Origin of the sequence: Nocardioides yefusunii (assembly GCF_004014875.1) — a bacterium.
GTDB classification, from domain to species: Bacteria; Actinomycetota; Actinomycetes; order Propionibacteriales; family Nocardioidaceae; genus Nocardioides; species Nocardioides yefusunii.
This window is the reverse complement of record NZ_CP034929.1, coordinates 2,524,087-2,581,757: the sequence shown is the minus strand read 5'-3', so window position 1 is coordinate 2,581,757 and position 57,671 is coordinate 2,524,087. Positions and strand designations below refer to the sequence as shown.

48 protein-coding genes and 3 rRNA genes (2 of these 51 only partly in view) are annotated in these 57,671 nt (G+C 67.7%); 26 read left to right on the top strand and 25 right to left on the bottom strand.

Features of this window, described 5'->3' with window-relative positions; all coding sequences use genetic code 11:
* The 3 genes from trpS to EOV43_RS11745 all read left to right on the top strand — a co-directional run.
* Positions 1–713, top strand: partial view of a tryptophan--tRNA ligase gene (trpS, locus tag EOV43_RS11755; protein ID WP_128221448.1) — the 3' portion only. It extends 337 nt beyond the left edge of the window; only the last 713 of its 1,050 coding nucleotides appear in the window; its start codon lies off the left edge, out of view; it ends in the stop codon at positions 711–713.
* A gap of 4 nt (positions 714–717) precedes the next feature.
* Positions 718–1,227 carry a 2'-5' RNA ligase family protein gene (locus tag EOV43_RS11750; protein ID WP_128221447.1) on the top strand — a complete coding sequence of 170 codons (510 nt, stop codon included), beginning with the start codon at positions 718–720 and terminating at the stop codon, positions 1,225–1,227.
* Positions 1,228–1,326: 99 nt separating this feature from the next.
* Entirely contained in the window at positions 1,327–2,106 is a 780-nt protein-coding gene (locus EOV43_RS11745) for a hypothetical protein (protein WP_128221446.1), read from the top strand.
* Between the two features lie 86 nt (positions 2,107–2,192).
* Here the strand turns inward: EOV43_RS11745 and EOV43_RS11740 are convergent, their stop codons facing one another.
* From EOV43_RS11740 to EOV43_RS11720, 5 genes are all read right to left on the bottom strand, one after another.
* Positions 2,193–2,507, bottom strand: coding sequence for a DUF2218 domain-containing protein (locus EOV43_RS11740; protein ID WP_128221445.1), 315 nt, complete (start codon positions 2,505–2,507; stop codon positions 2,193–2,195).
* Positions 2,504–3,196, bottom strand: a complete 693-nt coding sequence (locus EOV43_RS11735) for a PadR family transcriptional regulator (RefSeq protein ID WP_164878676.1) — start codon at positions 3,194–3,196, stop codon at positions 2,504–2,506. Before EOV43_RS11735 ends, EOV43_RS11740 begins: the two co-directional genes overlap by 4 nt.
* 193 nt (positions 3,197–3,389) lie before the next feature.
* On the bottom strand, positions 3,390–4,133 hold the full coding sequence (locus EOV43_RS11730; RefSeq protein WP_128221443.1) for a succinate dehydrogenase/fumarate reductase iron-sulfur subunit: 744 nt from the start codon (positions 4,131–4,133) through the stop codon (positions 3,390–3,392).
* A gap of 2 nt (positions 4,134–4,135) precedes the next feature.
* On the bottom strand, positions 4,136–6,178 hold the full coding sequence (locus EOV43_RS11725) for a fumarate reductase/succinate dehydrogenase flavoprotein subunit (protein WP_128221442.1): 2,043 nt from the start codon (positions 6,176–6,178) through the stop codon (positions 4,136–4,138).
* A gap of 14 nt (positions 6,179–6,192) precedes the next feature.
* On the bottom strand, positions 6,193–6,903 hold the full coding sequence (locus tag EOV43_RS11720) for a succinate dehydrogenase cytochrome b subunit (protein ID WP_239022109.1): 711 nt from the start codon (positions 6,901–6,903) through the stop codon (positions 6,193–6,195).
* A 292-nt stretch (positions 6,904–7,195) separates the two neighbouring features.
* On the opposite strand from EOV43_RS11720, the gene EOV43_RS11715 reads away from it, so the two are divergent.
* From EOV43_RS11715 to EOV43_RS11700, 4 genes are all read left to right on the top strand, one after another.
* Positions 7,196–8,932, top strand: a complete 1,737-nt coding sequence (locus EOV43_RS11715) for a methylmalonyl-CoA mutase family protein (RefSeq protein ID WP_128221441.1) — start codon at positions 7,196–7,198, stop codon at positions 8,930–8,932.
* Positions 8,929–11,085 carry a methylmalonyl-CoA mutase gene (gene scpA / locus EOV43_RS11710; protein ID WP_128221440.1) on the top strand — a complete coding sequence of 719 codons (2,157 nt, stop codon included), beginning with the start codon at positions 8,929–8,931 and terminating at the stop codon, positions 11,083–11,085. Before EOV43_RS11715 ends, scpA begins: the two co-directional genes overlap by 4 nt.
* Positions 11,086–11,152: 67 nt before the next feature.
* On the top strand, positions 11,153–12,154 hold the full coding sequence (gene meaB, locus EOV43_RS11705) for a methylmalonyl Co-A mutase-associated GTPase MeaB (protein ID WP_128221439.1): 1,002 nt from the start codon (positions 11,153–11,155) through the stop codon (positions 12,152–12,154).
* 75 nt (positions 12,155–12,229) lie between these two features.
* A complete protein-coding gene (locus tag EOV43_RS11700; protein ID WP_128221438.1) occupies positions 12,230–13,435 on the top strand; it encodes an amidohydrolase in 1,206 nt (401 codons plus the stop codon).
* Between the two features lie 94 nt (positions 13,436–13,529).
* Here EOV43_RS11700 and EOV43_RS11695 read toward each other — a convergent pair whose 3' ends face one another.
* The 4 genes from EOV43_RS11695 to EOV43_RS11680 form a co-directional block, all read right to left on the bottom strand.
* Positions 13,530–14,831, bottom strand: coding sequence for an ABC transporter permease (locus EOV43_RS11695; protein ID WP_239022108.1), 1,302 nt, complete (start codon positions 14,829–14,831; stop codon positions 13,530–13,532).
* Positions 14,828–16,162 (bottom strand): ABC transporter permease, encoded by a 1,335-nt coding sequence (locus EOV43_RS11690; protein ID WP_128221437.1) that lies wholly within the window; start codon positions 16,160–16,162, stop codon positions 14,828–14,830. The genes EOV43_RS11695 and EOV43_RS11690 overlap by 4 nt, the downstream gene beginning before the upstream one ends.
* Positions 16,159–17,670, bottom strand: a complete 1,512-nt coding sequence (locus EOV43_RS11685) for an ABC transporter ATP-binding protein (RefSeq protein ID WP_128221436.1) — start codon at positions 17,668–17,670, stop codon at positions 16,159–16,161. Before EOV43_RS11685 ends, EOV43_RS11690 begins: the two co-directional genes overlap by 4 nt.
* Before the next feature lie 189 nt (positions 17,671–17,859).
* The gene (locus tag EOV43_RS11680; RefSeq protein ID WP_128222301.1) at positions 17,860–18,921 is read right to left on the bottom strand and encodes a BMP family lipoprotein; all 1,062 of its coding nucleotides are present in this window, start codon (positions 18,919–18,921) and stop codon (positions 17,860–17,862) included.
* A gap of 193 nt (positions 18,922–19,114) precedes the next feature.
* On the opposite strand from EOV43_RS11680, the gene EOV43_RS11675 reads away from it, so the two are divergent.
* The 3 genes from EOV43_RS11675 to EOV43_RS11665 all read left to right on the top strand — a co-directional run bounded on the left by EOV43_RS11675 (position 19,115) and on the right by EOV43_RS11665 (position 22,175).
* Positions 19,115–19,585, top strand: a complete 471-nt coding sequence (locus EOV43_RS11675) for a cytidine deaminase (RefSeq protein ID WP_128221435.1) — start codon at positions 19,115–19,117, stop codon at positions 19,583–19,585.
* A gap of 100 nt (positions 19,586–19,685) precedes the next feature.
* On the top strand, positions 19,686–20,969 hold the full coding sequence (locus EOV43_RS11670; protein WP_128221434.1) for a thymidine phosphorylase: 1,284 nt from the start codon (positions 19,686–19,688) through the stop codon (positions 20,967–20,969).
* An 87-nt stretch (positions 20,970–21,056) separates the two neighbouring features.
* Positions 21,057–22,175 (top strand): adenosine deaminase, encoded by a 1,119-nt coding sequence (locus EOV43_RS11665; protein WP_128221433.1) that lies wholly within the window; start codon positions 21,057–21,059, stop codon positions 22,173–22,175.
* On the opposite strand, the gene EOV43_RS11660 is transcribed toward EOV43_RS11665, so the two are convergent.
* Positions 22,118–22,783, bottom strand: a complete 666-nt coding sequence (locus EOV43_RS11660) for a hypothetical protein (RefSeq protein ID WP_128221432.1) — start codon at positions 22,781–22,783, stop codon at positions 22,118–22,120. The two genes, EOV43_RS11665 and EOV43_RS11660, sit on opposite strands and share 58 nt — an antisense overlap.
* Before the next feature lie 3 nt (positions 22,784–22,786).
* A complete protein-coding gene (locus EOV43_RS11655; protein WP_128221431.1) occupies positions 22,787–23,404 on the bottom strand; it encodes an ATP-binding protein in 618 nt (205 codons plus the stop codon).
* Between the two features lie 125 nt (positions 23,405–23,529).
* Between EOV43_RS11655 and EOV43_RS11650 the strand changes: the two genes are divergently transcribed.
* The 4 genes from EOV43_RS11650 (at position 23,530) to rrf (ending at position 31,020) form a co-directional block, all read left to right on the top strand.
* The gene (locus EOV43_RS11650) at positions 23,530–25,134 is read left to right on the top strand and encodes a VWA domain-containing protein (protein WP_164878677.1); all 1,605 of its coding nucleotides are present in this window, start codon (positions 23,530–23,532) and stop codon (positions 25,132–25,134) included.
* Between the two features lie 592 nt (positions 25,135–25,726).
* Positions 25,727–27,243 (top strand): 16S ribosomal RNA (locus EOV43_RS11645).
* 395 nt (positions 27,244–27,638) lie between these two features.
* Positions 27,639–30,741 (top strand): 23S ribosomal RNA (locus EOV43_RS11640).
* Positions 30,742–30,903: 162 nt separating this feature from the next.
* Positions 30,904–31,020 (top strand): 5S ribosomal RNA (gene rrf, locus EOV43_RS11635).
* Together the 16S, 23S and 5S rRNA genes form the textbook arrangement of a ribosomal RNA operon.
* Before the next feature lie 127 nt (positions 31,021–31,147).
* Here the strand turns inward: rrf and EOV43_RS11630 are convergent.
* On the bottom strand, positions 31,148–31,771 hold the full coding sequence (locus tag EOV43_RS11630; RefSeq protein ID WP_128221429.1) for an NAD(P)-dependent oxidoreductase: 624 nt from the start codon (positions 31,769–31,771) through the stop codon (positions 31,148–31,150).
* 100 nt (positions 31,772–31,871) lie between these two features.
* Positions 31,872–32,519 carry an LppM family (lipo)protein gene (locus tag EOV43_RS11625; protein ID WP_128221428.1) on the bottom strand — a complete coding sequence of 216 codons (648 nt, stop codon included), beginning with the start codon at positions 32,517–32,519 and terminating at the stop codon, positions 31,872–31,874.
* Positions 32,520–32,705: 186 nt separating this feature from the next.
* Here EOV43_RS11625 and EOV43_RS11620 point away from each other — a divergent pair, with 186 nt between their 5' ends.
* A complete protein-coding gene (locus EOV43_RS11620) occupies positions 32,706–33,104 on the top strand; it encodes a hypothetical protein (protein WP_128221427.1) in 399 nt (132 codons plus the stop codon).
* Between the two features lie 84 nt (positions 33,105–33,188).
* On the opposite strand, the gene EOV43_RS11615 is transcribed toward EOV43_RS11620, so the two are convergent.
* Positions 33,189–33,893 (bottom strand): GntR family transcriptional regulator, encoded by a 705-nt coding sequence (locus EOV43_RS11615; RefSeq protein WP_128221426.1) that lies wholly within the window; start codon positions 33,891–33,893, stop codon positions 33,189–33,191.
* 134 nt (positions 33,894–34,027) lie between these two features.
* Positions 34,028–37,060: an efflux RND transporter permease subunit gene (locus EOV43_RS11610; protein WP_128221425.1), complete on the bottom strand. Its 3,033-nt coding sequence runs from the start codon at positions 37,058–37,060 to the stop codon at positions 34,028–34,030.
* Positions 37,061–37,241: 181 nt separating this feature from the next.
* Between EOV43_RS11610 and EOV43_RS11605 the strand changes: the two genes are divergently transcribed.
* The 3 genes from EOV43_RS11605 (at position 37,242) to EOV43_RS11595 (ending at position 40,731) form a co-directional block, all read left to right on the top strand.
* Positions 37,242–38,714 carry a M15 family metallopeptidase gene (locus tag EOV43_RS11605; protein WP_128221424.1) on the top strand — a complete coding sequence of 491 codons (1,473 nt, stop codon included), beginning with the start codon at positions 37,242–37,244 and terminating at the stop codon, positions 38,712–38,714.
* Between the two features lie 111 nt (positions 38,715–38,825).
* The gene (locus EOV43_RS11600; RefSeq protein ID WP_128221423.1) at positions 38,826–39,608 is read left to right on the top strand and encodes an SDR family NAD(P)-dependent oxidoreductase; all 783 of its coding nucleotides are present in this window, start codon (positions 38,826–38,828) and stop codon (positions 39,606–39,608) included.
* Positions 39,609–39,738: 130 nt separating this feature from the next.
* Positions 39,739–40,731, top strand: a complete 993-nt coding sequence (locus EOV43_RS11595) for a DUF3048 domain-containing protein (RefSeq protein ID WP_164878707.1) — start codon at positions 39,739–39,741, stop codon at positions 40,729–40,731.
* A gap of 117 nt (positions 40,732–40,848) precedes the next feature.
* Here the strand turns inward: EOV43_RS11595 and EOV43_RS15870 are convergent, their stop codons facing one another.
* Entirely contained in the window at positions 40,849–41,523 is a 675-nt protein-coding gene (locus EOV43_RS15870) for a TetR/AcrR family transcriptional regulator (RefSeq protein WP_128221421.1), read from the bottom strand.
* A gap of 82 nt (positions 41,524–41,605) precedes the next feature.
* Here EOV43_RS15870 and EOV43_RS11585 point away from each other — a divergent pair, with 82 nt between their 5' ends.
* Genes EOV43_RS11585 through EOV43_RS11570 form a run of 4 tightly spaced genes read left to right on the top strand, consistent with a single transcriptional unit; the run spans position 41,606 to position 44,997 of the window.
* Complete coding sequence (locus EOV43_RS11585) at positions 41,606–42,202, top strand: YqgE/AlgH family protein (RefSeq protein ID WP_128221420.1); 597 nt, start codon at positions 41,606–41,608, stop codon at positions 42,200–42,202.
* Positions 42,203–42,219: 17 nt separating this feature from the next.
* Entirely contained in the window at positions 42,220–42,498 is a 279-nt protein-coding gene (locus tag EOV43_RS11580; protein ID WP_128221419.1) for a DUF3039 domain-containing protein, read from the top strand.
* A complete protein-coding gene (locus EOV43_RS11575) occupies positions 42,495–44,306 on the top strand; it encodes a DEAD/DEAH box helicase (protein WP_128221418.1) in 1,812 nt (603 codons plus the stop codon). Before EOV43_RS11580 ends, EOV43_RS11575 begins: the two co-directional genes overlap by 4 nt.
* A 52-nt stretch (positions 44,307–44,358) precedes the next feature.
* Positions 44,359–44,997 (top strand): IclR family transcriptional regulator, encoded by a 639-nt coding sequence (locus tag EOV43_RS11570; RefSeq protein ID WP_128221417.1) that lies wholly within the window; start codon positions 44,359–44,361, stop codon positions 44,995–44,997.
* Positions 44,998–45,048: 51 nt separating this feature from the next.
* Here the strand turns inward: EOV43_RS11570 and EOV43_RS11565 are convergent, their stop codons facing one another.
* Positions 45,049–47,439, bottom strand: a complete 2,391-nt coding sequence (locus EOV43_RS11565) for a penicillin-binding protein (protein WP_164878706.1) — start codon at positions 47,437–47,439, stop codon at positions 45,049–45,051.
* Between the two features lie 133 nt (positions 47,440–47,572).
* Here EOV43_RS11565 and EOV43_RS11560 point away from each other — a divergent pair, with 133 nt between their 5' ends.
* Positions 47,573–49,243 (top strand): hypothetical protein, encoded by a 1,671-nt coding sequence (locus EOV43_RS11560; RefSeq protein ID WP_164878705.1) that lies wholly within the window; start codon positions 47,573–47,575, stop codon positions 49,241–49,243.
* Between the two features lie 11 nt (positions 49,244–49,254).
* Here the strand turns inward: EOV43_RS11560 and EOV43_RS11555 are convergent, their stop codons facing one another.
* The gene (locus tag EOV43_RS11555; protein ID WP_128221414.1) at positions 49,255–49,854 is read right to left on the bottom strand and encodes a LysE/ArgO family amino acid transporter; all 600 of its coding nucleotides are present in this window, start codon (positions 49,852–49,854) and stop codon (positions 49,255–49,257) included.
* A 71-nt stretch (positions 49,855–49,925) separates the two neighbouring features.
* Between EOV43_RS11555 and EOV43_RS11550 the strand changes: the two genes are divergently transcribed.
* A complete protein-coding gene (locus tag EOV43_RS11550) occupies positions 49,926–50,837 on the top strand; it encodes a LysR family transcriptional regulator ArgP (protein WP_239022107.1) in 912 nt (303 codons plus the stop codon).
* Between the two features lie 77 nt (positions 50,838–50,914).
* Here the strand turns inward: EOV43_RS11550 and EOV43_RS11545 are convergent, their stop codons facing one another.
* From EOV43_RS11545 to EOV43_RS11520, 6 genes are all read right to left on the bottom strand, one after another.
* Entirely contained in the window at positions 50,915–51,676 is a 762-nt protein-coding gene (locus EOV43_RS11545) for an amino acid ABC transporter ATP-binding protein (RefSeq protein WP_128221413.1), read from the bottom strand.
* Positions 51,673–52,488 (bottom strand): amino acid ABC transporter permease, encoded by an 816-nt coding sequence (locus tag EOV43_RS11540; RefSeq protein WP_128221412.1) that lies wholly within the window; start codon positions 52,486–52,488, stop codon positions 51,673–51,675. The genes EOV43_RS11545 and EOV43_RS11540 overlap by 4 nt, the downstream gene beginning before the upstream one ends.
* Positions 52,489–52,534: 46 nt before the next feature.
* Positions 52,535–53,314, bottom strand: coding sequence for an ABC transporter substrate-binding protein (locus tag EOV43_RS11535; protein ID WP_128221411.1), 780 nt, complete (start codon positions 53,312–53,314; stop codon positions 52,535–52,537).
* Positions 53,315–53,399: 85 nt separating this feature from the next.
* Positions 53,400–53,996, bottom strand: coding sequence for an isochorismatase family protein (locus tag EOV43_RS11530; protein ID WP_128221410.1), 597 nt, complete (start codon positions 53,994–53,996; stop codon positions 53,400–53,402).
* 82 nt (positions 53,997–54,078) lie between these two features.
* Positions 54,079–55,047, bottom strand: a complete 969-nt coding sequence (locus tag EOV43_RS11525; protein ID WP_128221409.1) for a hypothetical protein — start codon at positions 55,045–55,047, stop codon at positions 54,079–54,081.
* Positions 55,048–55,211: 164 nt separating this feature from the next.
* Positions 55,212–56,525: a nicotinate phosphoribosyltransferase gene (locus tag EOV43_RS11520; protein WP_206611321.1), complete on the bottom strand. Its 1,314-nt coding sequence runs from the start codon at positions 56,523–56,525 to the stop codon at positions 55,212–55,214.
* 175 nt (positions 56,526–56,700) lie between these two features.
* On the opposite strand from EOV43_RS11520, the gene clpS reads away from it, so the two are divergent.
* Both clpS and EOV43_RS11510 read left to right on the top strand, forming a co-directional pair.
* A complete protein-coding gene (clpS, locus tag EOV43_RS11515) occupies positions 56,701–56,997 on the top strand; it encodes an ATP-dependent Clp protease adapter ClpS (RefSeq protein WP_128221408.1) in 297 nt (98 codons plus the stop codon).
* Positions 56,994–57,575 (top strand): DUF2017 domain-containing protein, encoded by a 582-nt coding sequence (locus EOV43_RS11510; RefSeq protein ID WP_128221407.1) that lies wholly within the window; start codon positions 56,994–56,996, stop codon positions 57,573–57,575. Before clpS ends, EOV43_RS11510 begins: the two co-directional genes overlap by 4 nt.
* Positions 57,576–57,595: 20 nt before the next feature.
* On the opposite strand, the gene EOV43_RS11505 is transcribed toward EOV43_RS11510, so the two are convergent.
* Positions 57,596–57,671, bottom strand: the 3' portion of a protein-coding gene (locus EOV43_RS11505) for a glycosyltransferase family 2 protein (RefSeq protein ID WP_128221406.1). 797 nt of this gene lie beyond the right edge of the window; only the last 76 of its 873 coding nucleotides appear in the window; its start codon lies off the right edge, out of view — the gene reads right to left on this strand; its stop codon occupies positions 57,596–57,598.

The window sequence follows — 57,671 nt, the reverse complement described above, 5'->3', positions numbered from 1 at the left end:
CGGGCTTCGGCGAGGCCCGCCGCATGACCCAGTTCAAGGACAAGTCGGCCAAGCAGGGTGAGGGCGCCGCCTCGGTGGGCCTCTTCACCTACCCGATCCTGATGGCTGCCGACATCCTGCTCTACCGCCCCCAGTACGTCCCGGTGGGCGAGGACCAGCGTCAGCACCTCGAGCTGACCCGTGACCTCGCGGGACGCTTCAACTCGCGCTACAAGAAGACCTTCCGTCTTCCCGAGCCGTACATCATGAAGGAGACGGCGAAGATCGTCGACCTCCAGGACCCGACCCGCAAGATGTCGAAGTCCGCCTCGTCGCCGGCCGGCATCGTCGAGATGCTCGACGACCCCAAGGTCTCGGCCAAGAAGATCCGCTCCGCGGTCACCGACTCCGAGATGGAGATCCGGTTCGACGCCGCCGAGAAGCCGGGCGTCTCCAACCTCCTCACCATCCACTCCGCGATCTCCGGCACGCCGGTGGAGCAACTGGTGGAGTCCTTCGCAGGTCGCGGCTACGGTGATCTGAAGAAGGAGGTGGCCGACGTGGTGGTCGACTTCGTGACCCCGTTCCGCAACCGCACGCTCGAGCTCATGGAGGACCGCACCCACCTCGACCAGATTCTGGCCGACGGTGCTGCGCGGGCCAACGAGGTCGCCGAGCGCACCCTGCGCGACGTCTACGAGCGCGTGGGCCTGGCCCTGCCCGGCGGTCGGTGAACCCATGACCACGATCGGTGTCGCCGTCGCCATCCCCGAGCCGTGGGGTACCCGTCTGCAGGAGTACCGCACCTCGCTCGGGGACACGACGGCGCACACGATCCCCACGCACATCACGCTGATCCCGCCCACGGAGATCGACGCTGCCGACCTCCCGGCGGTCGAGCAGCACCTGGCCGAGGTGTCGGCGCGGCACGCTGCGTACCGCGTCCACCTGCGCGGCACCGGGACGTTCCGGCCGGTCTCGCCGGTGGTGTTCGTCCAGGTCTCCGAGGGCATCCCTGGCTGCGAGATGCTCGCCGCGGACCTGCGCTCCGGTCCGCTGGCGGTCGACCTCGACTTCCCGTACCACCCGCACGTGACGATCGCCCACCACCTCGACGACGCCGGCCTCGACCGTGCGTTCACCGAGCTGGCGGACTTCGACTGCGCCTTCTCCGCCGATGAGTTCCACCTCTACGTGCACGACGACGTGACGGGCTGGGTACCCAGCCGCGCCTTCGCGTTGCAGTGACGCGGGTGTGAGGGCGCGCCAGTTACCTTGCGGTGCAGAGTGTCCCTAGAATCCCGCTCATGCCGTCGTCGTGACGGCGAACGCGAGACAGGACAGTCGATGACCTCCAGCCCCCGTGCCACCTTCCGTGCGGCCCCCCGCGGCGTCGCGCTCCGCCGCCTCGGTGCCGCTGCGGCGGTGCTCCTCCTGGGCGCCGTGACCACTGCTTGCTCCGAGGGTGAGTTCGAGGTCGGCACGGCCTCCGTCGAGAGCACCGCGAGCACGGACGGGTCCGGCGCGACGCCCGGTGCCGGTGGTACGGCCACCTCCGGCACCACTCCCGCGACTGATCCTGCCGCTGCGGCCGATACGTCCGCGAACGGTGCCGTCGCCACCCCCGGCACCACCGCCGACGGCACGCCGCCGACGCTGACGCCGGTCAATGACCCCGACCTGGACCCCACCCACACCACGCTGGGGTCTTTCCACCTGCAGTTCCCGCTGGGGTGGACGGCGATCCCCGGCATCCAGGCGATGAGCGACGGCGAGACCTCCCGGATCACCGGCGGCGCGATCTACACCGCAGTGCCGGCCGCTGGCAAGGACCAAGCAGCGTGGGTCACCGAACTGATGTCCGGGGCCAGTGCGGTCACCGGCCTCGACGGCCAGCTGACCCAGTCGGAGACGATCATCCAGTCCGACGGCCGTGAGGTCTTCCACCTCGGCCAGGACTACGCCGAGGGCCGCGCCCAGCTCTACGGCTACGTCGAGGGCGACACCCTGCACCTGCTCCGCTTCGGTCTCGACGGCACCCCGGCTGCGGTCGACGTGACCGAGCGTGCCGTGGCGAGCGGCGTCCACGTCGTTCCGGTCCCGGATGCGGTGGCCACCACACCCTGACCACAGTTCCCCGGGCGTACGCCCCGGACATGCCACAGGGCCTCTCTCGCGATCGAGAGAGGCCCTGTGCTGCGTTCAGAGGTGGGTCAGGATGCCCAGGCGACCTTGAGTTCGTCGCGGGCCCCGAAGCGTTCCAGATGCCGTGTCACGACGTCCTGGACGGTCGCCAGGGATTCGTCGTCGGAGGACACGGCGGTCAGGACGATCCGGTCGGCTGCGGCGGACATCAGACAGGTGCCTGCTGCGAAGGTGACCAGCCGGCCGGCGTCGGAGTCGACGACCTCGACCTTGCGACCGAAGTGGTCGCCGAGTTGCTTGACGTAGCGATCGCCACGATCGGTGGCGACGGTGCCGACGACGGTGAGCGTCTCGGTGTGCTCAGCGGCGGGGGGAGTGCTCACTGGTTCTCCTGGGGAGTGGGAGAGGGCTCGGCGGCGAGGATGCCGTAGAGCTGGCGTCGGGTGGCGGCGAGCAAGGACCGGGCGGCCTCGCGCTGCTCGGGGGTGCCGGTTCGGTCGACCTCCTTCGCCGCACTCACGAGGGCGTGGACGTCGTCGCGGAGACTGGCCTCCGGCGAGCCCGAGCCGTCGGGGGAGAGGGCGAACGGGTCGCGGCCCCCGGCAGTCACGGCTGCTGCTGCGGCCCGACCGGCCTCGGTGAGGGTGGCCACCTTGCGTCCGGAGTCGGCGGAGACGGTGAGCAGGCCCTCGTCCTCCAGTGCTGCGAGCACCGGGTAGACGGCTCCCGGGCTGGGGCGCCAGGTCTCGCCGCTGCGCTCCGCGATCGCCTGCATGGCCTGATAGCCGTGCATCGGAGCTTCGGCGAGGACGAGGAGGACGGCACCGCGGACGTCACGACGACGTCCGCCGCGACCTCCGGGACCTCGGCCCCGTCCACCACGGCCGGGGCCGGGGCGTTCGGAGCGACGCAGGTCGCGATCGGAGTCGAAGTCGGTACCTGCGGGGGAGTGGTGCTCGGGGCGCTGGCCGCGGCGCATCTCGCGCTCGGGGCCGAAGGAGGTGGGGGAGGTGGGGCGGCGACGATCGCCGCGTCGGCCACGTCCCGGGGTGGGGTTCCGGTAGGTGTTCACGGGACCCTCCTTTCCTGAGTCGATGCCTCGACGATACATCCGCGATATATCGCGAAACAAGTCGTGAAGTCGTGACTCCCGTCACCGTACTGGTGTCGTGGAAGCGCTGCACCCAGGAGAAGAGCCCCGAAATGGGCCGAAGGCCCGGCCCCCGCGAGGGGACCGGGCCAACAGGTGGCAAACAGGTACTACGTCACAGGCCCATCTGCATGGCCGTGCGGAGGTCCTTGTTCAGCTGCGAGATCACGTCGAGCGGGATCTCCTTGGGGCACGCAGCAGCGCACTCACCGATGTTGGTGCAACCGCCGAAGCCCTCGTGGTCGTGCTGGCCGACCATGTCGACGACGCGGGTGTAACGCTCCGGCTGACCCTGCGGAAGCTCGCCCAGGTGGGTGATCTTCGCGCCGAGGAACAGCGAGGCGGAACCGTTCGGGCACGCAGCCACGCAGCCACCGCAACCGATGCAGGTCGCCACGTTGAAGGCGCGCATGGCCTTGTCACGCGGGGCCGGCACGGAGTTGGCCTCGGGGGCCGAACCGGTGTTGGCGGAGATGAATCCACCCGACTGGATGATGCGGTCGAACGCGGAGCGGTCGACGACAAGGTCCTTGATGATCGGGAAGGAGTCGGCGCGCCACGGCTCGATGGTGATCGTGTCGCCGGACTTGAAGCTGCGCATGTGCAGCTGGCAAGTGGTGGTGACCTCGGGGCCGTGCGGCTGACCGTTGATCATCAGCGAGCACATGCCGCAGATGCCTTCACGGCAGTCGTTGTCGAACGCGACGGGCTCCTCGCCCTTCTCGTTCAGCTGCTCGTTGAGCTCGTCGAGCATCTCGAGGAAGCTCATGTCGGGCGAGATGCCGTCGACCGTGTAGGTCTTCAGTGCACCGGCCGACGTGGCGTCCTTCTGACGCCAGATCTTCAGGGTCAGGTTCATGCTCACTTGTAGCTCCGCTGCTTCATCTCGATGGCCGTGTAGATCAGGTCCTCCTTGTGGAGAACCGGGAGACCGTCCTCGCCGCCGAACTCCCAGGCTGCGACGTAGGCGAACTCGTCGTCGTGACGCATGGCCTCGCCGTCCTCGGTCTGCGACTCGGCACGGAAGTGGCCACCGCAGGACTCGCGACGGTTGAGGGCGTCGATGCACATGAGCTCACCGAGCTCGATGAAGTCGATGACGCGTCCGGCCTTCTCCAGGGACTGGTTGAGGGTGTCGGCGGTGCCGAGAACCTTCAGGTCGCTCCAGAACGCCTTCTTGAGGTCGCGGATGAGACCGATGGCCTTCTTCAGGCCGGTCTCGGTGCGCTCCATGCCGCAGTACTCCCACATGATCCGTCCGAGCTCCTTGTGGAAGGAGTCGGCGGAGCGGGTGCCACCGATGGTCATGAAGCGGTTGATGCGCTCCTCGACCTCGGTGCGGGCGGCGACGACGGACGGGTGCGACTCGTCGATCTTGTCGAACGGGCCGTCGGCGAGGTACTCGCGGATGGTGTTCGGGAGGACGAAGTAACCGTCGGCCAGACCCTGCATGAGGGCCGAGGCGCCGAGGCGGTTGGCACCGTGGTCGGAGAAGTTGGCCTCGCCGGCCACGAACAGACCCTCGATGGAGGACTGCAGGTGGTAGTCGACCCAGAGGCCGCCCATGACGTAGTGAACGGCCGGGTAGATGCGCATCGGCGTCTCGTAGGGGTTCTCACCCGTGATGCGCGCGTACATGTCGAAGAGGTTGTCGTACTTCTCGCGGACGCCGTCCTCGCCCAGGCGGGAGATGGCCTCGGTGAAGTCGAGGTAGACACCACGACGCACCATGCGCTCCACGCCGTGCTCGTCGACCTCCTTGACCAGCGGACCGACACCCTTGCCGTCGTCGCACTGGTACTTGGCGGCACGCGAGGCGATGTCGCGGGGGACCAGGTTTCCGAACGCCGGGTAGATGCGCTCGAGGAAGTAGTCGCGCGCCTCCTCCGGGATGTCGCGCGGGTCCTTGTCGGCGTCCTTCGGGTCCTTGGGGACCCAGATGCGACCGTCGTTGCGGAGCGACTCCGACATCAGGGTCAGCTTCGACTGGTGGTCGCCGGTGACCGGGATGCAGGTCGGGTGGATCTGCGTGTAGCAGGGGTTGGCCATGTAGGCACCCTTGCGGTGCGCACGCCAGGCAGCGGTGACGTTCGAGCCCATCGCGTTGGTCGACAGGTAGAAGACGTTGCCGTAACCACCGGTGGCCAGGACGACGACGTCGGCCAGGTGGGTGTCGATCGCACCGGTGACCATGTCACGGGTGACGATGCCGCGGGCCTTGCCGTCGACCAGGATGACCTCGAGCATCTCGTGACGCGTGTACTGCTTCACGGTGCCGGCGGCGACCTGGCGCTCCATGGCCTGGTAGGCGCCGATCAGCAGCTGCTGACCGGTCTGGCCACGGGCGTAGAACGTACGGGAGACCTGCACACCACCGAAGGAACGGTTGTCGAGGAGACCGCCGTACTCGCGGGCGAAGGGGACGCCCTGCGCGACGCACTGGTCGATGATGTTCGCCGACTCCTCGGCGAGGCGGTACACGTTGTTCTCGCGGGCGCGGTAGTCGCCACCCTTGACCGTGTCGTAGAAGAGGCGGTGAGTGGAGTCACCGTCCTCCTTGTAGTTCTTCGCGGCGTTGATGCCGCCCTGCGCGGCGATGGAGTGCGCGCGACGCGGGGAGTCCTGGTAGCAGAACGTCGAAACGTTGTAGCCGGCCTCACCGAGCGTGGCAGCGGCAGCGCCACCGGCCAGACCGGTGCCGACGATGATGATGTCGAGCTTGCGACGGTTGGCCGGGTTGACCAGGCGGTTCTCGAACTTGCGGTTCTTCCAACGGTCGGCGATGGGGCCGGTCGGAGCAACGGGGTCGACGAGCGGAGCGCCGAGGGTGTAGTAGCCGGCGGCGTCGTCAGACTTCTGAACCGGCGGCTGGTTGGTCTGGGTGGTTCCGTCCAGGAAAGCCATGGAGTTCTCGGTCCTTACTTGACGATCTCGAAGAGCACGGACAGCGGGATCAGTGCGAAGCCACCGGCGATCACGATCGCGACGACCCAGCCGAAGCGCTTGGCGCGCTTGCGGGACGCAACGGTGTTCGTGAAGCCGAGGGTCTGGCACGCGCTCCACACGCCGTGGTGAAGGTGCATGCCGACTGCGAACAGCGCCACCAGGTAGATGACCGTCATCCACCAGGTGTTGAACGAGTCGACGACCAGCACGTATGGGTTCTCGGTCTCGCCACCGGTGGGGTTGATCTTCGCGATGGTGAAGTGCAGCAGGTGCCACACGATGAAGACGAAGATCGCCAGGCCGCCCCAGCGCATGGTGCGCGAAGAGAGCGAGGAGGCGACGTTCTTCTTCACCGAGTACTTCGTCGTCCGGGCCTTGTGGGCGCGGCCGGTCAGCGCGATGGCCGATCCGACGTGGGCCACGAGGGAGACGAGGAGCACGACACGCAGGATCCACAGGAGACCGTTCTCCGGGAGCATGGGCTCGCCGAAGACGCGGAGGTGGTGCGCGTACTCGTTGTACGAGTTCTCACCACCGAACGCCATGAGGTTGCCGTACATGTGGACGAGCAGGAAGGCGATGAACACCAGTCCGCTCGTCGCCATCGTGATCTTGAGGGCGATCGTCGAACGCGTCGACCGCGAGCCCTTCACAAGGGTCTGGTTGGAATTTTGGGTTGCCACAGGCACCACGGTAACGCTGTCGACGATCGTGTGTCGCAGCGGTCTCCCCAGACGGGTGTGTGAGATACACCTTGTTACTGACGAGTCGGTATTTGTTTAGGGCACCCTAATTCTCGGTTAGGTCACCCTAACGCACGGGTGGTGACGGCGTCAGCCGGACCACGAGAGCAGCGTGGGACGGGTCTCCGGTGCCCCTGTGCGGGGGTAGCGAGGAGGTGGCGGGTACCCCCGAGGGGTGCTGGCGTGAGACCGACCACCAGGTGCGTGACGCCCCCCACTTATCCTGCTAGGCATGACCACACCGATCGACCGGATCGCGCTCACCTCTCCGGAGGACACCGCGACCGCAGCTGACTGGGAGCGTGCGACCGCAGCGGTGCTGCGCAAGTCCCGCCGCCTGGCAGATGACGCCCCCGACGCATCCGTCTGGGAGAAGCTCGCCCGCACCACGCTGGACGGCATCTCCGTCGCCCCGATCGGCCAGAGCGCCGACCTCGCCGACCTGACCACCGCGGGCCGCCCGACCCGCGACGGTGACTGGGACGTCCGCGTCCACGTCGTCGGTCCGGACGCGAAGGCGGCCAACGAGGCACTCCTCGTCGACCTCGAGAACGGCGCCACCTCCGTGTGGGTCGAGCTCGGTGCCGGTCTCGCCACCGCAGACCTGGAGGACGTCCTGAAGGGCGTCTACACCGACCTCGCCGCCGTCGTCCTCGACGCCCCGGCCGAGCCGCTCGCGGCTGCCGAGAAGCTCGTCGACCTGCTCGACGGCGTCACCCCTGCCGCCGGCACCAACCTCGGTGCCTCCCCGGCCCTGGGCGGCACCTCGAACGACGACCTCGTCGCCATCGCTCGTCTGGCCCTCGCCAAGGGCACCTTCGGTGTCGTCGTCGACGCCTCCAAGCTGCACGACCTCGGGGCCTCCGACGCCCAGGAGCTCGGCTACTCGATCGCTGTCGGCGTCGAGGTGCTGCGCACCCTCGCCGCGGCCGGCATCTCGCTGGACGACGCACTCGGCCTGGTCGAGTTCCGCTACGCCGCCACCGACGAGCAGTTCCCCACGATCGCCAAGTTCCGTGCCGCACGTCGCCTCTGGGCCCGCGTCGCCGAGCTGTCGGGTGCGACCGAGCCGGTCGCCCAGCGCCAGCACGCGGTCACCTCGCGCCCGATGATGAGCAAGTACGACCCCTACGTGAACATGCTGCGCACCACGGTCGCCGCGTTCGCCGGTGGTGTCGGTGGCGCCGAGTCCGTCACCGTCCTGCCCTTCGACTCCACCCTGGGCCTGCCCGACGCCCTGGGCCGTCGCATCGCCCGCAACACCTCCTCGCTGCTGCTCGCCGAGTCGCACCTGGGCAAGGTCACCGACCCCGCCGGTGGTTCGTACGCGGTGGAGAAGCTCACCGACGACCTCGCCGTCGCCGGCTGGGCCGAGCTCGGTCTGATCGAGGCCGTCGGTGGCGCTGCCGCCGCCCTGGCCGACGGTTCGGTCGTCGACCGCGTCGAGGAGGTCGTGGCTGCCCGTGAGGTCGCCATCGCCCACCGTCGCCAGCCGATCACCGGCGTCAGCGAGTTCCCCAACCTGGGTGAGACGCTGCCCGAGCGCATCGCGCACCCCAGCGCCGACGCCGTCCGCCGCTACGGCGCCTCGTTCGAGGCCCTGCGTGACGAGCCGGTCGAGGCCAAGGTCCTGATGGCCACCATGGGCACCATCGCCCAGCACACCGCCCGCGCGACCTTCGCGACCAACCTGCTGGCTGCCGGTGGCATCGCCGTCGACGTCGCTGGCCCGACCGCCGACGCGACCGAGTTGGCCGCCAAGGTCTCCGGTCACACCGTCGCCTGCCTGGCCGGCACCGACGCCGCCTACGCCGAGTGGGGTGCCGCTGCCGTCGAGGCGCTGCGTGCTGCTGGCGTCGAGCACGTCATCATCGCCGGCAAGCCCGGTGACCTCGAGGTCGACGACTCCTGCGCGATGGGCCTCGACGCCCTCGCGTTCCTCCACACCACCCGTGAGGCCCTGGCATGAGCATTCCCTCCAACTTCTCCGGTCTCCCGCTGGGTGGCGCGTCCGGTCCGGCCCCGAAGGCCGCCGGCGAGCCGTGGACCAGCCCCGAGGGCATCGACGTCGAAGGCGTCTACGGCCCCGAGCACCTCGACGGCCTCGACGGCCTCGACACCTGGCCGGGCCTGAGCCCGTTCCTGCGTGGCCCGTACCCGACGATGTACACCACCCAGCCGTGGACCGTGCGTCAGTACGCGGGCTTCTCCACCGCCGAGGAGTCCAACGCGTTCTACCGCCGCAACCTGGCCGCCGGTCAGAAGGGCCTCTCGGTCGCCTTCGACCTCGCGACCCACCGCGGTTACGACTCCGACCACCCGCGCGTGCGCGGTGACGTCGGCATGGCTGGTGTCGCGATCGACTCGATCTACGACACCCGCACCCTCTTCGAGGGCATCCCGCTGGACCAGATGTCGGTCTCGATGACCATGAACGGTGCGGTGCTGCCGATCCTGGCGCTCTACATCGCTGCCGCCGAGGAGCAGGGCGTCAAGCCCGAGCAGCTCGCGGGGACCATCCAGAACGACATCCTCAAGGAGTTCATGGTCCGCAACACCTACATCTACCCGCCGGCGGCGTCGATGCGGATCATCTCCGACATCTTCGCGTACACGTCGCAGAAGATGCCGCGCTTCAACTCGATCTCGATCTCCGGCTACCACATGCAGGAGGCCGGAGCGACTGCGGACCTCGAGCTGGCCTACACCCTGGCCGACGGTGTGGAGTACATCCGCGCCGGTCTCGCCGCGGGCCTCGACATCGACCAGTTCGCGCCGCGGCTGTCGTTCTTCTGGGCGATCGGCATGAACTTCTACATGGAGGTCGCCAAGATGCGCGCCGCGCGCGCCCTCTGGGCCCGCCTCGTGCGTGAGTTCGGCCCCAAGAACGCCAAGTCGCTCTCCCTGCGCACCCACTCGCAGACCTCGGGCTGGTCACTGACCGCCCAGGACGTCTTCAACAACGTGGGCCGCACCGCGATCGAGGCGATGGCCGCGACCCAGGGTCACACCCAGTCGCTGCACACCAACGCCCTCGACGAGGCGATCGCGCTGCCGACCGACTTCTCCGCGCGCATCGCCCGCAACACCCAGCTGCTGCTGCAGCAGGAGTCGAAGACGACCGAGATCATCGACCCGTGGGCCGGTTCCTACTACGTCGAGAAGCTCACCCACGACCTCGCGGAGAAGGCCTGGGCCCACATCCAGGAGGCCGAGGCCGCCGGCGGCATGGCGAAGGCCATCGAGCAGGGCATCCCGAAGATGCGCATCGAGGAGGCGGCTGCCCGCACCCAGGCACGCATCGACTCCGGCGCCCAGCAGGTCATCGGCGTCAACACCTTCCGTCTGGCCGACGAGGACCCGCTCGACGTCCTCAAGGTCGACAACGACGAGGTCTACCGCGCCCAGGTCGCCAAGCTGGAGCGTCTGCGCGCCGAGCGCAACCAGGACGAGGTCGACACCGCTCTGGCCGCACTGACCGCGTCCGCCGAGCGTGGCGCCGTCGGCGGCGGCTCGCTGGAGGGCAACCTCCTGGCCATGGCCGTCGACGCGGCCCGCGCCAAGGCGACCGTCGGCGAGATCTCCGACGCCCTGGAGAAGGTCTACGGACGTCACCAGGCGACGATCCGTACGATCTCCGGTGTGTACCGAGACACTGCTGCCGAGGCCGGCGACGAGAAGCTGGAGGCCGTGCTGAAGGCCACCGCCGAGTTCGAGGAGGCCGAGGGTCGCCGTCCGCGCATCCTGGTCGCCAAGATGGGCCAGGACGGCCACGACCGCGGCCAGAAGGTCGTCGTCTCCGCGTTCGCCGACATGGGCTTCACCGTCGACGTCGGTCCGCTCTTCTCCACCCCCGAGGAGGTCGCCCAGCAGGCGATCGACGCCGACGTGCACATCGTCGGTGTCTCCTCGCTGGCCGCAGGTCACCTGACCCTGCTGCCCGCCCTCAAGGCCGCCCTGGCCGAGCAGGGACGCGAGGACATCATGGTGGTCATCGGCGGCGTCATCCCGCCGGACGACGTCCCGACCCTGAAGGAGATGGGCGCTGCTGCCGTCTTCGTCCCGGGCACCGTGATCGCGGACTCCGCGCTCGACATCCTCGCCAAGCTGCGCGAGGCCTGAGAACACCCCTCCCGGCCCGGCACCGTCTCCACGGTGCCGGGCCGGGGCACATCCGGAGGAACGAGGCATGGCACTTCCCGATCTCGACACCCTGCTCGACGGCGTCCGCGGTGGCGTCCGTGGGCAGGTCGCCCGGGCCATCACGCTGGTGGAGTCGAAGCGGCTCGACCACAAGGCGCTCGCCCGTGACCTGCTGGCCGCACTCGCCGAGGACCCGACGTCGTCCCCGGCCGTGCGTGTCGGCATCTCCGGTGTGCCGGGCGTCGGGAAGTCCACGTTCATCGAGGCCCTCGGCACCCACCTGACCGGTCTGGGACACCAGGTCGGTGTGCTCGCCGTCGACCCGTCCTCGGTCCGCACCGGTGGGTCTGTCCTGGGCGACAAGACCCGGATGCCGAACCTCTCGGTCGACCCGAAGGCGTTCATCCGTCCCTCGCCGTCAGCCGGAACCCTCGGCGGTGTCGCCGCCGCCACGTCGCAGGCCATGAACGTCCTCGAAGGTGCCGGCTACGACGTGATCCTGGTGGAGACCGTCGGCGTCGGGCAGTCCGAGATCACCGTCGCCGGGATGGTCGACACCTTCCTGTTCCTCACCCTGGCCCGCACCGGTGACCAGCTGCAGGGCATCAAGAAGGGCATTCTGGAGATCGCTGACGTGATCGCGGTCAACAAGGCAGACGCCGAGGGCGGCGGGGGAGTGGACCGGGCGGCCGAGGCCCGGGGGACAGCCCGTGAGTTGGCCGGCGCGATGCGCATGGTGCGTGGTCCCAAGGAGTGGGCGCCGCCCGTGGTGACCTGCTCGGGTCTGACCCACACCGGCGTCGACGACGTCTGGAAGCGCGTCCTGTCACACCGTGAGCACCTGGGCGAGCAGGGACTGCTGGACAAGCGTGCCCAGCAGCAGCTCGACTTCACCTGGTCGCTGGTGCGGGACCAGCTCATCGACCGGCTGGAGCGTTCCGAGGCGGTCGCCGGAATCCGCGGCGACGTCGCCGAGCAGATCCTGTCGGGACGTCTCGGTGCTCCCGCCGCTGCCGACATGATCCTGGCTGCCTACGACGCGTCCTGAGCGGCACGAGACCACGGGTCCGGGAAGGGACCGAGCGGCACCGCCGTCCCTGGGGGCGGCCTAGACTCCGCGGTGATGACGACTTCCGCCCCCAGCCAAGCCCAGCTCCGTGCCTCTGCCGTGGTCGACGAGGTGATCGATGCCCACGAGGCCGATCTGCTCGCGCTGCGCCGGGACCTGCACGCCCACCCCGAGCTGTCGTGGAAGGAGGCCCGCACCACCGAACTGGTGGCTGCGCGCCTGGAGGCGGCGGGACTGCGAGTGCGGCGGCTGCCGCGCAGCGGACTGATCGCCGACCTGGGCGACGCCGGACCGGTGGTGGCCCTGCGCGGCGACATCGACGCCCTCCCGGTCCAGGACCTCACCGAGGACCCCTGGCGTTCCACCGTCGACGGGGTGGCGCACGCCTGCGGTCACGACGTCCACACCACGGCACTGCTGGGCGCCGGTCTCGCGCTCGCCGCGGTGCACGACGCCGGGCTGCTGACCGGCCGGGTGCGACTGCTGTTCCAGCCGGCCGAGGAGGTCATGCCCGGTGGCGCGCTGGAGCTGGTGGAGCGGGGGGCGCTCGACGACGTCGTCCACGTCTTCGGTCTGCACTGCGACCCGTCGATCGACGTCGGTCAGGTCGGTCTGCGCGAAGGCCCGCTGACGGCGGCCGCCGACATCCTGCGGATCACCGTGACCGGCCGCGGCGGACACACCTCGCGCCCGCACCTCACCGAGGACCTGACGTTCGCGGTCGCGAAGATCCTCACCGAGCTCCCTGCGGCGTTGTCGCGTCGGATGGACCCCCGGGCCGGTCTCAGTCTGGTCTGGGGAAGCATCCAGGCAGGATCGGCCCCGAACGTCGTGCCGCGCACCGGCACGCTCGCCGGCACCGTCCGGATGCTCGACGCCGCAGCCTGGGAACTCGCCGAACCGTTGGTGACCGAACTGGTCGCCCAGATCGCTGCTCCCTACGGCGTCGACTGCGACGTCGACTACCAGCGTGGCGTCCCGCCGGTCGTGAACGAGCACTCCTCGACGTTCGCGCTGGGCCGGGCGATCGAGCGGATCGTCGGCGAGGGCGGTCACGTTCCCACGCTGCAGAGTCTGGGCGGCGAGGACTTCGGGTGGTACCTGACCCGTGTCCCCGGTGCGATGGGCCGCCTCGGCACCCGCACCCCGGGCGGTCCCACCTTCGACCTGCACCAGGGTGACCTGCGGGTCGACGAGGGCTCCGTCCGGGTCGGTGCCGGGGTGCTGGCCAACGCGGCACTGATCGCCCTGGCTTTCTGAATAGGCTGGCCTTCTTAACCGGCTGGCCGTCTGCCTCACACGACGAAGGGGCCCCTCGCAGCAGCGAGGGGCCCCTTGGGACGTGCGGGATGCGTCAGGACTTCTTGTACGGCACACCTGCGGCGGCGGGGCCGCGGGAGTGCCCGACGAAGCCGGCGACCGCGAGGATGGTGACGACGTAGGGAGCCATCAGCATGAACTCGCTGGGCACCGGAGCGCCGATCGCGGAGAGCGTGCCCTGCAGGTTCGACGCGAAGCCGAACAGCAGCGCGGCCAGGGTGGCCTTGATCGGGTGCCACTTGCCGAAGATGACGGCGGCGAGCGCGATGTAGCCGGCACCACCGGTCATCTCACGGTTGAAGCCCTGCACGGCCACCATCGAGTAGAACGCGCCACCGGCGCCAGCGATCGCGCCGGCCAGGATGACGGTCTTGTAGCGGGTCGCGACGACCTTGATGCCGACGGTGTCGGCGGCCTTGGGGTGCTCGCCGACGGCGCGCACGCGCAGGCCCCACTTGGTGCGGTACAGGGCGAAGGTCACCACGGCGACCGCGACGTAGAGCAGGTAGACCAGCGGCGACTGCTTGAACAGGACCGGACCGATGACCGGGATCTGGCTCAGCACCGGGATCGCGACGGGGGAGAGACGCGGCGGGGTGTTGAGCAGTTCGGGGTTGTCGGAGAGGACCTGGCCGAACATGAAGCTGGTGAAACCGATGATGAGGACGTTGAGCACGACACCGACGATGACCTGCTCGACGTAGTAGCTGATCGCGAAGATGCCGAGCAGCAGACCGACGAGGGCACCGGCGAGTGCGGCACCGACGACGCCGGCCCAGGCCGAACCGACCAGCGAGCCGAGGACGGCACCGGCGAACGCACCGGCGAGGAGCTGACCGTCGATCGCGATGTTGACGACGCCGACGCGCTCACCCAGGACGCCACCGAGGGCACCGAAGACGAGCGGCACGGCCAGCAGCACGGTGCCGGAGAACAGACCGACCATCGGCAAGGTCTGACCCGCAGCGGCCCAGCACAGGAACAGCACCAGGGCGACGACGACGAACAGGCTGATCAGCCAGCCGGGAGCGTCCTGGCGTGCTGCGTAGCGCCGCCAGGCCTCGGCGGTGAGGACGATGCCGATGACCAGCAGGACCCACGCGGTGGTCATGGCAGGCACGACCAGGTCGGGGATCGAGAAGAAGTCGTCGTTGGAGGCGAAGCGGAAGGTGGTGTCACCCTCCTGCGAGGAGAAGGTCAGGACGGTGGCGAGGACCAGCATCACGATGCTGAACGTCACTGCGGCCTTGCGGCTGACGACGTCGAGGACCTTGGGGGTCTCGTCGACGGTGGAGGCAGCCGGCGCCGGAGAACCGGTCGGGGTCGCGGTGCTCACTTGGCCTCCTTCGAGGGCAGACGGAAGATGGCGCGCACCAGCGGCGGGGCGGCCAGGAACAGCACGATCAGGGACTGCAGGACCAGGACGAGGTCGACCGGGATTCCCTCGAGCGCCTGCATGGTGAAGCCGCCGGACTTGAAGGCACCGAAGAGGAGACCGGCGAAGAGGATGCCGACCGGGTTGGAGCGACCCAGGAGCGCGACCGTGATGGCGTCGAAGCCGATGCCGGAGTCGAGGCCGCTGTTGACGCCCGAGGTGACGGTGCCGAGCGACTGGTTGGCGCCGGCCAGACCGACCAGGGCGCCGGCCAGGAACATCACCAGGATGTAGGTCTTGCCGACGTCGATACCGGCGGCACGGGCGGCTGCAGGGTTCTCACCCACAGCACGGAACCGGTAGCCGAGGGCGGAGCGGTTCAGCAGCCACCAGACGACGGCGACGGCGACCAGCGCGAGCAGGATGCCGGCGTGCAGCGTGAAGCGGTCACCGAGGATCTGCGGCAGCTGCGCGGTCTCCGGGGTCGGGGCCGACTTGGGCTGGTTGGAGCCGTCGGCCTGGAGCAGACCCTGACGGTGCAGCGCGAAACTGATCAGCTGCAGCGCGACGTAGTTGAGCATGATCGTCACGATCACCTCGTGGGCGCCGGTGCGGGCCTTCAGCAGGCCGGCGAGGGCGCCCCAGAGTCCACCGACGAGGACGGCGACGAGGAGAGCGACGAGCAGGTGCATGGAGTGGGCGACGAAGGAGCCCATCGGCGCGAAGAGCGCGGCGACGTCCCACTCGATCGCGACCCACGCGGCGGCGGCGCCACCGAGCAGCATCTGGCCACGGCCACCGATGTTGAACATGCCGGCGCGGAACGCGAGGCCGACACCGAGACCGGCCAGCACCAGCGGTGCGGCGAACTGCAGGGTCTGGGTGAGCGGCTTGATCCGGCCTGCGAAGTCGGAGGCGTTGCTGTTCCAGACAGCGCCCTGCCACAGCGCCGAGTAGGCACCGGAGATGGCGTCCCAGGCGGCGGTGAAGAAGTCACCGGGGCGGGCGGTGACGTAGCCGAGCGTGTCGTGGACGTCGGAGTCGGTCGCGATGATCAGCAGCGATCCGATGACGGCGGCCAGGAACACCGAGAAGAAGGCGGTGGCGGCGTTGCCGGACACGGCGTCCCGCAGCGCACCGGCCCAGCGCGACTCGGCCCGCTCGGCGTCGTCGGCGGGGGGATCCTCGGTGAGGGTCGTCCCGGCGGTGGGGTTCTCCACCTCGGGAGTGGGGGGAACCTCGGGGGTGCCGTCGCCGGCGCCTCCGGGGTTCTGGGGGTCTGCGCCGGTCATGCGCCAACTCCTGCAGGTCGTTCGCCGGCCATCATCAGGCCGAGCACTTCACGGGGGGTGTCCGCGGGGACGATGCCGACGACCTTGCCTCGGTAGAGGACCATGATCCGATCGGCGAGCGCCGCGATCTCGTCGAGCTCCGCGGAGACGACGACGACGGGGATGCCGGTGTCGCGGGCTGCGACGACCTGCTGGTGGATGAACTCGATGGAGCCGACGTCGACACCGCGGGTGGGCTGGGCCGCGAGCAGCAGGCGCAGGTCGCGGGAGAGCTCACGGGCGACGACGACCTTCTGCTGGTTACCACCCGAGAGGGTGCCGGCGGGGGTGTCGATGCCCTGGGCGCGGACGTCGTACTCCTCCAGCTTCTTCTGCGCGAAGGTGCGCAGGAAGGCTCGCTGGATGGACCCACGGCGGATGAACGGCTTGCCGTGGGTGCGGTTGAGCATGAGGTTGTCGGCGATCGAGAACGTCCCGACGAGGCCGTCGCTCTGACGGTCCTCGGGGATGTGGCCGATGCCGGCGTCGAGCGCCTGGCGCACGGTGCGTCCGACGAGCTCCTTGCCGTCGAGCGTGATCGATCCGGTGACGTGGGACTGCATGCCCACGATCGCCTCGACGAGCTCGGTCTGGCCGTTGCCCTGGACACCGGCGACGCCGAGGATCTCGCCGCCGTTGACGGTGAAGCTGATGTCGTCGACGTGGACGAGTCCGTCGTCGTCGGCGACGGTCAGGTCGGTGACGACCAGTGCGTTGTCGGTCAGCTTCGGCGCGTCCTTGGCCACGGTCAGCTCGACCGGGCGACCCACCATGAGGGCGGCCAGTTCGGCGCTCTCGGCGGTGGGGGAGGCCTCGCCGACGACCTTGCCGCGACGGATCACCGTGATCCGGTCGGCGACGGCGCGGACCTCACGGAGCTTGTGGGTGATGAAGACGATGCCGGTGCCGTTGCTGCGGAGGTCCCGCATGATGGCCATCAGTTCATCGGTCTCCTGCGGGGTGAGCACCGCGGTCGGTTCGTCGAAGACGAGGACCTGGGCGTCACGGGCGAGGACCTTGATGATCTCGACGCGCTGCTGGACACCGACGGAGAGGTCCTCGACGATCGCGTCGGGATCGACGTGGAAGCCGAACCTCGCCGAGATCTCGCGGACCTTCGCGCGCGCGACGTCGAGGTCGAGTCGGCCAGCGGTGGTGTGCTCGTTGCCGAGCGCCACGTTCTCCGCGACGGTGAAGGTCGGAACCAGCATGAAGTGCTGGTGGACCATCCCGATGCCGGCGGCGATCGCGTCGCCGGGGCCGGAGAAGTTCTGGACGACGCCGTCAACGAGGATCTCGCCCTCGTCAGCGGTGTACAGGCCGTAGAGGACGTTCATGAGGGTGGACTTGCCGGCGCCGTTCTCACCGAGGAGGCAGTGAATCTCGCCTTCCTCCACGGTGAGGGAGATCCGGTCGTTGGCGACCAACGTCCCGAAGCGCTTGGTCACGTCGCGTAGTGCCAGGTGCATGCGATTGATCCTAGGTGGAGATGCTCACGGCGTGAAACGCATAACTTGTTCGTTACCAAGCACGCCAGAGCATCGGCATGGAACGAGGGGAGCGGCTGTTGCCGCTCCCCTCGTTGATGTGCTGGGACGCGCGATGCGTCACTGGTTCCGGCGGCCGGTCACCCGGCCGACGGGATCAGCTCTGCTGGCTCACTTGGAGTCAGCGAGGTACGACGTGACCTTGAGGGAACCGTCGATGATCTGGGCCTTGATCTCGTCCAGCTCGCCGGTCAGGGTGTCGCTGACCTTGGAGGCGAAGTCGTGGAACTCGGCCAGGCCGACGCCCTCGTTCTCCAGGGTGCCGATGTACGGGGTGTTGTCGAACTCGCCCTTGGAAGCAGCCACGATGGCCTGCTCGGTGGAGAGGTCGAGGGACTTCAGGATGGAGGTGAGGACGTACGGGGCGGCCTCGGAGTCCTTCTTGAAGAGGTCGGAGTCGACACCGATGATGGTGCCGCCCTTGTACTGGCCCTCGGAGAGGACGGTCACGGCGCCACGGTAGATCGGGCCGCCGACGGGGAGGACGACGTCAGCGCCCTGCTCGAAGACCTGACGAGCGGTGTTGGTGGCCTTCTCGTCGGGGGAGAAGGAACCGGTGAAGAGACCGTCCTGCTTCTTGCGGTCCCAGCCGATGACCTTGACGTCCTTGTTCTTGACCTTGTTGTAGTGCTCGACGCCCTGGGCGAAACCGTCCATGAAGACGGAGACGGACGGGTAGTTGGCGCCACCGTAGGTGCCGACCTTGCCGGTCTTGGAGTAGTCGGCAGCGGCGTAGCCGGCCAGGAAGGCGGCCTGCGCGGTGTCGTAACGGAGCGACTTGGTGTTCTCGCCCTCGATGGCCTCGTCGATGAGGATGTAGTGGATGTCGGGGTTCGCGGCGGCGGCCTCGGTGGTCGCGGCGGCAAGGTCGAAACCGACAGCGGCGACGACGTCGCAGCCCTTGGCCGCGAGGCTCGCGAGGTTCGGGGCGTAGTCGTTGGAGGAGTTCGACTCGACGGAGGTTTCCTTGGCGCCGATCGCCTTGGCTGCGTTCAGCAGACCCTCGTGGCTGATCTCGTTGAACGACTTGTCGTCGAAGCCGCCTTCGTCGGACACCATGCAGGGCTTGAAGTCGGAGGCCTTGGACTCGCCGTCCTTCTCCGGGGCCTCACCGCACGCGGCCAGGACCGAGGCGCTGAGGGCGAGGACGCCAGCCATGGCGACCTTCTGCATGATCTTCACAATTTCCTCCAATGGGGGATCGAGAGCGCCGCGGACCGTGCGGCAACTCAGATTAAGTGAGCGACGCGCGATCGTGACACAGGGCAGCCCGATTGACACCGAATAGTTATGAATTGAACCAAACAAAGTGGCCGCAGAGGGCGCATGCTGGTTCACCACGCAACCAACAGGACGGATTCCCCTCGTGGCGCACTCGGCCGACGGCCTCGCCCAGCACCCCGCCAGCCCCTCGCCCGACACCGGCCCCCAAGATCTCCGCAGCACGCTCGGGACCCCCTGGCAGGAACTCCTCGCCGAGGCCGACCGCGTCGCAGCGAGGGCCTACGCCCCGTACTCGCAGTACCGGGTGGGAGCTGCCGGACGCGCTGACGACGGCCGCACCGTCTCGGGCTGCAACGTCGAGAACGCCGGGCTGGGCGTGACGCTGTGCGCGGAGTGCGGACTCGTCTCCCAGTTGCTCGCCACCGGCGGAGGTCGCCTGACCCACTTCGTCTGCGTCAACGGTGAAGGCGCACTCATCACCCCGTGCGGTCGCTGCCGACAGCTCTTGTGGGAGTTCGGCGGCGCTGCGCTCCAGGTGCTCACCCCCCTCGGCGTGGTCGCTCTCGAGGTGCTGCTGCCGCAGGCGTTCGGCCCCGAAGAACTGGGCCACTGACCTCGCTCGCCGACCGTTCGCGGTGTCCGGCACGTCCCGTTGTGTGACGCCCGGAATCGCAACTGTCAGATTTCTGCTACAGGCCCCTAGGGTGGAGAACATGACGCAGCACGACGCCATCGAAGTGATCATCGCCAAGCGCGACGGCGGAACCCTGAGTGACTCCCAGATCGACTGGGTCATCGACGCCTACACCCGCGGCGAGGTCGCCCACGAGCAGATGTCCGCCCTGGCGATGGCCATCCTCCTCAACGGCATGGACCGCCGCGAGATCGCCCGCTGGACCCAGGCGATGATCGCCTCGGGCGAGCGGATGGACTTCTCCGCTCTCTCCCGCCCCACCACGGACAAGCACTCCACCGGTGGCGTCGGCGACAAGATCACCCTGCCCCTGACCCCGCTCGTCGCGGCGTGCGGTCTCGCGGTCCCGCAGCTCTCGGGCCGCGGCCTGGGGCACACCGGCGGCACTCTCGACAAGCTCGAGTCGATCCCGGGCTGGGAGGCGTTCCTGAGCAACCAGGAGATGTTCGACCAGCTCGACGACTTCGGCGCCGTCGTCTGCGCCGCCGGCTCGGGCCTCGCGCCTGCCGACAAGAAGCTCTACGCCCTGCGCGACGTCACCGGCACCGTCGAGGCGATCCCGCTGATCGCCTCCTCGATCATGAGCAAGAAGATCGCCGAAGGCACCGGCTCGCTGGTGCTCGACGTCAAGGTCGGCTCCGGCGCCTTCATGAAGGACATCGACAAGGCACGCGAGTTGGCCGAGACGATGGTCGCGCTCGGCAAGGACGCCGGCGTCACCACCGTCGCGCTCCTCACTGGCATGGACACCCCGCTCGGATTCACCGCCGGCAACGCGATCGAGGTGACCGAGTCCCTCGAGGTGCTGGCCGGTGGGGGTCCCGCCGACGTCGTCGAACTCACCCTCGAGTTGGCCCGCGAGATGCTCGCCGCGGCCGGCGTCACCGACGTCGACCCGGCCGAGAAGCTGCGTGACGGCTCCGCGATGGACGTGTGGCGCAAGATGATCACGCGTCAGAAGGGTGACCCGGACGCGCCGATGGCCGTGGCCAAGGAGTCGCACGTCGTCACCGCCGAGACCTCCGGCACCCTGACCCGCCTCGACGCGATGTCGGTCGGTCTGGCTGCCTGGCGCCTCGGCGCCGGCCGCTCCAAGCAGGGTGAGGCCGTCCAGGCCGGTGCCGGCGTCGTGTGGCACGCCCGTCCCGGTGACCTTGTCGCCGCCGGACAGCCACTCTTCACCCTCCTCACCGACGACGAGTGGCGCTTCGAGCGTGCACTCGCCGCTCTCGAGGGCGGTTGGGCCGTCGGTGACGGCGCCGGATTCACCCCGACCCCGCTGGTCCGCGGCCGTATCAGCTGACCACTTCCCCGATCCATCCGACGTCCCGGCGGTGCCCCGAGCACACCCTCGCCGGGACGTCGGCGCATCCGAGCAAGGAGCCCCCGCATGACCCAGAACGTCACGCTCACCCGCGAGCAGATCCGCCGCGCCCCCAAGGTCGTCCTGCACGACCACCTCGACGGTGGCCTGCGTCCGGCCACCGTGGTCGAACTGGCTGCCGCTGTCGGCCACGAGCTCCCCACCACCGACGCCGCCGCGCTGGGGGAGTGGTTCCGTGAGCAGGCCGACTCCGGTTCACTGGTTCGCTACCTGGAGACCTTCGAGCACACCGTCGGAGTCATGCAGACCGCTGACGCGCTGCGTCGCGTCGCCCGGGAGTACGTCGAGGACCTCGTCGCCGACGGCGTCGTCTACGCCGAGGTGCGCTGGGCCCCCGAGCAGCACCTGCGTGCGGGCCTGACCCTCGACGAGACGGTCGCCGCCGTCCAGGAAGGTCTCGAGGAGGGCATGGAGGCAGCCGAGGGCACCGTCCTGGTGGGCCAGCTCCTCACCGCGATGCGTCACGCCGACCGCGCCCTGGAGATCGCGGAGCTCACCATCGCGTGGCGCGACCGCGGCGTCGTCGGCTTCGACATCGCCGGCGCCGAGGACGGTTTCCCGCCGGCACTGCACCGCGAGGCCTTCGACCTGCTGCGCGAGAACAACGTCCGGTTCACGATCCACGCCGGTGAGGCGCACGGCCTGCCGTCGATCGCCCAGGCTCTGCACACCTGTGGTGCAGACCGTCTCGGTCACGGTGTCCGGATCGTCGACGACATCACCGTCCACGACGACGGGACCGCGACCCTGGGCCGTCTGGCCTCCTACGTCCGCGACAAGCGGATCCCGCTCGAGGTTGCTCCGGCCTCCAACGTGCAGACTGCTGCGGCGCCGTCGCTGGCTGAGCACCAGATCGACCTGTTGACGCGTCTCGGTTTCCGGGTCACCCTCAACACCGACAACCGCCTCATGAGCAACACCTCCATGACCGACGAGATGACGGCGCTGGTGGAGACCTTCGGCTACGACCTCGAGGTCCTGGCGTGGTTCACCGTGAACGCGATGCGTTCGGCGTTCGTCGACTACGACACCCGCGTCGAACTGATCGAGGAGGTCATCGTCCCGGGCTACGAGTCTCTGGACGTCGAGGTGGACGCCGACGCTGACGTCGACGTCGACGCCTGATCGAGCGACGCTCCGGTGACGGCCGGTGCTGTGGGGGTCTGCTGAGGCAGGACGACGAACCACGGCACCGGCCATCGTCCGTTCTGCAGGCGCCGGGTGCACCATGACGCGGCGTCGAAGGAGCTGAGCCGTCCGGTGGCTGGGTCGTGGACGTCCACGGTGTGCGGGCTGCCGGAGCCGTCCGGTCGGGGCACAGCGAGCACGACGTGGCGCGGCATCGTGGTGCTGCCCACGAAGAGAGGCACGGGCATGCCTGCCCGGAGCGCGGCACGGATCTGTTCGTAGCGGGTGGCGACGTTCCACCATCCGACGAGGCGGACGGAGTGCAGCGTTCCCGAGGACGCGGTCAGTGCCCGGGCGACGGCCCACGGTGGTGTGCCGAGCCGACGGGGCCAGGGGGCTCCGGTCCCGGTGCCGGCGGCCACGAGTTCACGGTGGGTGGCGAGGACGAGCTGCCCCAGATGGGACGGCTCCTCACGGTGACGGGTCAGGAGCGCGCGGGCCATGTCGTCGTCGTGCACCGCTCGGGCCATCACCACGCTCTGCGCGCCGCAGGTGAAGGAGTCGGGTTGGACGTGTCCTGCGTCGAGGAGCCCCCCGGCTTCCACGACTCAGGCCGTCGGCTTCGAGGCGTTGGCCAGCCGCGGTGAGAGTTCCTGCCAGGCCTGCTCGGGCGTGGCGGCCACGCAGCCCTTCGCGACGGCTGCCGCGACGAATCCGCGCTGCGCCTTCTTGAGGGCCCATCCGCGTCGGAGCAGGACCATCGGTGCCTTGCGTCGTTCGCGCAGGTCGCGCTGGAGACGTCGCCAGAAGGTCACCAGCGGGTGCTGGGTGATGCAGTAGGCGGCTTCCAGGATCCCGAGGCGCTCGCAGTCGGCGACGATCTCGGGGGCGAAGATGCCCTCGGCGACGAAGTGGGTCGCGCCACCGGTGGTGAGGGTGCGGGTGCCGATCCTGCTGGAGACCGGGATCGAGTAGTTCGGGACCTCGGTGACGCCCTCGGTGCACAGTTCGATCAGCGAGCGCAGGGCGTACTCGTGGTCCCAGCTGCGAGGGTCGTCCCAGTCGACCATGCCGGCGTTGGCGCCGGTGGTGATCATCGGCAGGTCAGGGGCGCCGACACCGCGGTAGAAGTCGTCGAGGCGGAGGACGGGGATCCCCAGTCGCTCCGAGAGACGGGATTTTCCGGAACCTGAGGGTCCGGAGAGGACGATGACACGCGCAGACACGCCCACTAGTCTGCCTGAAAGATTTCAGCAATCACTCCCGGATGGAAGAACCTCGGCCGTATCCTCGCTCAACGTATCTGCAGTGTTACAAGCGCTGCATTGTTCTGTTACGAGGGGGACGTGGCATGGCAAACACCGGACGCCACACAGAGGCCAGCCGCAAGGGCTTGGCTTCGATAGCGCTGGTGCTCGCACTGGTCGCGGGGGTGGGAGGCCTGGGCTGGATGCTGTTCAAGCCAGACTCCGCAGGCAGTGCAGGCAACTGTGACGGCGCGCGCAAGGTCGTCGTGAGCGTCAGCGCCGCGTTGGAGGCTCCGATGGAGCGAGCCATCCAGGAGCTGGGACGCGACGAGTGCTTCCCCGCGCAGATGCGTGTGGAGTCGCCGAACGAGGTCGAGGAGTCCTTCTTCAACGGTGGGCGTCCTGACCTCTGGGTCGCGGACACTCCGGCGCGCGTCGACCGCCTGACGTCCCTCAACATCAACACCACCACGCTCAACCCCTCGTTGGCGTTCACGCCGGTGGGTCTCGTCGGTGGCGAACGTTCCGTGCAGCACTCCTCCTGGTTCGAGGCGCTGGGTGAGCAGGAGGTCGTCTACGGCGACCCCAACACCGACGGCGCGACCGCTCTGACCCTGATGGCGCCCACCATGGAGCGCGACCTGACGAAGACCAAGGCCGACGACGCGACCTACGTCGTGACGGACGCCGCGCGTGCCTACGGCGAGGAGATGGCCAACATCGCCGATCTCTCGTTGCCGGCGCACGAGCGCCTGAAGGAGCAGAGTGGTCAGCTGGCGCCGATCACCGAGCAGGAGTACGTGACCCTGGGGGCCGCCAGCGGTCTGATCGACCGGACGCCGGACACCGGCGCGCCCGCGCTCACCTTCCCGTTGGTCAAGGCCAACGGTGGTGCGCCACAGACCGACCTCGTGGCGGAGCAGCTGACCGGCTGGTTCGCGTCGCCCGCTGGCGCGGATGCCCTCGCGGCCGCCCACCTGCGAGCACCCGACGGCGCCGCGCTGGCCGGCCCCGGCTTCGAGGCCAAGGGCGACCTCGGCGACGTCCCCTCGGAGGCCTTCAACCTGTTGATCAGCAAGTTCTCCATCCTGATCGTTCCCACGAGTCTGCTGTCCGTCTTCGACGTCTCCGGTTCCATGAACCGACAGTGGGGCAACGAGGCGCGCATCGAGCTCGCCAAGGACGTCGCGCTGATGGCCCTGGACAAGTTCGGTGAGCCCTCGCGCATCGGCCTGTGGGTCTTCTCGACCGACAAGGACGGTCCGGGCAAGGACTACAAGGAAATTGCTGAGATGAAGCGCCTCAGCGAGAACACCAACGGCATGACGCACCGCGAGTTCCTCAACGACGAGGCGAATCGGCTCCAGAACTACATCGGCGGGTCGACCGGTCTCTACGACACGACGCTGGCGGCGTACAAGAAGGCGCTCGAGGAGTTCGACCGTTCCTACTACAACGTCGTGGTGATCCTGACCGACGGCAAGAACGAGGACGAGAACTCGATCAGCCTCAAGCAGCTCACCAAGCAGTTGACTGAGCTGCGCGACCGCAACCGCGACATTCGCGTGATCAGCATCGGTCTCACCAAGGACGCCGACATGGCGGCCCTCACCGAGATCAGCGCGGCCACGGGGGGATCGGCCTACCTGGCCGAGGAGCCCAACGACGTCCTGACGGTTCTCGGCGAAGCGATGCTCGAGCGTGGCTGACCGCCGAGGTCCTGCACAGCGCCTGGTCTGGGCCCGTTCCCCGTGGGGGAGCGGGCCCAGTGCCGTGCTGGAGGGGTGGGGAGGGGCGTCGTTCACGCTCAGGCGGAGCGTCAGGACGCCGGCACGGAGCCGCTGACCTGCGGTTTTGTGGTGCGTTTGCCTGTGGATGCGCCTCGATTTGGCTGGTTCCGAGGTCGTGGTGCTAAGGTTTCACCTGTCGCCGCAAGGGACACGGACACAGCCCAGAAGGGTTGCTTGACCGGGTCTTGTTGCCAGGCGGCCACTTGATCAAAGAGAAACTTAGGTTTCTCGGAAATCGCCTGAATCGCTCGGTTTGACTGAGAGATTCACACCGACTAAGTTTAGTCGGGTTGCTCCAGAACGAAGTAGCCGCTCGAAAGAGTGGGTGCGGGATCTGGATGTGCTTGATCCTTGAGAACTCAACAGTGTGTCATAGTCGACGAATTAGTTTGATATGCCCCGTCGACTGGTCTTCTTCGGAAGAACAGTTAACGGATTTCTTTTGACAATAAATTCTGACAACAACATTGTCGGGGTTTGTTCTGTCGGGAATTGGCTTTTCTTTGAAATTTCAATGGAGAGTTTGATCCTGGCTCAGGACGAACGCTGGCGGCGTGCTTAACACATGCAAGTCGAGCGGTAAGGCCCTTCGGGGTACACGAGCGGCGAACGGGTGAGTAACACGTGAGTAATCTGCCCTTCACTTCGGGATAAGCACCGGAAACGGTGTCTAATACCGAATATGAACTGCCTCTGCATGGAGGTGGTTGGAAAGTTCCGGCGGTGAAGGATGTGCTCGCGGCCTATCAGCTTGTTGGTGAGGTAATGGCTCACCAAGGCTTCGACGGGTAGCCGGCCTGAGAGGGTGATCGGCCACACTGGGACTGAGACACGGCCCAGACTCCTACGGGAGGCAGCAGTGGGGAATATTGGACAATGGGCGAAAGCCTGATCCAGCAACGCCGCGTGAGGGATGACTGCCTTCGGGTTGTAAACCTCTTTCAGTAGGGACGAAGCGAAAGTGACGGTACCTACAGAAGAAGCACCGGCCAACTACGTGCCAGCAGCCGCGGTAATACGTAGGGTGCGAGCGTTGTCCGGAATTATTGGGCGTAAAGGGCTCGTAGGCGGTTTGTCACGTCGGGAGTGAAAACCAGGTGCTTAACACCTGGCCTGCTTCCGATACGGGCAGACTAGAGGTATGCAGGGGAGAACGGAATTCCTGGTGTAGCGGTGAAATGCGCAGATATCAGGAGGAACACCGGTGGCGAAGGCGGTTCTCTGGGCATTACCTGACGCTGAGGAGCGAAAGTGTGGGGAGCGAACAGGATTAGATACCCTGGTAGTCCACACCGTAAACGTTGGGCGCTAGGTGTGGGGTCTATTCCATGGATTCCGTGCCGCAGCTAACGCATTAAGCGCCCCGCCTGGGGAGTACGGCCGCAAGGCTAAAACTCAAAGGAATTGACGGGGGCCCGCACAAGCGGCGGAGCATGCGGATTAATTCGATGCAACGCGAAGAACCTTACCTGGGTTTGACATATGCCGGAAACACCTAGAGATAGGTGCCCCTTTTTGGTCGGTATACAGGTGGTGCATGGCTGTCGTCAGCTCGTGTCGTGAGATGTTGGGTTAAGTCCCGCAACGAGCGCAACCCTCGTTCTATGTTGCCAGCACGTAATGGTGGGGACTCATAGGAGACTGCCGGGGTCAACTCGGAGGAAGGTGGGGATGACGTCAAGTCATCATGCCCCTTATGTCCAGGGCTTCACGCATGCTACAATGGCCGGTACAAAGGGCTGCGATCCCGTGAGGGGGAGCGAATCCCAAAAAGCCGGTCTCAGTTCGGATTGGGGTCTGCAACTCGACCCCATGAAGTCGGAGTCGCTAGTAATCGCAGATCAGCAACGCTGCGGTGAATACGTTCCCGGGCCTTGTACACACCGCCCGTCACGTCACGAAAGTCGGCAACACCCGAAGCCGGTGGCCCAACCCTTGTGGAGGGAGCCGTCGAAGGTGGGGCTGGCGATTGGGACGAAGTCGTAACAAGGTAGCCGTACCGGAAGGTGCGGCTGGATCACCTCCTTTCTAAGGAGCACACACCCCGACAACCAACGAATGTTTGGTTGCGCATGGTGGTGTCTCACTAGTGGAATCGTCGATGAATGACTTGAACCTGGCTGGCAGCTTGTTCTTAGTACTGCTCTTTGAGCGTGGAAAGTGGATGTGTTGTTGGTAGGGGGAGGGTCGAGACACACTGTTGGGTCCTGAGGGATCAGGCCACACCCTGTGGGGTGTGACTGGTTTGCTCTGGCCTCTTTCGCTGAAGGACAACTGCTTGCGGTTGGCTGGATGGGTTGGTGGGTTTGTTGTTTGAGATCTGAATAGTGGACGCGAGCATCACATACTCAATTTATTGAGTGTGTATGTGCAATAAGCAGAATTGTATGGTCTTTGTAGTTCGAGTTGTTTTGACGATGTTGGAACAAGCTACTAAGGGCACATGGTGGATGCCTTGGCACCAAGAGCCGATGAAGGACGTAGTAACCTGCGATAAGCCCCGGGGAGTTGGTAAACGAACTGTGATCCGGGGGTGTCCGAATGGGGAAACCCAGCTGGAGTCATGTCCAGTTACCCTCACCTGAACACATAGGGTGAGTGGAGGGAACGAGGGGAAGTGAAACATCTCAGTACCCTCAGGAAGAGAAAACAAAAGTGATTCCGAGAGTAGTGGCGAGCGAAATCGGATGAGGCCAAACCGCATCTGTGTGATACCCGGCAGGGGTTGCAGGTGTGGGGTTGTGGGGCCACTCGATCAGTACTGCCGTGCTGGTACAGAGTAAGAAAATGTTGATGAAGCCGAAGCAGGTTGGAAAGCCTGGCCGTAGAGGGTGATAGCCCCGTACGTGTAAGTCAGCATCTCTGGAGTGTCACCCCAAGTAACACGGAACCCCTGAAATTCCGTGTGAATCTGGCGGGACCACCCGTTAAGCCTAAATACTCCTTGGTGACCGATAGCGGACAAGTACCGTGAGGGAAAGGTGAAAAGTACCCCTGGCGGGGAGTGAAATAGTACCTGAAACCATGTGCCTACAATCCGTCGGAGCCTGTTAAAGGGTGACGGCGTGCCTTTTGAAGAATGAGCCTGCGAGTTAGCGGTGTGTAGCAAGGTTAACCCGTGTGGGGTAGCCGTAGCGAAAGCGAGTCCGAATAGGGCGATTGAGTTGCACGCTCTAGACCCGAAGCGAAGTGATCTATCCATGGGCAGGTTGAAGCGCGGGTAAGACCGCGTGGAGGACCGAACCCACTTAGGTTGAAAACTGAGGGGATGACCTGTGGATAGGGGTGAAAGGCCAATCAAACTTCGTGATAGCTGGTTCTCCCCGAAATGCATTTAGGTGCAGCGTCGTGTGTTTCTTGCCGGAGGTAGAGCACTGGATAGCCGATGGGCCCTAGCGGGTTACTGACGTTAACCAAACTCCGAATGCCGGTAAGTGAGAGCGCGGCAGTGAGACTGCGGGGGATAAGCTCCGTAGTCGAGAGGGAAACAGCCCAGACCATCAGCTAAGGCCCCTAAGCGGTGACTAAGTGGAAAAGGATGTGGAGTCGCATTGACAACCAGGAGGTTGGCTTGGAAGCAGCCACCCTTGAAAGAGTGCGTAATAGCTCACTGGTCAAGTGATTCCGCGCCGACAATGTAGCGGGGCTCAAGTCATCCGCCGAAGCTATGGCATTCAGATATTAAGCTAGGCCTTCGTGGTCCAGGCGTCTGGATGGGTAGGGGAGCGTCGTGTGGGCAGTGAAGCAGCGGAGTGATCCAGTTGTGGAGGCCACACGAGTGAGAATGCAGGCATGAGTAGCGAATGAAATGCGAGAAACATTTCCGCCGAATGATCAAGGGTTCCAGGGTCAAGCTAATCTGCCCTGGGTAAGTCGGGACCTAAGGCGAGGCCGACAGGCGTAGTCGATGGACAACGGGTTGATATTCCCGTACCGGCGAAGTATCGCCCATGATGAGGCTGTTGATGCTAACCGTCCGAAGCACCGTGACCAAAACCCTTCGGGGTGGAGGCGTGTGTGTGGAGCACGGGACCCGATTCAGTAGTAGTCAAGCGATGGGGTGACGCAGGAAGGTAGTCCAACCGCGGCGATGGTAGTCCGCGGCCAAGGGTGTAGGGCGTGTGGTAGGCAAATCCGCCACACATAGGCCTGAGACCTGATGGGGAGCCGTTTGGTGAAGTGGGTGATCCTATGCTGTCGAGAAAAACCTCTAGCGAGATACGAGCCGCCCGTACCCCAAACCGACTCAGGTGATCAAGTAGAGAATACTAAGGCGATCGAGTGAACCATGGTTAAGGAACTCGGCAAAATGCCCCCGTAACTTCGGGAGAAGGGGGGCCGGATCCGTTAGCACCCGTGCGGTGTGAAGCGGTGATGGCCGCAGAGACCAGGCCCAAGCGACTGTTTACTAAAAACACAGGTCCGTGCGAAGTTGTAAGACGATGTATACGGACTGACTCCTGCCCGGTGCTGGAAGGTTAAGGGGACCGGTTAGACGCAAGTCGAAGCTGAGAACTTAAGCCCCAGTAAACGGCGGTGGTAACTATAACCATCCTAAGGTAGCGAAATTCCTTGTCGGGTAAGTTCCGACCTGCACGAATGGAGTAACGACTTGGGCGCTGTCTCAACCATGGACTCGGCGAAATTGCACTACGAGTAAAGATGCTCGTTACGCGCGGCAGGACGGAAAGACCCCGGGACCTTTACTATAGTTTGGTATTGGTGTTTGGTTCGGCTTGTGTAGGATAGGTGGGAGACTGTGAAGCATTCACGCCAGTGTTTGTGGAGTCGACGTTGAAATACCACTCTGGTCGTACTAGATGTCTAACCTAGGTCCGTAATCCGGATCAGGGACAGTGCCTGATGGGTAGTTTAACTGGGGCGGTTGCCTCCTAAAATGTAACGGAGGCGCTCAAAGGTTCCCTCAGCCTGGTTGGTAATCAGGTGGCGAGTGTAAGTGCACAAGGGAGCTTGACTGTGAGACAGACATGTCGAGCAGGGACGAAAGTCGGAACTAGTGATCCGGCGCCAGCATGTGGAAGCGGCGTCGCTCAACGGATAAAAGGTACCCCGGGGATAACAGGCTGATCTTCCCCAAGAGTCCATATCGACGGGATGGTTTGGCACCTCGATGTCGGCTCGTCGCATCCTGGGGCTGGAGTAGGTCCCAAGGGTTGGGCTGTTCGCCCATTAAAGCGGCACGCGAGCTGGGTTTAGAACGTCGTGAGACAGTTCGGTCCCTATCCGCCGCGCGCGTTGGAAACTTGAGAAAGGCTGCCCCTAGTACGAGAGGACCGGGGTGGACGAACCTCTGGTGTGCCAGTTGTTCCGCCAGGAGCACGGCTGGTTGGCTACGTTCGGAAGTGATAACCGCTGAATGCATCTAAGCGGGAAGCATGTTTCAAGATGAGGTTTCCCACCACCTTGAGTGGTTAAGGCCCCCAGCAGAACACTGGGTTGATAGGCCGGAGGTGTACAGCAGTAATGCCTAGCCGACCGGTACTAATAGGCCGAGGGCTTGTCCCAACACCGTACAAATCAACTCGACCAACAAGAGTTATTGCCACGCGTCCACTGTTCAGTTCCCAGACAACAAGCGTTGTTTTTGGAATGCACGATACAAGTTGATATGCTTGTCTTCGTAACACAGACTACCCGCCCCTTTTTTTGTGGGTGTGGTTGAAGGGTTACGGCGGTCATAGCGAAAGGGAAACACCCGGTCCCATCCCGAACCCGGAAGTTAAGCCTTTCAGCGCCGATGGTACTGCGATCGAGAGGTCGTGGGAGAGTAGGACGCCGCCGGACAATTATTCGCCGTTGAGGCCCCCACCTTCGGGTGGGGGCCTCCGGTCATTTCGGCGTCCCTGGACGCAGGAGCGGTGAGTGTGTTTGTCGACAAACACACTCACCGCTTCACTGCGTTAGGAACGGATCACTTGGCGACGGCCAGCGCGACGCTGGTGTTGACGTAGGCGTCGTCCTGGGCAGCCTTGAGCAGGAAGTGAGCGACGCTGGCGCGGGGGATCGAGTATCCGCCCTGCGCGGGGCCAGCGAAGACCTCGGTGTAGTCGAGGTTCAGGGGCTTCGTGTTGAGCGCTCGCGGGCGCGCCACGGTGAGTCCCACGCCGGTTGCCTGCAGCGTCTCGATCGCTGCGGCGTGATCAGCGAGCGGCTTCGCGAGCATCTTCATGGCGAACTTCCCGAAGACGCCGGGGATCTCGCCGTTGACGCCCTCGGAGGCGCACCACAGAACCCGCTGCGGGGCCTCGTCGTCCGCCAGAGCCGTGGCCAGCACGCCGGCCATGCGTCGCAGCGAGGTGTCCTGCTCAGGGCCGCGGGTGCTGCCCAGAGCGGAGATGACGACGTCGGCGCCGCGGACGGTGTCACGGACACGCTCGGCGTCGAGGGCGTCGCCCTGGACGATCGTGACGTCGGCCGCGCGCTCCACCTTCGCAGGCGTGCGGGCCAGGACCGTCACGTCGTGGCCCTCGTCGAGAGCCATCTGGACGAGATGGGTGCCGACACCGCCGGTGGCGCCGAGGACTGCGATCTTCATGACTACTCCTGAGAGACGACGAACGGGTCACCTGCACGATGCAGGTGACCCGTCCAGCGTAGGTGCGACCGCTCTGCGCCGAGCCAGCGGCGCCACGCACTCACTTGAGCTTGGCGGTCACCTTGAGGACCTTGCTGCTGTCGGGGCGCACGCCCGACCAGGTGACGGTCTTCTTCTTCTTGACCTTACCGTTGGTGCTGACGATCTTGCCGCCGAAGGTCGCCTGGACCTTGTAGCGGGGCTGCATGCTCTTCGGGAGGTCGCCAGAGACGCCCTCGGCACCCAACTCGCCGGCGTCGTCGAGACCGATGAGGCGGTACTTGAGGACGACCTGCTTCTTCTTGTTGAGCGCGATCTTGACCAGCGGCTTCTTGGGGCTCTCACCGAGCTCCTTGCCGAAGCGGTTGACGGCCTTGAACGACGCCTTGTCGAAGGTGAACGCCCAGCCGGAGTAGTTCTTGCCCGACACGATCTTGAAGCCGGTGCCCTTGGGAAGGTCGTTGGGAGTGTCGGCGTCGAGTTCCATCATGGCGGTGAGGTACTTCTTGCGCGACATGTCCTGAGCGCCCGGGATCTCCTCGTCGAACGCCTTCATCATGTCGACGAAGTCGTTGTCGATCAGGTAGCGAACGTCGCCGGTGACCTTCTTGGACTTCGAGACCGTGAGGGTGGAGGTCTCCTTCATACAGCCGGTCAGGGCGGTGGCTGCCACGGCCATGGCGGCCACGGTGAGGGACAGCTTCTTCACGTGCTTCTCCTGGTGTCGGGGGAAGGGCCACCGTACGAAGTGCTGCGAGGGGAATGTGCTGGAACCGCGCAATCGCAGCGCAGACGTGAGAGATCCCTCATCACTCGCTCACGGGTGCCTCACCCTGTCTGGACAGGATGGACTCATCAGCCCGGCACCGGCCGGGCCCTTCCCGAGGAGAACGCAATGAACCGCACTCGCACCGTCGTCGCTTCCGTGGCCGCCTCCACCCTGCTGGCAGGCTCCGTGATGGCGCTCTCCGCGGCTCCGGCCCAGGCAGACGGACCCGAGCGCAGCACCGAGTTCTGGATCGGCAACTCCGAGGTTGACTTCAGCGTCGAGAGGGAGCGCAACAAGTTCGAGGTCGACGTCGACATCGACGACGCCAAGCCCGGCAGCAAGTGGCGCGTCGTCCTGCGTCACGACGGCAAGATCGTGCACAAGAAGACCCACCGTGCCGACCGCGGCGGTGACGTCGAGGTGACGAAGTACCTGAAGAACACGTCCGGCAAGGACACCTTCCGCCTGACCGTCACCAAGGTCGGCACCGGCAAGGCCCACGTCCGAACCCTGACCCTGAGCTGATCGAGGTCAGCCCGCTCGACCTGAAAGGCCCGCCACCCCCATGGGGCGGCGGGCCTTCGGCGTCGAACGGGGAGTGATCGCGGCTCAGTCGGCGTTCTGGGGCAGGGCGTCGAGCAACTGTCCGCGAGCAAAGCTCAGGTACTCCTGGATGAGCACGACGGCTTCTCCCGAGCGTCCGGCCTCGAGGTGGTCGCAGATCAACTCGTTCTTGGACAGGTAGGGGGAGTCCATCGCCTCGACGTTGGTCATGACCCGGAAGGCCAGACGGGACTCGGCCAGGATGCCGCGCATCAGCTTGTTGATGCGGTCGCTGCCCATGAGCTCGCAGAGACGTCGGTGGAACTCGAGGTTGTGGGTTCCCACGCCCTGCCAGTCCTCCACCGCGGCGGCGCGGGCGCCCTCGGCGAGCGACTCGCGCAGGCTGGCGAACCCTTCGGGGGTGTGCTTGGCGGTGCGGCTGACCGCGGCGAGCTCGATCAACTCGCGGAGGTCGTAGATGTCGTTGACGTCGGTGCGAGTGAACTCGCGCACGAAGACGCCGCGGTTGAGTTCGTGGACCAGCAGGCCCTCGTGGCCCAGGAGCCGGAACGCCTCGCGCAGGGTGTTGCGGGAGACCGAGAGAGCCTTGGCGAACGCCTCCTCCGACATGCGGGTGCCGGGAGCGATCCGTCCCTCGGTCAGGTAGCCGCGCAGCATGTCCGCCACACGTTCGGCGGTGCTGGCGAGCGCCGGGCGGCTCTCAGCCGAGCCGAAGAGATCGGCGATCAGCTTGTCGCTGCTCGTACTCATGCGGGGTACTCCTGAAGTGGGACGGTGCGCGGGTGGGGGGGCGTGTTGGATCAGATGTTAGTTGAACAATCGGGGTTCGCGCGGGCAGAACGGCTCAGGTAAGCGTTCTCGTGGACGATCTGAAGGCGCTCACGTCAGCCCGCCCGACGTGCCGCGCGCCGCTCCTTGCGTCGCTCGACCAGCAGGTACAGCACCGGAACCAGAACGAGCGTCAGCAGCGTCGAGGAGACCAAGCCGCCGATCACGACGATCGCGAGCGGCTGTGAGATGAACGCACTGCCGCCGGTCACGCCCAGCCCCATCGGGGTCAGGGCGAGGATCGTGGCCAACGCCGTCATCACGATCGGTCGCAGACGCTTGCCGCCACCCTCGTGCAGGGCCTCGTCGATGGACGCGCCCCGGGACCGGGTCTGGTTGACCAGGTCGATCAGGACGATCGCGTTGGTGACGACCACACCGACCAGCATCAGCGCACCGATCAGGGAGGCGACACCCAACGGGACGCCGGTGATGATCTGCAGCAGCAGGGCGCCGGTGGCCGCGAACGGCACCGAGACCAACAGGATCAACGGCTGCACGAGGGAGTTGAAGGTGCCGACCATGACCATGTAGACGATCGCGATCGCCACCACCAACGCGAGCCCCAGCTGCCCGAAGGCCTCGGCCTGGTCCTCCGCGACGCCCCCCAGAGAGACCTCGGTGCCGTCGGGGAGGTCGACGTCGTCCAGGGCAGCGTTCACGTCGGAGGTCGCCTTGCCCAGGTTGTCCTGGCCGGGGTCGACGGTGATCGTGACGGTGCGGTCGCCGTCGACGCGTGAGATCGAGGCGGCGACCAGCTCTTCGGTCACCTCCGCGACCTGACCGAGCGTGCCGGCCGGACCGGCGGACAGTGCCTCCAGCTCCTGCACCGAGGTCGGCTTCGCGGCACCGGTGACCACCACGTCGAGCTGCTCGTGATCGATGTCGACGCGAGCCACGGCCGGCTGGAACAGGGTCTGTGCGAGCAGACCACCCACGACGGGGGCCGTGACGCCGGCACGCTCGGCGGCCTCACGGACCTGGACCGACAGGATCGGCTGGGCCGGGGCAGCGTCGGAGGAGACCGCTCCCAGTCCCTCGACCTGACGCAGACGTGCCACGACCTTCTCGGCGGCCTCGCCCAGGTTGCCCTGGTCGGTGGCAGTGACGACGACCTCGAGCTGGGAGGAGAACCCGCCGTTGCCGGTGCTGACGGAGATCTCCCCGTCGGACCCGGCGAGGGCCGCCTCGATCTCGTCCTGCACCGTGTCGGCGTCCGCCTTCTCGTCGAGGGTGAGGGAGAACTGGGTTCCGCCGCCGCTGAAGACAGCCGTGGTCGGGTCACCGCCGACGGTGGTCTGCACGCTGACCACGTCGTCCACGCCGGCGAGCGCCTTCTCGACGTCCCGTGCGGCGTCGTCCTGACGGGACAGGCTCGCACCCGGCTCGAGTTCCTGGGTGACGCTCAGGGTGTTCTGACCCGTCGCGCCCAAGAAATTGGTCTTGAGCAGCGGCGTCAGCGCGAGGGTGCCGATCAGCAGCACGAACGCGAGCGCCACCACCAGCCAGGGCCGGGCCAGCGACCACGTCAGCGCAGGGGTGTAGACCCGGCGCAGCCAGCTGCGCTCCTCGGCAGCCTCGGCCTCGGCACGCAGACGCGCCAGTTCCTCGGCGTCCGCGCTCTCGGGTGCCTTCAGGAACCAGTAGGCCAGCACGGGGATGATCGTCAGCGCCACGAGCAGCGACGCCATGAGGGCGAGCGAGACGGTGATCGCGAACGGGCGGAACAGTTCGCCGACCTGACCGCCCACCACGCCGATGGGGAGGAACACGGCGGCGGTGGCGATCGTCGAGGACGTGATCGCGCCGCCGACCTCCTTCACCGCCGTGGTGATGGCGGAGAGTTTCTCGGTGCCGTAGGACAGATGGCGCCTGATGTTCTCGATCACGACGATCGAGTCGTCGACGACACGTCCGATCGCGACCGTGAGTGCACCCAGGGTCAGGATGTTGAGGCTGTACCCGCCCACCCACAGGCCGATCAGCGTCACCAGCAGCGACAGCGGGATCGAGATCGCGGTGACGAGCGTGGACCGCAGGGAGTGCAGGAAGACCAGGATCACGAAGACCGCGAACAGCAGGCCCAGACCGCCCTCGGTGGCGAGGTCCTCGACGGACTTCTCGATGAACGGGGCCTGGTCGAAGGTGACGGTGAACTTCGCGTCGCCGCCGATCTTCCGCTCCAGTTCGGGGAGCAGCTCGGCGACCTGGGAGGAGATCTCGACGGTGTTGCCGGCCGGCGTCTTCGTCAGGGCGACGGAGATGCTCGGCTCGCCGTCGGTGCGCGCGAACGAGGTCGCCTCCACCTGGACGACGTCAACCTTCGCGAGCTCACCCAACGGACGCGTCCCGCCCTCGGGCAGCGACACCGGAACGGCTCGCAACTCCTCGAGACTGGTGGGCGTCGTCCCCACCTGGACGGCCAGCGCACGGTCACCCTCGGTGAGGGTTCCGGCAGGGACCATCGCGGCGGCGTCGAGCGCGGTGGCGACGTCCTGGCCGGACACACCCGCAGCGACGGCGGACTTCTTGAGGGTCACCTCGACCCGGTTGGTGGGCGCGCCGGTGACCTGGACCTCACGGACCCCGTCGACGTCGTCGAAGGCCGGCACCACGACCTGGTCGATCCGGTCGGCGAGCACGGCAGGGTCGAGGTCGGCGGTGACGGCCAGCTGGATCACCGGGAACTGGTCGAAGTCCCCGGCGAAGACGATCGGGTCGATCGACTCGGGGATCGTGCGCAGGCCGATCAGCTCGGACTCGACCTGCTGGACCGCACGGTCGAGATCGGTGCCGTACTCCATCGTCAGCAGCACCGTCGATGCGCCGGAGGCAGAGGTGGAGCTCACCGACTCCAGGCCGTCGACGCCCGCCAGCGCGTCCTCGACCGGAATGGTGACCTGCTGCTCGACGGCCTCGGGGGAGGCACCCGCGTACGGCGCGACGACGCCGACCATCGGGAACTGGAGGTTGGGGATGAGTTCGAGCTTGAGCGAACCGACCGAGATCACGCCGAAGACGGCCACGATCACTGTGGTCAGCGCGACGAAGGCGCGGTTGCGCAAGGAGAAGGCGGCGAATGTACCCACAGGGTGACTCTCCTGAGAGGGAGGGAAGGTTCGGCCCGCACGGGGCGGTCAGGTGTCGGCAGCCTAACCAGCCGGGAGGAACCGCGTCTGGTGCTGACCACCAGAGCGTGGCTGTCTGGACCGCACCTCCTCCGGGGATGACTGAGGTGTGGGGCCGATCGGGAGCGGGCACCGTGGGTGGATGGACTCCTCACGTGCTGTCGCAATCGTCGCCGCACTGGTGGTGGCGGTGCTCACCGTCACCGTCACCGTCACGGCCGGTGCCGAGCCGGAGCACCGGACGTCCGCACCGGTGCAGGTCACCGCAGGCAGCGCCCGCGCCGGAGAACGCGTCGAGGTCGTGGTGACCACGCCCGACGCGATCGGGGCGGGGGGAGTGGAAGGCGTGGTCGTGGTGGTCGAACGACGGCACGGCACCGCGTGGACGCGGGTCGGCACCGTGACGCCCGACACGACCGGGCGCGTGACGGTGCAGGTCGTGGTCGACCGTCTGCCGGCGCACAACCTCGTCCGGGCCCGTGCGGAGGTCGTCGGGATCCCGGGGCCGTGGCGCGAAGCGACCCTCGGTCTCGACGCCACCCGCAGCACCGTCGTGGTGACGGCTCCGGCCCGCGTCGTCGACGGCAAGCACGCCCGGGTCACGGTGCGCTGGAGCGCCGTCGACGTCCGCGACGGCGTGGGTGTGGTCGGCGTGCCCGGGACCGTCGTCCTGCAACGACAGGTCAAGCGTTCGGGCAGGTGGAGTGGGTGGAGCACGTTCCGGGTGCTGCAGACCGATGCTGCGGGCCGGGCAGGGGTGCGGGTGCGTCCTCGGTACAGCCACCGTTGGCGTGTCGTCACCCGCCCCAGCACGTGGACCACCACGCCGCGCAGCAGCGTCGCGCGCACCCGCAACGTCCCACCCGGCCACCCCGTCAGACTGCCGGCCAAGGCACCCCGCCCCCGGATCACGTTGGGGCCGCAGGCACGCGCCGACACCAGCGGAGCCGACGTGACGGTGCGGAGGATCCCCGATGCGGTGTGGAGATCCATGCGCGGCATCTCCTGGCGTCCGGGGTGCCCCGTGGGCCGCAGCCACCTGCGTCTGGTCGAGACCAACTACTACGCCTTCGACGGGTACCGGCGTCGCGGCCAGGTGGTGGTGGCGGCCGTCGTCGTCGACAACTTCGTCGGGGCATTCCGTGACATGCACGCCGCCAAGGTCCCGATCCGGTCCCTGCGCCTGCCCGACCGCTTCGGGCGTTCCACGCGTCTCGGCGGCGCTGACGACCTACGGTCCATGGCCGCCGACAACACGTCGGTCTTCAACTGCCGTGCCGTCGTCGGGCGACCCCACGCCCGTTCGCCGCACTCATGGGGCCGTTCCCTCGACCTCAACCCGTGGGAGAATCCGTTCCGTTCCGGCTGGGGAGTGGTGCCCAACACCTGGTGGCCCTCCCGCTCCCACCCCGACGTCGCCTGGCGCTCGACCCGGCACCGGGTGGTGAGGATCCTGGCCCGCAACGGCTTCCGGTGGACCTACGGACACGGCGACCTGCACCACTTCGACGCCGTTCCCGGACGTGCCGCCAGGGCATCGGCGTCGGCCAGCGAGCTGCGTCAGGACGAGGAACTGCAACAGACCCTGCGCGAGTGCGACTTCCACTGCGAGTGAAACCCCCTAGGGTGACGCCCACGCCCGGCCGGACAGGTCGGTGCAGCACGTGACGACAGCACAGGACGCCGGCACATGACGCCAGCACATGGCGACGGGGGAGGACAGCACATGGGACGTCAGGACGGACGGGTCGCACTGGTCACCGGTGGGGCACGCGGCATCGGGTACGCGATCGGAGAACGACTGCTCGCCGAGGGTGCGTCGGTCGCGCTGCTCGACCTCGACCCGGTGGAGGCCGAGGCGGCCGCGACCCGGATGCAGGCCGCTCGCGCTGACGGGAGTTCCGGGACGGTGATCGGGGTCGGCGCCGACGTCAGTCGGGCCGGGGACGTCTCCGCTGCCGTCGAACGTGTCGTCGACGAACTCGGCGGCCTGCACGTCGCGGTCAACAACGCCGGGGTGCTGCGCGACAACCTGCTGTTCCGGATGAGCGAGGACGACTGGGACCTCGTCGTCGACGTCCACCTCAAGGGCAGCTTCCTGGTGGCCCGCGAAGTCCAGAAGCAGTTCGTCGCCCAACGTCTGGGCAGGATCGTCAACGTCTCCTCGGTCTCGGCGTGGGGCAACCGCGGCCAGGCCAACTACTCCGCGGCCAAGATGGGCATCCAGGGCCTCACCCGCACCCTCGCCATCGAACTCGGCGGCTACGGGGTGACCGTCAACGCCGTCGCTCCCGGCTTCGTCGCCACCGACATGACCGACGCCACCGCCGCTCGCCTCGGACTCGACGTCGCTGAGTTCCGTCGGCTCAACGCCGAAGCCACGGTCGTGAAGCGGATGGGGGCGCCGGCCGACATCGCCGCCGCGGTCGCGTTCCTGGCCAGCGACGAGGCCTCGTTCGTCACCGGCCAGACGCTCGTCGTCGACGGAGGCCTCAAACTCGTCGGATGAGGGACTCGGGCCGGGGGCGAGTTGCTTCCACGTCCGGGGCGGTGCGCAGGGGAGAATGGGCCCGCGCCCGTAGCCCTTGCGCTGACCCCAGTCAGACTCCCAGCCTGACCCGAACCTGAACGGAGCCGTCGTGCGTCGAAGCACCCCTGCCCTGACCGCCGCCCTCGTGGCTGCAGCTCTCTCCCTGACCGCCTGCAGCGGTGGCGCCGAGAAGGAGAGCGACGCCCCGGCGTCCGCTGCACCGAAGGCCGTGGAGCAGCCCTCCACCCTGCCCTTCAACGGGCTAGAGGCCACGGGCACCGGCGAGGTCGAGCACCCTGCGTTCGTCGTCAAGGTCGACAACTCCGGAGCTGCCACCCAGGTGGGTCTGTCGTCGGCGGACCTGGTCTTCGAGGAGCTCGTCGAGGGCGGCACGACGCGTCTCGCGGCGGTCTACTACTCGCAGCTGCCCACGGTCGTCGGCCCGGTCAGGTCGATGCGTGCCACCGACGTCGGCATCATCGCCGGCACCGGTGCCCAGATCGTCACCTCCGGTGGCGCCCCGGAGGCGATCGCCCCGATCAACGCCGCCGGCATCACGATCCAGGAGGAGGGAGCGACCGGCCTGTTCCGCGACTCCACGCGCAAGCGCCCCTACAACCTGATGGCCGACCTGACGAAGCTCGCCGAGGCCAACGCCGCCGAAGCGGCCCGCCCGGACGACTACTTCTCCTTCGGCATCGCCGAAGACCTCCCCGAGGGTGAGCCCGTCCAGAGCGTCGCGGTCGGCTTCGGCACCCACACCTCCACCTGGACCCCGGTCGACGGCGGATGGGAGCTCGCCCGCTCCAACGCTGCCGAGGGCGACGAGTTCGTGCCCGAGACCGTGCTTGTCCTGAGCGTCGAAGTCGAGGACGCCGGGTACACCGACGCCGCCGGCAACGCCGTCCCCGAGAGCGTCTTCGAGGGCGAGGGAGTCGCGCAGCTCTTCCACGACGGCAAGGTCGTCACCGGCACCTGGCGCAAGACCGGACTCGACGGCGAGCTGCGGCTCAAGGTCGACGGCCGCGAGCTGAAGGTTCCCGCCGGCCGCACGTGGGTCGAGCTCGTCCCGGTCACCGGCAAGGTGACCGTCACCCCCTGACAGGTCGCGGTCACGGGCGCTGCAGCGCTTGAGGCACAGGACCCGCCACCGTTCTCCACGGTGGCGGGTCCTGTGCGTCGTAGGCGTGTGGTGTGTGCGCGGTGTCTGCGGGGTGTCTCAGCTGTTGATGTACGGAGCCGCCAGCGCGGACGCCGCGTCGAGGTTGTTGCGGCTCAGCTGGCGCAGTGCCGCGAGCAGGACTCGCAGCGACCTCTCGGCGCGTTCCAGAGCGGCCTCGGTCTCCTCCGAGGGGGCCTCGGCGACGCTGTGGGCCGCCTGTTCACAGGCGGAGAAGAAGAACTTCGCCATCATGTCGAGGGTGGCGTCGTCCTCATGCCATTCCGGCATCACCCGGCGCATGTAGGCGGCGATCACCGGGAAGGTGGGGGACTTCGCGGGGTCCCTGACCACGGACCCGAGCACGCCCGGGCCGTCGTGCAGCACGATCTGGCGGTAGCGCGGCTCGCAGTGGGCGGTGAGGAAGAGGCGCACCGCCTCCGAGATCCGGGCGTCCTCGCTGGAGCGGGTGGCTTGGGCGCGGACGTCGGTCAGCATCCGCTGTGCGGTCAGGTCGAAGACGACCTCGAAGAGGTCCTTCTTGCCCTGGAAGTGGTGGTAGAGCGCGCCCTTGGTCACACCTGCTGCCGCGGCGACGGCATCGAGCGAGGTGGCGGCGTAGCCGAGGTCTCCGAACAGTTCGGTGGCACGAGCGACGAGTTCAGCGCGGGTCGCGTCGGAGGCTGCGCGTCGAGCTCCGGGCACCGACGGAGGCAGGGCGATCGAGCTGGGCATGGGGTCAACTCTAGGTCACCACGGCCCCGGGGCGGACGGACCGCGGATGCCTGACGTGGGTGGGAGGGGCATCATGGAAGGCATGGACGTCCACCCCCGCCACCGACCCGGGCCCCGTGTGGCCCCCGGGATGCTGCTGGTGGCCAGCCCGGCGATGACGGACGAGAACTTCGTCGACACCGTGGTGCTGATCCTGGACGTCGACGACGACGGCGCGCTCGGCGTCGTCCTGAACCGGCCCTCGCCGCTGCTCGTCGCGACCGTCATGGGGGAGTGGGCGCACCTGGTCGCCGAACCCGAGGTGCTGTTCCGTGGCGGGCCGGTCGGCCCGGACGGAGCCGTGGCGCTGGCGATGCTCCGCAACGGTGAGCACGCCCTTGCCGGTGGGGAGGAAGGGTTCACCTCGGTCCTGGGGCCGGTCGGTCTGCTCGACCTCGACACCCCGTTGGAGGACGTCGGGGACAGCGTCGTCGCGCTGCGTCTCTTCGCCGGTTACGCCGGCTGGGGACCCGGACAACTGCAGTCCGAGATCGACGCCGGGGACTGGGACCTCGTGCCCGGAGAACCCCAGGACGTCTTCGGTCCGGAAAGTGAACACCTCTGGCGCGAGGTGTTGCGCAGGCAGCCCGGAGAACTCGCGTGGCGATCGACACGACCGGCCGATCCTGCCCTCAACTGACCTACACTGGAGACACCATGACCCAGATCGGATTCTCTCCCGGAAGCACCACCGTCGAGGAGCGCCTCACCCTCCCCACCGAGGACGGCGACCACGAGCGGTTCTCCCACTACGTCCCGAAGGAGAAGCTCACCGAGGCGATGATCATGGGTACTCCCGTGATCGCGCTGTGCGGCAAGGTCTGGGTCCCGTCCCGTTCTCCCGAGAAGTACCCGGTCTGCCCGGAGTGCAAGGAGATCATGGAGGGCCAGTTCGGTCCCGGTGACGACAACAACGGCGGGGGCTCCGACGCGTGAGTGAACGGCTCGACGCCGCCCTCTTCACTCCTTCTCTCTCGCCGGCCTGGCCGGAGCGTGCCGCGTGGGGCACCGCGACCAAGTTGCGTGCCTGGCAGGCCGCGGCGATGCAGAAGTACATGGACGAGGCTCCGCGTGACTTCCTGACGGTCGCGACCCCCGGTGCAGGAAAGACGACCTTCGCGCTCACCGTTGCCGGTGAACTGCTGGCCCGTCGCATCATCGACCGGATCGTCATCGTCGCGCCCACCGACCACCTCAAGACCCAGTGGGCCGAGGCCGCGTCGCGCATGGGCATCGGGATCGACCCGGCCTACTCCGCCGGACAGGGCAAGACGTCCAAGGACTTCCAGGGCATCGCCGTCACCTACGCCGGTGTCGCGGTGAACCCGCTGGCGCTGCGGATCCGGGTCGAGCGGTTCAAGACCCTCGTGATCCTCGACGAGGTCCACCACGCCGGTGACGCACTGAGCTGGGGCGAGTCGGTGCGTGAGGCCTTCGACCCCGCCACCCGACGCCTCTGCCTCACGGGCACGCCGTTCCGTTCCGACATCAACCCGATCCCGTTCGTGCGGTACGAGCACGGCGCCGAGGGTGCCCCGCAGTCGGTGGCCGACTACACCTACGGCTACGCCGAGGCGCTCGCCGACCACGTCGTGCGACCGGTGCTCTTCATGGCGTACTCGGGCGAGATGAGCTGGCGCACCTCTGCCGGCGACGAGGTCGCGGCCCGTCTGGGCGAGCCGATGACCAAGGACATGATGCAGCACGCGCTGCGCACCGCCCTTGACCCGCAGGGCTCCTGGATGCCGGCCGTCCTGCAGGCCGCGGACACCCGTCTGTCCGAGGTCCGCAAGAACGTCCCCGACGCCGGGGGCCTCGTGATCGCGACCGACCAGGAGTCGGCCCGTGCCTACGCGAAGCTGCTCAAGCAGATCACCGGCAAGCTGCCCACCATCGTCCTCTCCGACGAGAAGGCGGCGTCGAAGAAGATTGCCCAGTTCTCCGACGGCGACGACCGTTGGATGGTCGCGGTCCGCATGGTCTCCGAAGGCGTCGACGTCCCGCGTCTGGCCGTCGGCGTGTGGGCCACCACCACCTCCACCCCGCTCTTCTTCGCTCAGGCGGTGGGCCGCTTCGTGCGTGCCCGCAAGCGTGGCGAGACCGCGTCGGTCTTCCTGCCCTCGGTCACCAACCTGCTCACCCTGGCCAACGAGCTCGAGGTCCAGCGCGACCACGTCCTCAAGCGCAAGGTCCGCAGCGAGGACGACATCTTCGGTGCCGAGAACGACCTCCTCGCTGCCGCCAACCGTGAGGACAAGGCGTCGGGCGAGTTGGAGCGCGGTGCCTTCGAGGCGCTGGGTTCCACGGCGTCCTTCGACCGTGTCCTCTTCGACGGCGGCGAGTTCGGCCACGCCGGCGAGGTCCAGGTCGGTTCTGACGAAGAGATGGACTTCATCGGCATCCCCGGACTCCTCGAGGCCGACCAGGTGCGCGACCTGCTGCGCTCGCGTCAGTCGAGCCGCGCCACCCAGCAGAAGAAGCAGATGGCGCAGAAGGCCACCGAGGCCAAGAAGGCCACCGAGGACGCCGCCAAGTTGAGCACCCACGAGCAGCTCTCGGTGCTGCGTCGCGAGCTCAACGGACTCGTCGCTGCGTGGTACCACCGCACCGGACAGCCGCACGGCGTCACCCACGCCGCCTTGCGCAAGCAGTGCGGCGGCCCGGCAGCAGCCGTCGCGACCGCCGAGCAACTCCACGCCCGGATCAACGCCATCCGCGACTGGGCGCTCAAGAAGTCCTCCTGACGGGATCAGTTGCCCCTTCCGGCGTCCGCGTCCACGTGTGACGCTGGAAGGCATGGCTGTCGAGACCTCCCAGACGTTGGACCGCGGGATCCGCGTGCTCGAGGCGCTCAGCCGTACCACCGACGGCCTGACCGTCACCGACCTCGCCCACCAGCTCGGAATGAACCGGACCGTCGTCCACCGGCTCGTTGCCACCCTCGAACTGCACGCCCTGGTGCGCCGGACCGGAGGACGTCTGCGGATCGGTGCGGGGATGCTGCAGCTCTCGGGATCGGTGCTGCCGATCCTGCGCGACGCCGCGGTCCCGGTGCTGCGCGAACTGGCCGACACCTTGGGCTGCACAGCCCACCTGACCGTTGCGGACGGGGAGGAGGCGGTGGCTCTGGCCGTCGTCGAACCCACCTGGACCGACTTCCACGTCGCCTACCGCGTCGGCTCGCGCCATCCCATCGGGCACGGCGCCTCGGGCCGTGCGATCCGGTTGCTGCGTGAGGGCGACACCGAGCACGCCTTCGTCGTCACCACCGGAGAGCGGCACTCGGGCGCCCACGGACTGGCCGCACCGGTGCGGGACGTGCCCGGGCTCCACGCCGCGATCGGGGTGGTGACGTTGGGGGCACCGTTCGACGACGCCGTCGTCGCCCCGCGGGTGGTCAGGGCAGCAGCCGACGTGGCTGCTGCCCTGGCGTGATCCTGCGTGGCGTGATCCTGCGAGGCGTGATCCTGCGTGGTCCCACCCGCGTCACTCGAGGGGGAGATCGAAGTCCAGGTCGCTGCCGGTGTTCATCTTCACCTTCACCACGGCACCCACTCCAGCAGCGGAGCCGGGAGCAGGGGTGGAATCCACGACCGCCCCCGACGGCAGTGAGCTCGCCTTGGCCGCACCCGAGCGGGGCAACTGGAAGGAGTCCGTGGTCGAGTCCTCGAACTCGACCCGGAAACCGGCCCGGGTCAACGCCCGGTAGGCGGCCCCCGCGTCGAGGCCACGCACCTGGGGCACGGCCGCGACTCCGAGTTCGCTGGCGGTCGGCTCGTCGAAGCCACGGACCGCGACGCCCTCGTGGACGCCCACCATCACCTTGCGCCAGATCGGTCCGGCCACCGAACCGCCGTAGGCGCGGGCGATGAAGCGACCGTTGGCGTAGAAGTTCTTCAACGGGTACTTGCTGGCACCGCGCGGGTCACCGACCCACACGGTGGTCGCGTACTGCGGGGTGTAGCCGGCGAACCAGACCGCGGCGTTCTCGGTGGTGGTACCGGTCTTGCCGGCGGCCGGACGGCCGAAGCTCTGCTCAGCACCGGTACGGGCGGAGTCCTTGCCGTCGATGGTGCCGGTCATGATCTCGGCGACCTTCGAGGCCACCGACGACTCGATCGCCTGGTGGCAGTTGGCCGAGGGCACCGCCACCTTGGAACCGCCGGGCCCGGTCACCTTGGTGATCGCGATCGGTGTGCAGTGGATGCCGCTGGCCGCGAAGGTGGCGTACGCGCCGGCCATCTCCACCGGCGAGACCTCGTAGGCGCCCAGGGTCAGGGACGCGTCGCGTTCGGTGATCGCTCGCTTGCCGCTGCGGGGCAGGGACGTCAGGCCCAGACGCTGGGCCATGTCGGCGACCGTGAGCACACCGTAGCGCTCCTGCACCTTGACGAACCAGGTGTTCGAGGAGCGTGCGATCGCCTGGTAGGCGTCGAGGTCGCCGGTGCCGCCACCGGTTGAGTTGGTGAAGCTTCCGCTGGCTGGGAGGTTCTGGTTGGCCGGACGGTAGGAAGCCGGAGCGTTGATCTTCTCCGTGGGGTCGAGGCCCTTCTCCAGCGCCGCCGCCAAGGTGATCGGCTTGAACGTCGATCCGGGCTGCATGCCCTGGGTGGTGCCGAGCACGATCTCGGTCTTGTCGAACTTGCCCTCCGCAGAGGTGCCGAAGGAGCGGTTCTGGGCCATCGCCACGACGCGGCCAGTACCGGGCTCCACCACCGCGGCGACCGAGGCGACGCGGTTGTCGCGTCCCAGCACGGAGTCGACGGCCTCCTGGGCAGCGGCCTGCTTGGCCGGGTCCAGGGCGGTCTTGATGGTCAGGCCGCCCCGGTAGAGACGCTCGTTGCGGACCGCCTGGGTCTCGCCGAAAGCCGGGTCCTTGGCCAACGTCTCGCGCACCCACTGGCAGTAGAAGGGGTACTTCGACGACGTGCAGCCGTTCTTGGCGTTGCGGAGCTTCAACTTGATCTTGGAGTCGCGGGCCTTGGCGAACTCGGCGTCGTCGAGTTTGCCCAAGGAGTGCATCTTGGTGAGCACGACGTTGCGTCGGGCCCGGGCGTCCTCGGGGTTCTGGGCCGGGTTGAACCGCGACGGGTTCTGCACGATCCCGGCCAGCAGTGCGGCCTGGGCCGGCGTCAGGTCGACGACCTTGCGGTTGAAGTAGTGACGGGCCGCAGCGCCGACGCCGTACGCGCCGTCGCCGAAGTAGGCGATGTTGAGGTAGCCGAGCAGCACCTCGTCCTTCGTCATCTTCTTCTCGGCCTCGATCGCCAGACGTGCCTCGCGCAACTTGCGGACGTAGGAGGTGCGCGAGGTGACGTAGGCGCGGGTCTCGTCGTCCTCGGCCGCCGTGGCCAGGACGTTCTTGACGTACTGCATCGTCAGGGTGGAACCGCCCTGGGTGCTGCCGCCGCCGCGGGCGTTGCTCACCGCGGCGCGCATGATCGCCTTGAGGTCGACGCCGGAGTGTTCGTCGAACCGCTCGTCCTCGATCGAGACCACGGCGTCACGCAGCACGTCGGGGACCTGCTCGGCGGTGATGTTGATCCGGTTCTCGGAGTAGAACTGCGCGATCAGGCTGCCGTCCGCGGCCAGGATCTTCGACCGGGTCGGGACCGGGGTGTCAGGCAGTTCGGTCGGCAGCGACTCCCAGTAGTCCCGGGCCACCCAGGTCGCCAGGACGCCGGCGGCCGCCAGCGGCGCCAGGATCGCAGCGAAGGTCAGGGTGATCGCACACACGATCCGCCAGGTGCGGTGCAGCGGCCCTCGACGCACCGGTGCCTCGGTCTCCCGCGACCGGCGGCGTGCGCCGGGGCGTGCGGGACCGGCGGTGGGGGCCGGGTCAGCGGTCTGCGCGATCGGGTCGTCGCTCGAATCCATGGGTGGGTGTCCTCCTGCGTCGGGGACCATGATCCACGGTCCGGTGTCGCGATGGGGGAACAACCCCTCGTCCGTCGGGCTGAATGACCCCCATGAGGTGTGAGCCGCGACGCCACGATGCATAGTGGGGCCCATGTCCAGGGAGCAGCGCCGACGTCCGCGACCCCCTCGTACCCGTCGCCGGGGACGCATCCGCAAGGGAGTCGTCGTGGCTTCCGTGGCCGTGGCAGCGATCGGTTCGCTGGTCCTGGCCAACGTCGACACGATGCGCTGGTTCGGGATCGGTGACGACGCGGACGCTGCTGCGCCTGCGACCCGGGTCCTGTCGGCCGAGGGCGAGACCGTCGCCGAACAGGTCGTCGTCCAGCTCGTCAAGGAGTCCACGCCGGAGGGCTGGAAGGCCGGCAAGCTCAACGCCAGTGTCAACGACCCCTACTCCCTGACGTGCCTCAGCGAGCGGGCCGCCTGGTCGACGGCCCGCACCCGTGCGATCACCGCCGAAGGTGGCGAAGGATCGGTGACGGCTCTGGCCTATCCGGCCGGTGCCGGTGCGGCTGCCTACGCCGAGGTGAAGGCAGCCGTGGCGGTCTGTGCCGAGGGCGCCGAGGAGACCGGGCGTGGCGTCGAGGGCATGCGGTACCGCAAGGGCGCTGCTGCCGTCGAGGTGGTGCGCCGCGGTGACGTCGTCGCTGTCGTCTCCGCTTCCCCGGCCGACCGGATGCCGGGGGAGAAGTGGCTCACCGACCTCGACGACCGCGCCGCGGCGCTCCTGGTCGACCGCTGCCTCGACCCCACCGCACCCGCCGCCGACGTGCACCGCAACCCGTGGGTGGACCCCGAAACGTTCCGGGGCAACCTGACGACCGTCGCGGTCCCGTTCCCCGACGTCGAGATGACCACCGCCGAGGAGATCACCAAGGACCCGGTCGTTCCGCTCGACCAGGTCGCCGAGGAACTGGCCCCCGCGCCGGTGCGCCCCGAACCGTTGACCCCCGCCGCCACCGACCTGCCCGACCTGCCGCTCGAGGTGGAGCGGCCCGTGGCGCCGACTCCGCCGGCGGAGCCCGACCTCGACGGTCGCGCGGAACGTGCTGTGGCCGACCCGTCCGGTCCGGGCTGCGGATGGGCGTTCACCGGTGAGGCCGTGCCGGCCTTCGACACCGGCGAGGCGGAGGAGCTCCACCGCAAGGCGGTCAAGAAGGAACGCGAACGACTCGTCGACGACGCGGTCGCCTTCGAGCAGGCCAAGGTGAACCATTACCGGGCCTGGGTCGAGTACGAGCGGGCGGCCTCCGCCTACCGTGGATACGTCGACGAGATGACGCTGGTGCTGGCGCAGTGGCAGGTCGTGATCGACGCCCGCGCCGAGTTCGTCGCCGAGTTCGAGCTGTACCGCACCAGCAAGCAGGCCTACGACGACTTCGTGGCCGAGCAGCAGGAAGCCCGCACGGCCTACGAGGCAGCGGTCGAGGCCTGCCGCGTGCAGGTGCCCTCGCCCGACGGCGAGCCCAGTGCGGACTGCCCGGCCGAGGTGCCCGAGATCCTGCTGCAGTCGGCCCCTGAGGTGCTGCCGCGCCCAGTGCCCTCAGCGCTGGCCCAACTGCCCGAGGGCTGGGAGCCGCCGGCGCCGGTGGTTCCCGAGCCGCAGCCGGAGCCGGAGCCGGAGCCGGAGCCGGAGACCGAAGAGCCGCGTGAGGACCGTGAGGACCGCCGCGACCGCAACAGCGACCGCAACGGCGACCGCAACGGGCCCGGCAACGGCACCCGTGGTGACTCCGAGGGCCGGGGCCGCGCTCAGAACTGACGCGTGTCGGTTCAGTGCGTCAGCAGGGTGTAGCCCAGCACGCCCATGAACGCGGCGACCGTGCCGTCGAGCACCCGCCACGAGGTGGGCCGGGCGAAGAGCGGGCGCAGCAGACGGGCTCCGAAGCCGAGCCCGAAGAACCACACGGTGCTGGCGATGAACGTGCCGGCGACGAACCACCACCGGTCGGCTTCGAAGGAGTTGGCCACGGTCCCGAGCATCAGGGTGGCGTCGAGGTAGAAGTGCGGGTTGAGCCACGTCAGGGCGAGCGTGGTGAGGACGGCGGTGCGCGTCGTCATGCCAGTGCCTTCTCCGGCTTCCATGCCCTGGGGGCGCCAGGCCCGTAGCGCGGCGTGCACGCCGAAGGCCAGCAGGTAGACGCCGCCGAGCACCTGGGCGACCGGGAGGACGCCGGGCCAGCGGTCGACGACGTGGCCCAGACCGACGACGCCGGCGGTGATCGCGACGATGTCGCTGGCCAGGCAGACCAGCACGATCGGGAGCACCTGTTCGCCCTTGATGCCCTGGCGGAGCAGGAAGGCGTTCTGGGCGCCGATGGCGACGATCAGGGCGAGGCCGGTCAGGACACCGGTGAGAAGGACGTTGAACACGCAATCGAAGTTACGACGCGGAGCGGCGTCATCCGAGCGAACGATTCTTCAGAATCATTAGACTCTCTTACGTGACCACGCTCTCGCAGATCGACCCCGTCGCGCTCCGCACTCTTGCGGTGGCCGTCCAGCTCGGCACCTTCGAGGCGGCGGCCAAGGAACTGCGCGTCACCCCGTCCGCGATCAGTCAGCGGATCAAGGCCTTGGAGAAGCGCGTCGGGCGGGTGCTCGTGCACCGGGTCAAGCCGTTGGAGGCCACCGAGGCCGGGCACGTCCTGGTCCGTCTGGCGCTGCAGACCGAGGCGCTGGAACGCGAGGCGGTCGCTGAACTGGTGGCCGAGGAGGACGCCGAGGACGGTCCGTGGCCCGCAGTCCCGATCGCGGTCAACGCCGACGCGATGTACTCCTGGTTCACCGACGCACTGGTCGAGGCCAGTGCCCGCCGTCGGGTGACCTTCGAGATCTTCCGCGACGACCAGACCCGGACCACCGAGCGTCTGCGTCGGGGTGAGGTGATGGCGGCCGTCACCTCCGACCCGCACCCCGTGCCGGGGTGTGCGGTGCACCGTCTGGGAACGATGCGGTACCGGGCCCTGGCCCGTCCTGACTGGATGGAACGCTGGATGCCCGAGGGGCCCACTGCGGCGGCCTTCGAACGCGCCCCGATGATCGCGTTCGACCGCGACGACACCCTGCAGCACGCCTTCATGCGCAAGGTGACCCGACGACATCTCACCCCGCCGACGACGTTCCTGCCGTCGGTGCACACCTTCGACGCAGCGGTGCGGCGGGGGATGGGCTGGGGGATGGTCGTGGAGTCCCACGCGCGGGAGGAAGTGGCGTCAGGAGAGCTGGTCGAGCTCGTGCCCGGACGCCACATGGACGTCCCGCTCTACTGGCAGCGCTGGAAGCTGGCCTCCCCGGTGATGGCCGACCTGACCGCTGCCGTCGTCGACGCTGCCGAGGAGTGGCTCGCCGTCTGACCCCGAAATGCCACGTACCAGTCAGAAGTGCTGCTGAGCAGGGCTCAGCGCGACACTTGTGACTGGTGCGTGACGGTTCAGAGGACCTTCGAGAGGAACAACTGGGTGCGCTCGTGCTGGGGGTTGGAGAGCACCTCGACCGGGTCGCCCTCCTCGACGATGACCCCGCCGTCCATGAAGACCAGCTTGTCGCCGACCTCACGGGCGAAGCCCATCTCGTGGGTCACGACCATCATCGTCATGCCCTCGTCGGCGAGGTCACGCATCACCTGCAGGACGTCACCGACCAGCTCGGGGTCGAGAGCCGAGGTCGGCTCGTCGAAGAGCATCATGTCGGGGTTCATCGACAGGGCGCGGGCGATCGCCACGCGCTGCTGCTGGCCACCGGAGAGCTGCGACGGCATGGCGTCGGCCTTCTCCGCCAGGCCGACCTTGGCCAGGTTGGCGCGCGCGATCTCCTCGGCCTCGGCCTTGGAACGCTTGAGCACCTGACGCTGGGCGACGACGAGGTTCTTCAGCACCGTCATGTGGCCGAAGAGGTTGAAGCCCTGGAAGACCATGCCGATCCGGGCGCGCACGGCGTCCAGGTCGGTCTCGGGGTCGCAGATGTCGATGCCCTCGACCAGCACCTCGCCGGAGTCGGGCTCCTCGAGGCGGTTGACGCAGCGCAGCAGGGTCGACTTGCCCGAGCCGGACGGCCCGATCACGCAGACGACCTGGCCGGGGTCGACGTGGAAGTCGATGCCCTTGAGGACCTCGTTGGACCCGTAGGACTTGTGCAGGCCCCGGATCCGGATCGCGGGGACGCCGTCGGTGGGGGTGGGCTGAGGGGTGCTCATCGGGTCCTCTGCTGACGTCGTTCGAGCCATGCCACCAGCTGCGTGAGCGGGATGGTGATGACCAGGTACAGGATCGCGGCCTGCATCAGGCCGGTGGACGTGCCGGCGGTGGGGCCGTTGACCATCATCGCGTTGGCGATCGTGGCCAGCTCGCGCTGGTCGATCATCATGCCGGCGACGTAGAGCAGCGAGGTGTCCTTGAGCAGGAGCACGAACTCGTTGGTCAACGGCGGGATCACGATGCGGAACGCCTGCGGCAGGACGACGGTGATCATCGTCCGTCCTTGCGACATGCCGAGCGAACGGGCGGCCTCGGCCTGACCCTTCGGGACGGCCTGGATGCCGGCACGCAGGGTCTCGGCCATGTAGGAGCCGCCCACCAGGATCAGGGCGACGAGACCTGCCTGCACGGTGCCGCCGGGCCACGACCACTGGAACGCGATCGGCACACCGAAGGCGAGGGTCAGGATGACGACGATCACCGGCAGGCTGCGGAAGAACTCCACGAAGCAGGTGGCCAGCCAGCGGTAGGGGCGCAGCGAGGACAGGCGCATGAGCGCCATCACCACGGCCAGCGCGAGGCCTCCGGCGAAAGCGATCGCGGTGTACTTGATCGTGTTGACCAGGCCGGTGCTGACCAGGTCGGGCCAGGTGCCCCAGTCGCCTTCCCAGGGGCGACCGAAGCCGGCCGGGGAGAAGAAGTTCTTCCCGACCTCGGCCCAGTCGGCGCTGAAGTAGACCAGTGCCGCCAGGGCCACCAGCACCGCGTACAGCGGGAGGTGGACCAGACGCCGCTTCGTCGACTGCTTCACGTTGTTGCTCTGTTCTCGTCAGGGTGCCCGGTGAGGGGCGCGTGGATCAGGAACCGAAGTACTCGGCGTGGATCTCGTCGTACTTCTTCGAGTCGCGCAGGCCCTGCAGGGACTCGTTGACGGCCTCGAGGAGCTCGGTGTTGCCCTTCTTGACGGCCAGGCCGTAGCTCTCGCCCGTCGGGTACGTCTCGACGATCGTGAACGTGCCGTCGGTCTGGTGCAGAGCGTTGACCTCGATGTCCTGCAGGAGCGCGTCGACCTGCTTGGCCTTGAGCGCCTGGAACATCTTGCCGTCGTCGGGGAAGGAGACGATGTCGGCGTCCTTGGCGTTCGCGGTCGCGTACTTCTCGCCGGTGGAGGTGCCCATCGTGCCGATCTTCTTGCCCTTGAGGTCGGCGAGGGTCTTGACGTCGGAGTCGGCCGGGACGAGCAGCGACTGCTCGGAGTCGAGGTAGGGGTCGGAGAAGTCGATCGTGGCCTTGCGGTCCTCGTTGATCGTGATCGCGCTCGCGCCCATGTCGCACTGGCCGGCGTTCAGGGCGGTGCCGGACTGGACGGCGTCGAAGCCGGTCGGGGCGACGGCGAGCTCGAGCTCGAGGTCGTCAGCGATCGCAGTGGCGATGTCGATGTCGAAGCCGGTGAAGCCGGTGGGGGTCGAGGCGTCCTCGTACTCGAACGGCGCGAACGGCGCGTCGGTGCAGATCGTGAGCTTGCCGTCCTGGACGGTCTTGACGCCCGAAGCGCTCGTGGAGTCGTCATCGGAGCCGCAAGCGGCGAGCGAGAGGGCGAGGGCGGCGACGGCGAGGGGGCTCAGGATGCGCTTCATGAGGCGACTGTACCCAAATACGCCGACATGTATAAATATGCAGAGGCATGCGTAATCATTCCGTGATGCATGCTGACCTGCGTGGTCAGTCGAGCGCGCGGTCCGCACGATCGGCACGCACTCCGGCCGCCTCGAACTCCTCCAGCGTCGTCCGGGTGCTCTCCTCTGCGACGCCCGCGCACAGGTCCAGCAGGACGCGGGTCCTGAACCCTTCCGCGACCGCGTCCAACGCGGTGGCCCGCACGCAGTGGTCGGTGGCGATCCCGCAGACGTCGACCTCGGAGACCCCGCGGGCATTCAGCCACTGGGCCAGGGACGTGCCCGCGTCGTCGGAGCCCTGGAAACCGGAGTACGCCGCCTCGTGGCGGCCCTTGAGGAAGACGGCGTCGAACACCGTGTTCGCCAGCGCCGGGTGGAACTCCTCGCCGGTGGTGCCGACCTCGCAGTGCTTGGGCCAGGAGGTGGAGAAGTCGGGGTGCTCGGCCCAGTGCTCGCCCGGGTCGACGTGGTGGTCCTTGGTGGCGACGACGTAGGCGTAGTCCGGCGACGTCGTCGTGTCGGCACGCACGTCGGCGACGAGAGCGGCGACGCCCTCGGCCACCGCGGCCCCGCCGGTGACGGCCAGTGAGCCGCCCTCACAGAAGTCGTTCTGGACGTCCACCACGATCAGTGCGCGAGTCATGGATCAAGCCTATGCGCCGGCAGGTCGCTTCGCTCCCTGCGCAATTGTCGGCTTGATGCCGCTGCGACGGCGTGTCGGCGCATCAATCCAACAGTTGCAGCCAGAGGGGTGTGGGGTTTGCAGCGCGGGAGGGGCGTTGCGTGGACTGACGCAGGCGGTGGGTGAGCAGTGCGCGCCCGGCGGGTGTCCGGGCCGAGTCGGACAGCAGGTCGTGCCACCGCGTGAGCAGGTGAGGGTGGGACGGTCGTCCGAGGGCGGCGTCGACGTCGCGCAGGATCTCGTGTGGACGGTGCAGCAGGTCGTCGCTGGTGTACCCGCGACGGATCCAGCCCGCGTGCCCGAGCCGTCGGTCTCGGCGCAGGTCTGCACGCTGCCCCTCGACGCTGAGGTGGTGGGCGCCGTCGTACTCGTGGATCACGCGGGTGCCTGCCAGCCAGAGGTCAGCACGAGCGACGAAGGAGCCCGAAGCATCGAGGATCTCGTGCTGTGGCACGGCGGGCGCCTCCACTGCGCGGTGGAACTCCCGCAGGATCGTCTCCCACGGGGACTCGCTCCTCGCATCAGCGAGCGGGGTGAGCAGGCGGAGCAGTGGGGCCCCGCGTCGGCGTCGGCGGGTGGCGTGTTCGAGTTCGGCCAGAGTGCACAGACGCAGATGGAGTGCGGAGTCGAGAGCGACCAGGGCATCCAGTGGCCCGAGGTCGCGACAGAGGCTGAGCAACACCTCGGTGACCGGGGCGACGGGCAGGCCGTGGACACGTGACGTGCCGGTGCCGTCGGACGCTCGGATCAGGCGCAGCCCCGGACGTCGGGGAGCCGGAGCCCCGGTGGGCACCTGGGCGGTGACGGGGGCCGGTGCGGGAAGCGGTGGGAGCCAGAGTCCGAGCAGTTCGGCTCCGGTGACATGGGTGAAGCCGGAGTGGTCGGGCAGGACCGCGGCCCAGGCCGTCAGCTCGGCGACACGGGTGCCGTCGGGGCTGAGATGGGCCCCGCGGGTGACTGGTCTGGTCAGGTGCGGAGGGTGTTCTCCGCTGCGGGTGAGGTGCACGTCCATGCGCCCCACCCCAGCGCAGGACGCTCGTTGCCGGGGACGGCGCTGACCTGCCTGTGGAGAACGGCGTCAGACGCTCCGCAATTGTCGGATTGATGCCGGGACACGCCGTGCGGGTGGCATCAATCCGACAATTGCGCAGGGGAGCGAAGCGACTTCGGGCCGGGTCAGACGTGGAGGGTGGGGATCACCGGCTCGCCGCGGCTCATCGACTGGGCGCGCAACGGCAGTTCGGCACGCGAAGCAGCGTGACGGGCCCGGGCGTCGTCGAGGGACTCACGGCCCACGACCTCGCCGTCGGTCACGAGCGGGAGCATCAGGGGACGGTCGTTGCCGTCGTTCTCGGGCGGGGTTCCGACGCTCACCACCTCGGCCTCGGCGACACCGCGGGCGTTGAGACGGCGCAGCGCGTACTTGCGTCCGCCGATCGAGCCCTTGTCCTTTGCCTTCTTCGCCACCGGCACCATCTCGCCGCCTTCGCCCTCACGGGAGACGAGCTTGTAGACCAGCCCGACGGTGGGGTGCCCCGAGCCCGTGACGAGCTGGGTGCCCACGCCGTAGGCGTCCACCGGTGCTGCGGCCAGCGCTGCTATCGCGTACTCGTCCAGGTCGGAGGTGACGACGATCTTGGTGTCGGTGGCGCCGAGGCTGTCGAGCTGGGCACGCACCTGGTGGGCCAGGACCCCCAGGTCGCCGGAGTCGATCCGGACCGCACCCAGGTCGGTGCCGGCCACCTCGACGGCCAGACGCACCGCCTCGGTGATGTCGTAGGTGTCGACCAGCAGCGTCGTGCCGCGTCCCAGCGAGTTCACCTGCGCGGTGAACGCGTCGCGCTCGGTGTCGTGCAGGAGCGTGAACGAGTGCGCCGAGGTGCCCATCGTCGGGATCCCGTACCGGCGACGCGCCTCCAGGTTGGAGGTGTTCTCGAAACCGGCCACGTACGCGGCGCGCGCGGCGGAGACCGCGGCCTCCTCGTGGGTACGACGCGACCCCATCTCACTGCACGGGCGCCCGTCGGCAGCCATCGTCATCCGGGACGCCGCGGACGCGATCGCGGAGTCGTGGTTGTAGATCGAGAGCAGCAGCGTCTCCAGCAGCACGGCCTCGGCGAACGTCGACTCCACCACCATCAGCGGCGAGTAGGGCAGGTAGATCTCGCCCTCCCCGTAACCCGAGATCTGGCCGGAGAACCGGAACGAGGAGAGCCACTCCAGGGTGCGGTCGTCGACCACGCCGCCGTCGGAGAGAACCGCGAGGTCGGCGTCGTCGAAGCGGAAACGCTCGAAGGCGTCCAGGGCCCGACCCACGCCGCCAACGACGCCGTAACGACGTCCCTCGGGCAGCCTGCGCGGGAACAGCTCGAAGACCGCGCGACGTTCGGCGGTGCCGGCGTGCAGTGCCGCCTGGAGCATCGTCAGCTCGTAGTGGTCGGTCATCAGCGCCGTCGAAGGGCCGGGGGTGGCAGAGGTGTGCTGGGTCACGATCGTCACTGTGCCACGCGCCTGCAGCCCCCGTCATGCACCGCCCCGGCCGGTCGGTGCGGGGCGTCAGGTGCGTCACGTCGACGGTGGGGGAGCTGGAACTCACGGGGCCTCCACTGCGCACGGGGTGGAGCAGGACGCAGGGACCTCACGGGGCCTGTGCCACGATGTGCGGGTGAGTTCTCCTGTTCCTGTCGAGGTCGAACCCGACCTCTTCGTCGATGACCTGCTCCAGCCCGACAAGGGGTGGAACACCGTCGTGTGGAACGACCCGGTGAACCTGATGTCGTACGTGTCGTACGTCTTCCGCACCTACTTCGGTTACGACCGCCCCACGGCGGAGGAACTGATGATGGAGGTGCACCGCGACGGACGTTCGGCGGTCAGCCACGGTTCGCGCGAGGAGATGGAACGCGACGTCCAGGCGATGCACGGCTACGGCCTCTGGGCCACGCTGGAGCGTGCTGCGTGAGCGGCTTCGAGAAGCACCGCTCCGGTGCCGTGATCGCGACCTTCGCGGTCTTCGAAGCCGACCTGATCCGCAGCCTCTGCTTCCAGCTCGTCGAACTGCTCCGTGACGAGCAGCCAGACCCGGCCGAGCACCTCGACCCGCTCGAGGCACTCTTCAACTTCTCCGGCCCGGTCGACGAGCCCGAGGACCCGGTGCTGCTGCGCCTCTTCCCGACGGCCTACACCGAGGACCCCGAAGCGGCCGGCGAGTTCCGTCGCTACACCGAGCCTGCGCTGCGCACCGCCAAGGAACGCAACGTCGTACTGGTGATCGACACCCTTGAGGACGCCGGACTCCCGATGGAGCCCGAGGACGCCAGCATCGTCATCGACGTCGAACTCGACGAGCCGTCCGCCCTGGGCTGGCTGCTCGCCTTCAACGACCTGCGGCTCGCGATCGCGACCCGTCTCGGCGTCACCGACGACGACGAGGAGTTCTGGGAGTCACTGCCCGAGGACGACGACCGCAGCCAGGCCCACGACATCTACGAGTGGCTCGGCTGGCTCCAGGAGACCCTGGTCGCCGCGATCGAGGCATGAGCCTCAGTCAGACGTGCGGGTCAACCGCGCGAGAAGGTGCGGCGGACCCGGCGACGGAGCCCGCTCAGGGCGCTGCGCAGCGTGCGTCGCGACCTC

What these genes read in the sequence shown, in the direction of transcription:
- EOV43_RS11620 (WP_128221427.1), top strand. Translation starts at nt 32,706, where the DNA reads ATGAACCGCACTCGCACCGTCGTCGCTTCCGTGGCCGCCTCCACCCTG.
- EOV43_RS11630 (WP_128221429.1), bottom strand. Translation starts at nt 31,771, where the DNA reads ATGAAGATCGCAGTCCTCGGCGCCACCGGCGGTGTCGGCACCCATCTC.
- EOV43_RS11525 (WP_128221409.1), bottom strand. Translation starts at nt 55,047, where the DNA reads ATGGACGTGCACCTCACCCGCAGCGGAGAACACCCTCCGCACCTGACC.
- EOV43_RS11580 (WP_128221419.1), top strand. Translation starts at nt 42,220, where the DNA reads ATGACCCAGATCGGATTCTCTCCCGGAAGCACCACCGTCGAGGAGCGC.
- EOV43_RS11700 (WP_128221438.1), top strand. Translation starts at nt 12,230, where the DNA reads ATGACGACTTCCGCCCCCAGCCAAGCCCAGCTCCGTGCCTCTGCCGTG.
- scpA (WP_128221440.1), top strand. Translation starts at nt 8,929, where the DNA reads ATGAGCATTCCCTCCAACTTCTCCGGTCTCCCGCTGGGTGGCGCGTCC.
- EOV43_RS11680 (WP_128222301.1), bottom strand. Translation starts at nt 18,921, where the DNA reads ATGCAGAAGGTCGCCATGGCTGGCGTCCTCGCCCTCAGCGCCTCGGTC.
- meaB (WP_128221439.1), top strand. Translation starts at nt 11,153, where the DNA reads ATGGCACTTCCCGATCTCGACACCCTGCTCGACGGCGTCCGCGGTGGC.
- EOV43_RS15870 (WP_128221421.1), bottom strand. Translation starts at nt 41,523, where the DNA reads ATGCCCAGCTCGATCGCCCTGCCTCCGTCGGTGCCCGGAGCTCGACGC.
- EOV43_RS11665 (WP_128221433.1), top strand. Translation starts at nt 21,057, where the DNA reads ATGACCCAGAACGTCACGCTCACCCGCGAGCAGATCCGCCGCGCCCCC.
- EOV43_RS11530 (WP_128221410.1), bottom strand. Translation starts at nt 53,996, where the DNA reads ATGACTCGCGCACTGATCGTGGTGGACGTCCAGAACGACTTCTGTGAG.
- EOV43_RS11545 (WP_128221413.1), bottom strand. Translation starts at nt 51,676, where the DNA reads ATGAGCACCCCTCAGCCCACCCCCACCGACGGCGTCCCCGCGATCCGG.
- EOV43_RS11570 (WP_128221417.1), top strand. Translation starts at nt 44,359, where the DNA reads ATGGCTGTCGAGACCTCCCAGACGTTGGACCGCGGGATCCGCGTGCTC.
- EOV43_RS11685 (WP_128221436.1), bottom strand. Translation starts at nt 17,670, where the DNA reads ATGCACCTGGCACTACGCGACGTGACCAAGCGCTTCGGGACGTTGGTC.
- EOV43_RS11725 (WP_128221442.1), bottom strand. Translation starts at nt 6,178, where the DNA reads ATGGCTTTCCTGGACGGAACCACCCAGACCAACCAGCCGCCGGTTCAG.
- EOV43_RS11745 (WP_128221446.1), top strand. Translation starts at nt 1,327, where the DNA reads ATGACCTCCAGCCCCCGTGCCACCTTCCGTGCGGCCCCCCGCGGCGTC.
- EOV43_RS11715 (WP_128221441.1), top strand. Translation starts at nt 7,196, where the DNA reads ATGACCACACCGATCGACCGGATCGCGCTCACCTCTCCGGAGGACACC.
- EOV43_RS11585 (WP_128221420.1), top strand. Translation starts at nt 41,606, where the DNA reads ATGGACGTCCACCCCCGCCACCGACCCGGGCCCCGTGTGGCCCCCGGG.
- EOV43_RS11730 (WP_128221443.1), bottom strand. Translation starts at nt 4,133, where the DNA reads ATGAACCTGACCCTGAAGATCTGGCGTCAGAAGGACGCCACGTCGGCC.
- EOV43_RS11615 (WP_128221426.1), bottom strand. Translation starts at nt 33,893, where the DNA reads ATGAGTACGAGCAGCGACAAGCTGATCGCCGATCTCTTCGGCTCGGCT.
- EOV43_RS11605 (WP_128221424.1), top strand. Translation starts at nt 37,242, where the DNA reads ATGGACTCCTCACGTGCTGTCGCAATCGTCGCCGCACTGGTGGTGGCG.
- EOV43_RS11690 (WP_128221437.1), bottom strand. Translation starts at nt 16,162, where the DNA reads ATGACCGGCGCAGACCCCCAGAACCCCGGAGGCGCCGGCGACGGCACC.
- EOV43_RS11565 (WP_164878706.1), bottom strand. Translation starts at nt 47,439, where the DNA reads ATGGATTCGAGCGACGACCCGATCGCGCAGACCGCTGACCCGGCCCCC.
- EOV43_RS11560 (WP_164878705.1), top strand. Translation starts at nt 47,573, where the DNA reads ATGTCCAGGGAGCAGCGCCGACGTCCGCGACCCCCTCGTACCCGTCGC.
- EOV43_RS11600 (WP_128221423.1), top strand. Translation starts at nt 38,826, where the DNA reads ATGGGACGTCAGGACGGACGGGTCGCACTGGTCACCGGTGGGGCACGC.
- EOV43_RS11750 (WP_128221447.1), top strand. Translation starts at nt 718, where the DNA reads ATGACCACGATCGGTGTCGCCGTCGCCATCCCCGAGCCGTGGGGTACC.
- EOV43_RS11535 (WP_128221411.1), bottom strand. Translation starts at nt 53,314, where the DNA reads ATGAAGCGCATCCTGAGCCCCCTCGCCGTCGCCGCCCTCGCCCTCTCG.
- EOV43_RS11650 (WP_164878677.1), top strand. Translation starts at nt 23,530, where the DNA reads ATGGCAAACACCGGACGCCACACAGAGGCCAGCCGCAAGGGCTTGGCT.
- EOV43_RS11670 (WP_128221434.1), top strand. Translation starts at nt 19,686, where the DNA reads ATGACGCAGCACGACGCCATCGAAGTGATCATCGCCAAGCGCGACGGC.